At 52.0% G+C, this 57,671-nt stretch carries 51 protein-coding genes (1 of these 51 running past the window's edge); 22 read left to right on the top strand and 29 right to left on the bottom strand.

From position 1 onward, the window contains the following. Window positions 1-419 precede the first annotated feature (419 nt). The 12 genes from BUB30_RS21280 to BUB30_RS21225 all read left to right on the top strand — a co-directional run bounded on the left by BUB30_RS21280 (window position 420) and on the right by BUB30_RS21225 (window position 12,464). A complete protein-coding gene (locus BUB30_RS21280; RefSeq protein WP_073137979.1) occupies window positions 420-698 on the top strand; it encodes a DUF1905 domain-containing protein in 279 nt (92 codons plus the stop codon). Window positions 699-834: 136 nt separating this feature from the next. Beyond that, the gene (locus tag BUB30_RS21275) at window positions 835-1,311 is read left to right on the top strand and encodes a methyltransferase family protein (protein WP_073137977.1); all 477 of its coding nucleotides are present in this window, start codon (window positions 835-837) and stop codon (window positions 1,309-1,311) included. A 102-nt stretch (window positions 1,312-1,413) separates the two neighbouring features. Next, complete coding sequence (locus tag BUB30_RS21270; RefSeq protein WP_143165023.1) at window positions 1,414-2,025, top strand: hypothetical protein; 612 nt, start codon at window positions 1,414-1,416, stop codon at window positions 2,023-2,025. A 171-nt stretch (window positions 2,026-2,196) separates the two neighbouring features. Further along, on the top strand, window positions 2,197-3,279 hold the full coding sequence (locus BUB30_RS21265) for a hypothetical protein (protein ID WP_073137973.1): 1,083 nt from the start codon (window positions 2,197-2,199) through the stop codon (window positions 3,277-3,279). A 580-nt stretch (window positions 3,280-3,859) separates the two neighbouring features. Next, window positions 3,860-4,636: a hypothetical protein gene (locus tag BUB30_RS21260; RefSeq protein WP_221408770.1), complete on the top strand. Its 777-nt coding sequence runs from the start codon at window positions 3,860-3,862 to the stop codon at window positions 4,634-4,636. After that, window positions 4,636-6,456, top strand: coding sequence for a fumarate reductase/succinate dehydrogenase flavoprotein subunit (locus BUB30_RS21255; protein WP_073137970.1), 1,821 nt, complete (start codon window positions 4,636-4,638; stop codon window positions 6,454-6,456). Before BUB30_RS21260 ends, BUB30_RS21255 begins: the two co-directional genes overlap by 1 nt. Window positions 6,457-6,506: 50 nt before the next feature. Then, complete coding sequence (locus BUB30_RS21250) at window positions 6,507-7,262, top strand: succinate dehydrogenase/fumarate reductase iron-sulfur subunit (RefSeq protein ID WP_073137968.1); 756 nt, start codon at window positions 6,507-6,509, stop codon at window positions 7,260-7,262. An 11-nt stretch (window positions 7,263-7,273) separates the two neighbouring features. Continuing rightward, on the top strand, window positions 7,274-7,807 hold the full coding sequence (locus tag BUB30_RS21245; RefSeq protein WP_084138291.1) for a hypothetical protein: 534 nt from the start codon (window positions 7,274-7,276) through the stop codon (window positions 7,805-7,807). Window positions 7,808-7,827: 20 nt separating this feature from the next. Then, window positions 7,828-9,105, top strand: a complete 1,278-nt coding sequence (locus tag BUB30_RS21240) for an NfeD family protein (protein WP_073137966.1) — start codon at window positions 7,828-7,830, stop codon at window positions 9,103-9,105. A gap of 25 nt (window positions 9,106-9,130) precedes the next feature. Continuing rightward, on the top strand, window positions 9,131-9,895 hold the full coding sequence (locus BUB30_RS21235; RefSeq protein WP_073137964.1) for a slipin family protein: 765 nt from the start codon (window positions 9,131-9,133) through the stop codon (window positions 9,893-9,895). 83 nt (window positions 9,896-9,978) lie between these two features. Continuing rightward, on the top strand, window positions 9,979-11,019 hold the full coding sequence (locus BUB30_RS21230; RefSeq protein ID WP_084138290.1) for a hypothetical protein: 1,041 nt from the start codon (window positions 9,979-9,981) through the stop codon (window positions 11,017-11,019). A 143-nt stretch (window positions 11,020-11,162) separates the two neighbouring features. Then, on the top strand, window positions 11,163-12,464 hold the full coding sequence (locus BUB30_RS21225; RefSeq protein ID WP_073137962.1) for an agmatine deiminase family protein: 1,302 nt from the start codon (window positions 11,163-11,165) through the stop codon (window positions 12,462-12,464). A 20-nt stretch (window positions 12,465-12,484) separates the two neighbouring features. Here BUB30_RS21225 and BUB30_RS21220 read toward each other — a convergent pair whose 3' ends face one another. The 10 genes from BUB30_RS21220 to BUB30_RS21175 form a co-directional block, all read right to left on the bottom strand. Next, window positions 12,485-13,534, bottom strand: coding sequence for a type II toxin-antitoxin system HipA family toxin (locus tag BUB30_RS21220; protein WP_073137960.1), 1,050 nt, complete (start codon window positions 13,532-13,534; stop codon window positions 12,485-12,487). Further along, window positions 13,527-13,868, bottom strand: a complete 342-nt coding sequence (locus BUB30_RS21215) for a HipA N-terminal domain-containing protein (protein WP_073137958.1) — start codon at window positions 13,866-13,868, stop codon at window positions 13,527-13,529. The genes BUB30_RS21220 and BUB30_RS21215 overlap by 8 nt, the downstream gene beginning before the upstream one ends. A gap of 4 nt (window positions 13,869-13,872) precedes the next feature. Beyond that, the gene (locus BUB30_RS21210) at window positions 13,873-14,088 is read right to left on the bottom strand and encodes a helix-turn-helix domain-containing protein (protein ID WP_245804148.1); all 216 of its coding nucleotides are present in this window, start codon (window positions 14,086-14,088) and stop codon (window positions 13,873-13,875) included. Window positions 14,089-14,571: 483 nt separating this feature from the next. Next, window positions 14,572-15,912, bottom strand: a complete 1,341-nt coding sequence (locus BUB30_RS21205) for a DUF4302 domain-containing protein (protein ID WP_073137956.1) — start codon at window positions 15,910-15,912, stop codon at window positions 14,572-14,574. Between the two features lie 12 nt (window positions 15,913-15,924). Further along, entirely contained in the window at window positions 15,925-17,280 is a 1,356-nt protein-coding gene (locus tag BUB30_RS21200) for a zinc-binding metallopeptidase (protein WP_084138362.1), read from the bottom strand. A gap of 33 nt (window positions 17,281-17,313) precedes the next feature. Then, window positions 17,314-18,786: a RagB/SusD family nutrient uptake outer membrane protein gene (locus BUB30_RS21195; RefSeq protein ID WP_073139565.1), complete on the bottom strand. Its 1,473-nt coding sequence runs from the start codon at window positions 18,784-18,786 to the stop codon at window positions 17,314-17,316. Window positions 18,787-18,799: 13 nt separating this feature from the next. Next, complete coding sequence (locus BUB30_RS21190; protein ID WP_073137952.1) at window positions 18,800-22,183, bottom strand: SusC/RagA family TonB-linked outer membrane protein; 3,384 nt, start codon at window positions 22,181-22,183, stop codon at window positions 18,800-18,802. An 85-nt stretch (window positions 22,184-22,268) separates the two neighbouring features. Continuing rightward, a complete protein-coding gene (locus BUB30_RS21185; RefSeq protein ID WP_073137950.1) occupies window positions 22,269-22,739 on the bottom strand; it encodes a hypothetical protein in 471 nt (156 codons plus the stop codon). Between the two features lie 86 nt (window positions 22,740-22,825). After that, window positions 22,826-25,771: a T9SS type A sorting domain-containing protein gene (locus BUB30_RS21180; protein ID WP_073137948.1), complete on the bottom strand. Its 2,946-nt coding sequence runs from the start codon at window positions 25,769-25,771 to the stop codon at window positions 22,826-22,828. 184 nt (window positions 25,772-25,955) lie between these two features. Continuing rightward, window positions 25,956-27,665 (bottom strand): tetratricopeptide repeat protein, encoded by a 1,710-nt coding sequence (locus BUB30_RS21175; RefSeq protein ID WP_073137946.1) that lies wholly within the window; start codon window positions 27,663-27,665, stop codon window positions 25,956-25,958. A gap of 374 nt (window positions 27,666-28,039) precedes the next feature. Between BUB30_RS21175 and BUB30_RS21170 the strand changes: the two genes are divergently transcribed. Beyond that, window positions 28,040-28,504 carry a hypothetical protein gene (locus BUB30_RS21170; protein WP_073137944.1) on the top strand — a complete coding sequence of 155 codons (465 nt, stop codon included), beginning with the start codon at window positions 28,040-28,042 and terminating at the stop codon, window positions 28,502-28,504. 79 nt (window positions 28,505-28,583) lie between these two features. Here BUB30_RS21170 and BUB30_RS21165 read toward each other — a convergent pair whose 3' ends face one another. From BUB30_RS21165 to BUB30_RS21150, 4 genes are all read right to left on the bottom strand, one after another. Continuing rightward, complete coding sequence (locus BUB30_RS21165; protein WP_073137942.1) at window positions 28,584-29,072, bottom strand: SRPBCC family protein; 489 nt, start codon at window positions 29,070-29,072, stop codon at window positions 28,584-28,586. 4 nt (window positions 29,073-29,076) lie between these two features. Continuing rightward, the gene (locus BUB30_RS21160) at window positions 29,077-29,463 is read right to left on the bottom strand and encodes a hypothetical protein (protein ID WP_073137940.1); all 387 of its coding nucleotides are present in this window, start codon (window positions 29,461-29,463) and stop codon (window positions 29,077-29,079) included. Between the two features lie 17 nt (window positions 29,464-29,480). Further along, a complete protein-coding gene (locus tag BUB30_RS21155; protein WP_073137938.1) occupies window positions 29,481-29,825 on the bottom strand; it encodes an ArsR/SmtB family transcription factor in 345 nt (114 codons plus the stop codon). A gap of 177 nt (window positions 29,826-30,002) precedes the next feature. Further along, window positions 30,003-30,995, bottom strand: coding sequence for a sulfite exporter TauE/SafE family protein (locus tag BUB30_RS21150; RefSeq protein ID WP_245804147.1), 993 nt, complete (start codon window positions 30,993-30,995; stop codon window positions 30,003-30,005). Between the two features lie 94 nt (window positions 30,996-31,089). Here BUB30_RS21150 and BUB30_RS21145 point away from each other — a divergent pair, with 94 nt between their 5' ends. After that, window positions 31,090-31,353 carry a hypothetical protein gene (locus tag BUB30_RS21145; protein ID WP_073137936.1) on the top strand — a complete coding sequence of 88 codons (264 nt, stop codon included), beginning with the start codon at window positions 31,090-31,092 and terminating at the stop codon, window positions 31,351-31,353. 60 nt (window positions 31,354-31,413) lie between these two features. Here BUB30_RS21145 and BUB30_RS21140 read toward each other — a convergent pair whose 3' ends face one another. The 3 genes from BUB30_RS21140 to BUB30_RS21130 form a co-directional block, all read right to left on the bottom strand. Next, complete coding sequence (locus tag BUB30_RS21140; protein ID WP_143165021.1) at window positions 31,414-31,644, bottom strand: DUF2798 domain-containing protein; 231 nt, start codon at window positions 31,642-31,644, stop codon at window positions 31,414-31,416. A 65-nt stretch (window positions 31,645-31,709) separates the two neighbouring features. After that, window positions 31,710-32,267, bottom strand: coding sequence for a carboxymuconolactone decarboxylase family protein (locus BUB30_RS21135; RefSeq protein WP_073137934.1), 558 nt, complete (start codon window positions 32,265-32,267; stop codon window positions 31,710-31,712). Window positions 32,268-32,382: 115 nt separating this feature from the next. After that, entirely contained in the window at window positions 32,383-34,599 is a 2,217-nt protein-coding gene (locus BUB30_RS21130; protein WP_178377160.1) for a DUF5916 domain-containing protein, read from the bottom strand. A 309-nt stretch (window positions 34,600-34,908) separates the two neighbouring features. Between BUB30_RS21130 and BUB30_RS21125 the strand changes: the two genes are divergently transcribed. Together BUB30_RS21125 and BUB30_RS21120 are read left to right on the top strand one after the other, a co-directional pair. Beyond that, window positions 34,909-35,373, top strand: a complete 465-nt coding sequence (locus BUB30_RS21125) for a VOC family protein (protein WP_245804146.1) — start codon at window positions 34,909-34,911, stop codon at window positions 35,371-35,373. Window positions 35,374-35,548: 175 nt separating this feature from the next. Further along, window positions 35,549-36,385, top strand: a complete 837-nt coding sequence (locus BUB30_RS21120) for an alpha/beta fold hydrolase (RefSeq protein WP_084138289.1) — start codon at window positions 35,549-35,551, stop codon at window positions 36,383-36,385. 44 nt (window positions 36,386-36,429) lie between these two features. Here the strand turns inward: BUB30_RS21120 and BUB30_RS21115 are convergent, their stop codons facing one another. The 3 genes from BUB30_RS21115 to BUB30_RS21105 form a co-directional block, all read right to left on the bottom strand. After that, a complete protein-coding gene (locus BUB30_RS21115; protein WP_084138288.1) occupies window positions 36,430-38,658 on the bottom strand; it encodes a T9SS type A sorting domain-containing protein in 2,229 nt (742 codons plus the stop codon). Window positions 38,659-38,905: 247 nt separating this feature from the next. Beyond that, complete coding sequence (locus tag BUB30_RS21110) at window positions 38,906-39,169, bottom strand: hypothetical protein (protein WP_073137928.1); 264 nt, start codon at window positions 39,167-39,169, stop codon at window positions 38,906-38,908. Between the two features lie 239 nt (window positions 39,170-39,408). Beyond that, window positions 39,409-40,503 carry a GlxA family transcriptional regulator gene (locus BUB30_RS21105; RefSeq protein ID WP_221408769.1) on the bottom strand — a complete coding sequence of 365 codons (1,095 nt, stop codon included), beginning with the start codon at window positions 40,501-40,503 and terminating at the stop codon, window positions 39,409-39,411. Between BUB30_RS21105 and BUB30_RS21100 the strand changes: the two genes are divergently transcribed. The 4 genes from BUB30_RS21100 (at window position 40,502) to BUB30_RS21085 (ending at window position 44,279) form a co-directional block, all read left to right on the top strand. Then, the gene (locus tag BUB30_RS21100) at window positions 40,502-40,960 is read left to right on the top strand and encodes a YybH family protein (protein ID WP_073137927.1); all 459 of its coding nucleotides are present in this window, start codon (window positions 40,502-40,504) and stop codon (window positions 40,958-40,960) included. The genes BUB30_RS21105 and BUB30_RS21100 overlap by 2 nt on opposite strands. 159 nt (window positions 40,961-41,119) lie before the next feature. Next, window positions 41,120-41,593 (top strand): VOC family protein, encoded by a 474-nt coding sequence (locus BUB30_RS21095; RefSeq protein ID WP_073137926.1) that lies wholly within the window; start codon window positions 41,120-41,122, stop codon window positions 41,591-41,593. Window positions 41,594-41,614: 21 nt separating this feature from the next. Next, window positions 41,615-42,421, top strand: coding sequence for a DNA alkylation repair protein (locus BUB30_RS21090; protein ID WP_221408768.1), 807 nt, complete (start codon window positions 41,615-41,617; stop codon window positions 42,419-42,421). Between the two features lie 256 nt (window positions 42,422-42,677). Then, window positions 42,678-44,279, top strand: coding sequence for a hypothetical protein (locus BUB30_RS21085; protein WP_073137924.1), 1,602 nt, complete (start codon window positions 42,678-42,680; stop codon window positions 44,277-44,279). Between the two features lie 68 nt (window positions 44,280-44,347). Here BUB30_RS21085 and BUB30_RS21080 read toward each other — a convergent pair whose 3' ends face one another. Next, window positions 44,348-46,312, bottom strand: a complete 1,965-nt coding sequence (locus BUB30_RS21080) for a sialate O-acetylesterase (RefSeq protein WP_084138287.1) — start codon at window positions 46,310-46,312, stop codon at window positions 44,348-44,350. Window positions 46,313-46,411: 99 nt separating this feature from the next. On the opposite strand from BUB30_RS21080, the gene BUB30_RS21075 reads away from it, so the two are divergent. Continuing rightward, window positions 46,412-47,023, top strand: coding sequence for a PAS domain-containing protein (locus BUB30_RS21075; RefSeq protein ID WP_073137923.1), 612 nt, complete (start codon window positions 46,412-46,414; stop codon window positions 47,021-47,023). 190 nt (window positions 47,024-47,213) lie between these two features. Here BUB30_RS21075 and BUB30_RS21070 read toward each other — a convergent pair whose 3' ends face one another. The 6 genes from BUB30_RS21070 to gndA form a co-directional block, all read right to left on the bottom strand. After that, window positions 47,214-48,182 (bottom strand): DUF4097 family beta strand repeat-containing protein, encoded by a 969-nt coding sequence (locus tag BUB30_RS21070; RefSeq protein ID WP_073137921.1) that lies wholly within the window; start codon window positions 48,180-48,182, stop codon window positions 47,214-47,216. Window positions 48,183-48,379: 197 nt separating this feature from the next. After that, window positions 48,380-49,006 (bottom strand): class I SAM-dependent methyltransferase, encoded by a 627-nt coding sequence (locus BUB30_RS21065; protein WP_073137920.1) that lies wholly within the window; start codon window positions 49,004-49,006, stop codon window positions 48,380-48,382. 16 nt (window positions 49,007-49,022) lie between these two features. Next, window positions 49,023-49,919, bottom strand: coding sequence for a class A beta-lactamase, subclass A2 (gene bla, locus BUB30_RS21060; protein ID WP_221408767.1), 897 nt, complete (start codon window positions 49,917-49,919; stop codon window positions 49,023-49,025). A gap of 37 nt (window positions 49,920-49,956) precedes the next feature. Continuing rightward, window positions 49,957-50,691, bottom strand: coding sequence for a 6-phosphogluconolactonase (gene pgl, locus BUB30_RS21055; RefSeq protein WP_073139540.1), 735 nt, complete (start codon window positions 50,689-50,691; stop codon window positions 49,957-49,959). Next, a complete protein-coding gene (gene zwf / locus BUB30_RS21050; RefSeq protein WP_073137918.1) occupies window positions 50,684-52,216 on the bottom strand; it encodes a glucose-6-phosphate dehydrogenase in 1,533 nt (510 codons plus the stop codon). The genes pgl and zwf overlap by 8 nt, the downstream gene beginning before the upstream one ends. A gap of 39 nt (window positions 52,217-52,255) precedes the next feature. Further along, window positions 52,256-53,668 (bottom strand): NADP-dependent phosphogluconate dehydrogenase, encoded by a 1,413-nt coding sequence (gndA, locus tag BUB30_RS21045; protein ID WP_073137916.1) that lies wholly within the window; start codon window positions 53,666-53,668, stop codon window positions 52,256-52,258. 283 nt (window positions 53,669-53,951) lie between these two features. On the opposite strand from gndA, the gene BUB30_RS21040 reads away from it, so the two are divergent. Next, the gene (locus BUB30_RS21040) at window positions 53,952-56,381 is read left to right on the top strand and encodes an ABC transporter permease (RefSeq protein WP_073137914.1); all 2,430 of its coding nucleotides are present in this window, start codon (window positions 53,952-53,954) and stop codon (window positions 56,379-56,381) included. Between the two features lie 60 nt (window positions 56,382-56,441). Here BUB30_RS21040 and BUB30_RS21035 read toward each other — a convergent pair whose 3' ends face one another. Both BUB30_RS21035 and BUB30_RS21030 read right to left on the bottom strand, forming a co-directional pair. Further along, window positions 56,442-57,305 carry a carboxylesterase family protein gene (locus tag BUB30_RS21035; protein ID WP_073137912.1) on the bottom strand — a complete coding sequence of 288 codons (864 nt, stop codon included), beginning with the start codon at window positions 57,303-57,305 and terminating at the stop codon, window positions 56,442-56,444. Between the two features lie 291 nt (window positions 57,306-57,596). Next, window positions 57,597-57,671, bottom strand: the end of a protein-coding gene (locus tag BUB30_RS21030) for a carboxylesterase family protein (protein WP_073137909.1). 828 nt of this gene lie beyond the right edge of the window; 75 of the gene's 903 nt are visible here — the last part of the coding sequence; its start codon lies beyond the right edge, outside the window; the stop codon is at window positions 57,597-57,599.

The raw sequence follows: 57,671 nt of genomic DNA, 5'->3' as shown, positions 1-57,671 counted from the left end.
AGGGTTCGATTATAACGTTTTCGAGGCCTTTTTTCATTGTGAAAAATAGAATCATCATACCCATCAGCAAAAGCGGAATGTCAAAATGGGAACATAAAATTTCAATTTGGTAACGGTGGGCCTATGCCATCGGACGGCTGCCTTCGGGGCAGCTTCAGTGGACTGTATAAGGACCAAATCCTGGCAAATGTCGCCCTGGGCGAAAGAAAAATGTTCGGCCCTGCCAATTCCTATTTATGCGTTGATTTTCAGTTCGTTAGAGCCTACTCCTTGCTCGTTTTTTCAGGAAAGGACCAACCTAGGTCAACTTCCCGGGGTGTTCCTGGCGCGATCGACCCCGTAGTTTGTCGTCTGCCACACCGCCTCACGGCAGATTTTCTTGCCACCTTTACTTTCAGAAAATCACAAACAAAAAAGCCATGACAAAGAAAGCATTAGCAACTTTCAAGGCCGTTCTTCAAAAAAGTCCCTCGAAGGGAGGATGGACATTTGTGAAGTGGCCCAACTCCGCAGCATTTTTCGGAACAAAAGGACTGGTCAAAATAGAGGGCACCGCCGACGGACATCCGTTCCAAAGCGCATTCATGGCCCTCGGCGATGGCACTCATAAATTGCCCATCAAATCTGAACTGCAAAAGAAGATCAACAAAGCTCCGGGCGATCCCGTAACGATTTGCATCAACAGTAGAAGGAAGTAGAATTCGCCGGGCTCGAAGCAAGGCCTCTGGGCGTCCTTGGCTCGCTGAACCAGACGATCCGGGATGGCATGTGCGGAATTTTTTCGATACTTTAACAATCCCTACGGGCAGTTTTGGGTAGGAAAGCATCGCCGCTATGAGCATGTCGTTATTCTTGAGAAATCTGTTTTTTACCATCCTGCAACCCGGCGTGGTGGCGGGGCTGATCCCTTTTCTGATCGCCCGGAAAAATTTTGAGCATAGTGCCGACCAGGCATTCCAGATCCATCACTACGCTGGCATTGCGGTCTGCCTTACAGGGATCGGGATAACCCTGCACTGCATCGCCAATTTTGCCATCCATGGCCGTGGCACGCTCTCGCCCGCCGATCCAACCAAGCAGCTTGTCATTTCGGGGCTCTATAGGTTCTCGCGCAATCCGATGTATGTTGGTGTTATGCTGATGTTGATTGGTGAGGCCATTTTTACTCAATCGACTGGTCTGCTGGTATACAGCATCGGGATCTTCACAGCTTTCAATCTGTTTATTGTGTTCCGCGAAGAACCGCGTCTGAAAAAAGATTTCGGGACAAGCTATCACGAATATTGCAAAACGGTGAGACGCTGGATCTAGCATGACAGATTCACAAAACTCTCTTGCTACCGCGGAACCTAAGAACGCTTTGATGCGTACCCTGGGATAAACGATCAAACGCAATCAATGAACACACGCCCGATGTCTCACCATTCCCCAAAACAGAAGTTGGTATTTTTAGTGGCCAACGCCACGTTTCTAATCGCTTTTTATATTCTTCGAAGCCTTATTTTGAATTTGAACGCATGGCTGTTTTCATTCATGGTGCTCGTGGAAGGATGCATTATTCTCGGCCTGATCGTTCCCCTGTTTTTTAAACGATTCAGAACCCGGGAAGGCGTTAGGGTGTCATTCCTTCATGTTATCCTTATACTATCCGTCTTTTTTTACGTCGGTCACCTGGTGACCGTGCCGGCGTTGTACCTCTATCACTATCGCGCCATTTCGGTTTTTACAAAACATAAAAATGACATACCCGAGGCCGATCGCACGAACGGTGATTGGATATTGAACGAAAAAGACTTTATCGTCTCTCCGGAAGAAAGAGCGATACTGGAAAGCAACTACGCCGCATCGAGCCCATGCTATTTCCAGGATGGATTCTGCTATTTCCAACTTGGCGGAATGCTTCACAACACCGGCGGATATGCCCTGCGCATCGATAAGAATAAGACGGCTCCCGGCGCTTTTGGGTTTGGACGAGTTAACGGCACCACACCACTTGTTGGTGACTGGTTCTATTACTATAAATAATATCGGGCGCGACCAGAATCTGACTTGAATCCTCCTCTTTCAACCAAAATCAACCCCATGATCGCATGCATGTCCTGACAAGTGTGTTCGCCTATCACCCTATGACCCAAAAAGGTGATAGACAGCCATGATCCTGGCCAATACCTTTGCTTCGTCAAAAAAAGGTTGGTTATGAAAAAAAATAGGATTCACCAGATTCAGGAAATGCCGGGCGGCTTTGCCCGTAGCTTTTCCATGCTTTTTGTCGTGGCCATCGTATTGGTCACGTCTTGCAACAAAGACGACGCGCCATCCCCCAGCGGATCCAACGCGGCCTGTCAGCTCGTCACCCAAACCAGCACGGTTACGGGGAGGTATGATGTGGCGGTAACCTATACGTACAAATCGGTGTACGGCATTTCGTACGATGAGGCTGGAAATCAGACGGAACAGTCCTATCAGTATGATTATACGTATAGCGATGGAAAAACCTCCACCTCAACATCAAAAATCAGTTTTCAATATGACGACAAAGGATTTGTGTTGCGGCGGGTCTCGCAATACAATGGTACGGACAGGGATGGCAAATCGACGTTCGAAACCTCCAATGGAGATTTCACTTATACGAATGATCGCCTGACCAAAGAAGCCTATGCCTACACCCGCGACGGCAAAGTGACAAACTATGCGACGCAGTTTGAATATGACGATAGTGGAAAACTGATCAAATACTCCAATACCTACAACAACTCGTCGGTCAAAATTGAGTACAACGGCGATGTTGTTTCGAAGATCACGAAAACCGACGGCGTGGGAAATACCATCACTCCATTTCTGGAGTATAATCAGAAGGGCTTACTCACCAAGTCGATAGAAACCGATGGGGGGTATACGGAAGAATATCACTATGAATACACGTCAGAGGGTTTAGTGGCGCGCGAGGAACGGTATATCAATGGAAAACCATCGTCGGCAACCGTCTACGAATATGACACCAAAGAAAATCCAAATGCTTACGTCTATGCGCGCCAGAAGGGATATCCTGTGGTTCCCTCCACGAGAGCAAATTTCACCTCCAAGCGCAACATCACCCGGTTGAACTACCTTACCTCAAATGCTGCCATGACCGGCTTTGAACCCAGCAGTTCCACGACTTACGTTTATGACTACAATGCGAAGGATTTTCCCACCAGCTACACCAGCCAGACCCTGGATAAAACCGGCGTACAGACCGGTACAGCGAACACAACATTTGAGTACAAAGGCTGTCAGTAATATCTATTTTGTATTACCGTGCCGCCGTCAATAGGTCAGGTAGTAAAAGGGCTTCGAGTAATCGAGGCTCTTTTTGTTGTGCTCCATTGACAGCAGCAATCCATCTGCTGCCGTTTTACCCGGGTTGCAAGCAAGCTTAAAAGGGTTGAAGTCGGAAATACACTAAAAACTGGACAGCTTTCGATACATGTCCAATTATTGGGCAAAACTGGACGTATATTGAAGCCTGTCCAGTTTTCTGATGTTACCGTTCCGTGTCATTCTCTATTGGAAATTCTCAGCATGGTGAGCCTTCGTACGCAACGGATGTACTAGCGATTTTTGTTGACTTGAATCCGGTGTTTATGACCGTTTAAGGCGGTTTAAACGCCAAATTTCCGTTTGTTTTTAGCATTATTTTTAACTAACATCATACAAGAATTCGACGCCGGTCTAGGGGCGTCGAGGCGCCTGAAAACATCTCGCAGGTTTGGATCGTGAAGAGAAATAAAACACGATTCTGTAACACCTGAATCCATTTCTCATCTAATGCCGAAAATGTAATGACATAGGAAGGAAAAAGACTTAAAACCAACTGGCCGTGAATCATTTTGGCCAAACAGCGCGAAAAGATCTCTGGTGGGTACGCCCGCTGTTGGTCTTTATTGGTCTTTTCTCGTTCATCGTCTATGCCACCTGGGCGGCCTTCCAGGGCGAACACTACGCGGTCGGCCCCTATATTTCCCCCTTCTATTCACCCGAGATCTTTGGCAACTCCCCCCATAGCTGGTTTGGTCCAAAACCTTCCTGGTGGCCGACGGTATTGGGGTTTTCTCCGGCGCTGCTCATTCTCTGGGCACCAGGCGGTATGCGGTTCACCTGTTACTACTACCGGGGGGCCTATTACAAATCGTTTTGGGCCGATCCGCCGGCGTGTGCCGTATCGGAACCCCGCAAAACCTACCGCGGCGAAAACTCCCTGCCGCTCATTTTACAAAACGCTCACCGCTATTTTCTATACCTGGCCATACTCTTTGTCATCGTGCTTTTCTATGATGCCTGGAAGGCCCTGTGGTTCACCGACCCCACAACGGGTCAGGAACATTTTGGGATGGGGGTGGGCACGATCGTGCTCACGCTGAATGCGACCCTGCTGGGCGGCTATACGTTCGGTTGTCACTCTTTCCGTCACCTCGTGGGCGGATTTAAGGATCAGCTTTCAAAGTCGCCGGTGCAACGAAAGGTCTACACATGCGCCAGTTGTCTGAACAAGCGACACATGAACTGGGCATGGTGTAGTCTCTTTGGCGTTGCCTTTGCCGATATCTATGTACGCCTTTGTTCCATGGGCATCTGGACCGATTGGAGGATCTTCTAATGACAAACTACGAAACATATCACCACGACGTATTGGTCATCGGCTCCGGCGGCGCCGGGTTGCGGGCCGCCATTGAAGCTTCTGCTGCCGGTGTCTCCGTCGCTGTCGTCTGCCGCTCATTGCTGGGAAAAGCACATACGGTGATGGCCGAGGGCGGTGTAGCCGCCGCGTTGGGCAACGTTGACGACCGCGACAATTGGAAAGTTCATTTTACCGATACCCTTCGCGGTGGACAATACCTGAACAACGAACGCATGGCCGAACTCCACGCCAAGGAATCGCCCGACCGCGTGAGAGAACTGGAAGCCTGGGGCGCCGTGTTCGACCGGACCGATGACGGAAGGATCTTGCAACGCAATTTCGGAGGCCATAAATATCCACGCCTCGCACACGTGGGCGACCGGACCGGCCTCGAAATGATCCGCACCCTGCAAGACTACACCATCCACCTCGGCGTGGACATCTACCAGGAATTTACGATCGTGAATTTGCTGAAAGAAGGCGACAAAGTTGTCGGAGCTTTTGGCTACGATCGGGAGAAGGGCCTCTTCAAAGTGTTTCATGCCAAGGCGGTGATCATCGCCACGGGAGGCATGGGAAGAATTTACAAGATCTCCAGCAACAGCTGGGATTGTACGGGCAGCGGCATCTCGCTGGCGTATCATGCCGGCGCAGAACTCATCGATATGGAGTTTGTCCAATTTCATCCTACCGGTATGGTATGGCCTCCCAGTGTTCGCGGTCTGCTGATCACGGAGGGGGTACGCGGTGAAGGCGGCGTGCTGCGAAACAATGCCGGTCGTCGGTTTATGTTCGACGATGTGCCGGAATCTTACCGCGCCCAGACGTCGACCAATGAAGAAGAAGGCTGGCGCTATACGCAAGGCGACAAAAATGCAAAGCGTCCACCCGAGCTGCTCACGCGCGATCATGTGGCGCGTTGCATCATGCGCGAAATAAGAGAAGGACGTGGCTCCCCGCATGGAGGTGTCTACCTCGACATCGCCTGGATAAAAGAGAAAATCCCGAATGCCACGGAACACATCCGGCGAAAGCTGCCCAGCATGTATCACCAATTCAAAGAACTCGCCGGCGTCGACATCACGAAAGAAGCCATGGAAGTAGGTCCGACCACGCACTATATTATGGGCGGTGTGAAAGTTGATGCCGACAGCCAGATGACCAGCACACCCGGACTTTTCGCCGCAGGGGAATGCGCGGCCGGTCTGCACGGGGCCAACCGGCTCGGCGGAAACTCCCTTTCCGATTTGTTGGTGTTTGGAAAACGTGCCGGCGAATATGCAGCAGCCTATGCCAGGAACACGCCTGCCGGAAAGATCAACGAACGTGAAGTGCAGGAGATCGCCACGGCGGCGCTCGCGCCTTTTGAAAGAGAATCGAGCGCAGCGGGAGAAAACCCATTCCAGATCCAATACCAGTTGCAAGACCGGATGCAAGAGCTGGTGGGTATTGTTCGAACCGGAAAAGAATTGGAAGAGGCCCTCAAACATATCGGTGAGCTCAAAGAGAAGATCATTCGCGTGGCTTGCAGCGGAAACCGGGGATATAATCCGGGTTGGCACACCGCGCTGGAGCTGACGCATATGATCACCGTGGCCGAAGCCATCGCCCGAGCAGCACTCCAACGGAAAGAAAGCCGTGGCGGCCACTATCGCGAGGATTTTCCGGAGAAGAGCGATGCGTTTGGAAAGGTGAACATCAACATCAAAAAAGACGACAAAGGGGAAATGACGGTCACCCAGGTGACGAAGCCAAAAATGCGCGACGACCTGCAGCAGATTGTCAATGAAATGAAATGACCGGCAACGGGAACAATGATCGCACGACCTAAAATAAAAACATAGTGCTTATGGCCTCTGTAACGTTTCAAATCTGGCGTACGCATGCGAGCGGTGGGCAACTTCAGGAATATAAAACTGAAATTTCGGAAGGCATGGTCGTGTTGGATGCCGTTCATCAGATCCAGGCGGAGCAAGCCAACGATATGGCAGTGCGCTGGAATTGTAAGGCCGGGAAGTGCGGATCGTGTTCAGCCGAAATCAATGGCCATCCCAAACTGATGTGCATGACCCGCATGAGCGATATGCCCCAGGACAAGCCCATCACCATCCACCCGATGAAAGCGTTCCCCGTGATCCGCGACCTGGTCACCGATGTGTCGGTGAACTACCGGATGAAAAAGAAAATAAAAAAGTTCAAGCCAAGACCCCCGGATGCGCCCGACGGCACCTGGCGCATGGCGCAGTCGGACATCGACCGGATCCAGGAATTCCGGAAGTGTATCGAATGTTTTCTTTGCCAGGATGTCTGCCACGTGTTGCGCGAACATCAGCTTCATGAAGAATTTGTTGGCCCGCGCCACATGGTCTATACCGCAGCTTTAGAAATGCATCCCCTCGACGTGGAAGATCGAAGGGAAGAATTAAAAAATACGGGTGGCATCGGTTTTTGCAACATCACCAAATGTTGCACGACGGTGTGCCCGGAACATATCACGATCACCGACAACGCGATCATCCCCCTGAAGGAGCGTGTAGCCGACAGGTTCTATGACCCCTTGATGCGGCTGCTCCATTTGTTCAGTAAGAAAAAAAATAACCATTAAGTCCCAACGCCATGATCCCACAAACACAGACGACCGAAAAAAGAGAGTTTGCGTTAAAGCCACTTTCAAAAAGCGGAATCGACGCTGCCCTGGAGAAAGCCGAGCAATACCGGCTGCTCAACCAACCGCGACTGGCCGAAAGCATATGCCTTGATATTCTGGCTGTCGAGCCAGGGCATCAAAAAGCGTCTGTTGTTTTACTGCTGGCGCTGACCGACCAGTTTGGACAATCTTCTGCCAAAACAGCAACCCAGGCCAAAGACATTGCCAATAGTTTATCGGACGAATACGACCGACTGTATTATACCGGCATCATTCACGAACGCCAGGGCAGCGCCTCCCTGAACGCGCGCACCCACGGCTCCGATTTCGATGCCTATGAGTGGTACACGGAAGCGATGGAGTACTATGAAAAAGCCGATGCCGTCAACCCCAACTCCAAAAACGAAGACCCGATCCTGCGCTGGAATACGTGTGTCCGTATCATCTCCGAAAATCATCTCCGGCAAAGGCCGTTGGATGACCTGCTTCCGGCGCTGGAATAGTTCGACCAAAATTCCTTTTTATGAAGACCCGGCTTTCGGTTCTCATCGTGCTCATCCCATCCCTGCTCCTGGCACAGAAAAAAGTAGTGTCCATACAAATTGATGGGACCATCAACCCGGCATCGGCGGAATTTATTCACCGCAGCATCGAAAAAGCCGGCAAGGAAAATGCAGAATGCCTGGTGATCCAGTTGAATACACCGGGTGGGTTGTTAAAATCGACACGCGTCATTGTCAGTGATATTTTGGAGTCACCGGTGCCGATCGTCGTCTTTGTTTCTCCCGGGGGAGCGCACGCCGGTTCGGCTGGCGTCTTCATCACACTCTCGGCCCACATTGCTGCCATGGCCCCCGGCACAAACATCGGTGCGGCCCACCCGGTGGATTTGCAGGGAAAACTCGATACGGTGATGAGTGAGAAAGTCACCAATGATGCGGCCGCTTTTATTCGTTCCATCGCGGAGAAGCGAAAGCGCAATGTCAAGTGGGCGGAAGAGTCGGTGCGCAAAAGTATTTCGATCACAGAAAAAGAGGCCCTAAAAAAAGATGTGATCGACCTTATTGCAGAAAACACAGAAGCCTTGTTAGATCAGATCGACGGCAAGCCCGTCACTGTCGCTTCAAAAACAAAGACGCTGGAAACCCGCGACGCGAAGATCGAGTTGGTCGAAATGGGGATGTTTGAAAAAATTCTTGATTTGATTAGCGATCCCAACGTTGCCTATATCTTCCTGCTGCTGGGACTGTACGGTATGCTCTTCGAGCTTTATAATCCGGGCGCCATTCTTCCCGGCATTGTCGGCATCATATGTCTTACGCTTGCCTTTTATTCCATGCATACTTTGCCGGTGAATTATGCCGGCTTGTTGCTCATCGTTTTTGGAGTGATCCTGTTTCTGCTCGAAATCAAAATTGTGAGTCACGGGATGCTCACCCTGGGCGCGATCGTTTCGTTGTTGCTCGGATCGATGATGTTGATCCGCCCGGATGCCGAGCTTGCGTTTCAGCATTTGTCGTGGGGCGTTATCATTTCGGCGGTGGGATTTTCCGCGCTGTTCTTCCTGGTCGTGCTGGGCATGGGCATCCGGGCGCAACGCCTGAAACCGGTGACGGGCGTGGAGGGAATGATCGGCGAGATCGGAGAATCCCTCGAGGTGCTTAACCCCGTGGGTACGGTCCGTGTACACGGCGAAATGTGGCAAGCCGAATCGCTCACCGGTCCCATAAAGAAAGGCGCCAGGATCCGCATTGCCGGGATAAAAGACCTGCTTCTGTTTGTAGAGACTGCTATTGAATAACAATTGAAATAAACCGTATATGGTTATGAGAATATTCGCATTGGAAGTCGTACTGATCGTGGTCTTCAGCATTATCATTCTGGCCAACTCCATACGCATTTTGCGGGAATACGAACGGGGCGTCGTCTTTCGCCTCGGGCGCTTGGCGGGCGGCGGCGCCCGCGGGCCGGGTTTGATCCTTCTTGTCCCGATCATCGACCGCATGGTGAAGGTCAGCTTGCGCACGGTGGTCATGGATGTTCCGCCGCAGGATGTCATCACGCAAGACAACGTGTCCATCAAAGTGAACGCCGTAGTTTACTTCCGCGTGATCGCTCCACAAAGAGCCATTGTCGAAGTAGAGAATTTTCTCTTCGCCACCTCCCAGATCTCGCAGACAACATTGAGAAGCGTATTGGGGCAATCCGAACTTGACGACCTCCTCTCGCAGCGCGAAAAAATAAATCAAAAGCTTCAACAGATCATCGACGCCCATACCGGTCCCTGGGGGATCAAGGTCTCCAATGTCGAAGTGAAGCAAATCGATTTGCCACAGGAAATGCAACGGGCCATGGCCAAACAGGCAGAGGCCGAACGCGAAAGACGATCGAAGATCATCGCGGCAGAAGGCGAGTTCCAGGCCTCCAAGCGACTAGCCGACGCGGCCAAGATCCTGAGCGAAGAGCCCAGCGCACTCACCCTGCGCTACTTGCAAACCCTTCGTGAAATTGCAACCGAAAAGAACTCCACCACCATTTTCCCTGTCCCCATCGACCTCTTAAAGCCATTTCTCTCCGGTCACGAAAAATAAGACTGATCTTCTTTCATAAGATGCGCATGAGCAGAACCAGGGTCTTGGTTTATATCCTTATATTTATTCCCTGAGCCCTGCCCATGAAAAGTATCAACCTGAAATTATCCCTACTCCTCTTTTTGCTTTTCCTCGCGGCGTGGCAACAAAACGCGTTTGCACAAAAGCCTCTCGCTCCTGGCGAACAACCCCAGCTGACCGTCGACAGGCAGGGAACGGTGCGGGTGGTCTTCGGCGAAAAAGATAAGATCTTCTATTCCGTATCCAAAGACAAGGGGAACACGTTCTCCAAACCCGTTTTGGTCGGTGAGGTCAAGGAGATGCATCTGGGAATGACCCGAGGTCCGCAATTGGCGAGCTCAAAAGACTATTCCGTCGTTACCGCCATCGACAAAAAAGGAACCATTCACGCGTTCCGGCTAACGCATAAAACTAGTCAATGGGAAAAGATCAAGAACGTGAACGATGCCGAAGCCTCCGCGCCGGAAGGATTGATAAGCATCGCTGCCGACGATAAAAATAATTTTTATGCCGTTTGGCTCGACTTGAGAGATAACAACAGCAACAACATCTGCTTTGCCACCTTAAAAGAAAATTCGGGCTGGTCGAAAAACAAATTTGTATACCGGTCGCCGGAGGGCCACGTTTGTGAATGTTGCAAGCCCTCCGTGGTCGTGAAAGAAAACAGGGTTTCGATCATGTTCAGGAACTGGCTCAAGGGATCAAGAGATCTTTATCTCACGAGCTCTTCCAATGGCGGCGAAACTTTTTCAGATAGTCAAAAGCTTGGCAATGGAACCTGGCCGCTAAAAGGATGCCCCATGGACGGCGGCGGATTGACCATCGATGCCAGGAACAATGTCCACACCGCCTGGCAGCGCGACGGTCAAATTTATTACGCCCAGCCGGGCCAGCCAGAACAGATGATCGCCGAAGGGCGAAGCGTTGGCATGAGTGGGACCTTGTTGACCTGGGAAAAAGGCTCGGACATAATGATAAAACCCCTGAACGGAACACCTCAAAAGATCGGGGAAGGAACAGCACTCAAAGTGTATGAGTTTACGGACAAGTCCATCCTCGCCGTTTGGGAAAAGGACAATCACGTGGTGTTCAAAAGAATATAGATCGACAGATCAGCGGATAGCGATCACCCTAATCAACGGGGCCCAAACAATTTTAAAAGACCGGGGCCGAGGGATGAGCAGAAGGAAAACAGGGATACTATTTTTTAAAGACCAGAACGTATCTTTAAATAACTTCTTTCTCCATGAATCGACCCATACGCTTCCTTCTTTTATTGCTCATTCTCGCGTCGTGCTCAAAGCCCGTGAAAACAAACTTCTACATGCCCGCCGAGTGGGAACCACATGACGCCGTGTGGCTGGGGTGGGAAGAAGCACACCTGACCTATCACCCCGTGGTCTTCAAGATGATCGGAGCCTTAATGCCCCACGTGCAGGTAAAAATTTCTGCGAATTCCGACAGCCTGCTGCGTGTAGCGAAACGGATATTATCCGAGCAGTCCATCGACACCACGCGTATAAAATTCTACGTGCACCCCAGCGACCGGTACTGGATCCGCGATCACGGCGCCGCCTACCTGGTCAACAGCAAGGGCGAACTGGGTGTGGCCGATTTCTCCTGGAACAGCTATGGCTTTCCATATTGGCTGCAGGAAAAATTTGACAACAACATGGACAGCGTCAAAAAATATTTCAATCCCGAACGGACCAAGAAGCTCGGCCAGGTGGATAGCCTCATGGCCGTCGCCGAACATGCAACACGCCTGAGCACTTGGGTGGTCCATGAAGGTGGTGCGATCGAAGTCAATGGACAAGGCACGCTGATCCTTTGCGAGGCCACCGTCTTTGATCGCAACCCCGGCAAAAGCAAAGAGGCGCTTGAACCCGAATTCAAAAGAGTGTTGGGAGTCGAAAATATTATCTGGATGAAGAAAGGCCTGGCCGACGACCCCAAGCATTTCTTCCGTCGGATCGTCGACAATTATGTCGGTGGCGGAACGGGGGGCCACACGGATGAGTTTGTCCGCTTTGCCAATCCGCATACCATCATGCTGGCCTGGGTGGAAGAGCGCGAAAAGGATTTAAATCCCATCAACAAAATGAACTACGAGCGCATGTCCGAAAACCTGAAGATCCTCGAAGCCGCGCGCGACCTGGATGGAGAGCCGTTCAACATCGTCAAGGTGCCCCTGCCCGATCTCGCAGCGCGAAAAATTGTCGCCCGCGTCAACGTCGATGACTCGCCAACAACCCTCGACGTCCGCCTCCGCTCCTTCAAGCCATCGGAAGCGCCCCACGCCGGCGACACGTTACTCCGCGTGCCGGCCTCGAGTTATATGAATTACCTGGTCACCAACGGTGTGGTACTCTTGCCGACGTATACCGCTACGGGCTCGTCGCGTGAAAAAGAAGAGCGTGTCCGCAAAATATTTGAAGAGCAGTTTCCGGGACGGGAAATCATTTTCATCGACGCCCTGCCATTGAATTGGTCCGGCGGAGGCATGCATTGCTCGACACAACAGCAGCCGGCGGTGGGTAAACATTAGCCCGGACCGTACTTGGATCGTTATCCCAACAGCAAATTTCTTTTGGCGTTATAATGAAGCAAGTATGTTTTTTTGGTTTCGGTATTCAGGAAGGATCGGCCAATCAACGCTTCCACCAACGGCTGCCGCACCCGGAAAGGGGCCATAAGTTTTTCGGCTCTTTGATCCGCAATTCCCATCCGACGCGCCAGCTCCAAAAAGTCGCTTGCAGAAGCATGACTGTTTTTCTTCCAAGCCGGCGACTGGAACGCATCGACGAACAATCTTCTACTCAATGCAAAATCCGTGTCCTCCACATGAATGCGGGTGTTCACCAAGTCATAGGCAGGACTTAACAGATAATCGCCCGCCACGCTCTCCAGCAAGGAGAAATTTTTCATGTGCGCATCGCCGTTGGAAAAGGCATAGTTGTAAACCACTAGCCTAAAATATTTTTCAATTTCAATCCGCCAGGCCGGAACATAGCGCTGGATGAGCATGCCGATCTCTTCGTAACTATATTCATATTTAAAATCGGCCCCGGCAGTGTCTTTTGTTTTCCCGGCCAGTGTAGCAAAATCTTCTTTGCCCCACTTGCCGCCTTCAGGTCTCACATCAAATCGTTTTGTGATATAAGCCGGCGAGCCATCTTTGAAAAAGATCATGGCGCTCTCTGCCGTATTGATGCCGTACACCTGTTTTGCAATTTGCATCGTCAGGTGTTCATTGGCCGGCACCTGGTCCACTTTTTTCAAGTCGCGGGGAATGGGCTTCAGGATATAGGTTCCCTGTTCGCCTGCATTGGTGAGGCGTAAAACATTTTTGGTGAGCACCATGCTCAATTTCTCTTGTACACCCGAGATGGAGATGCGCTTGCGATTTTCCAGGAATAGCTCGGCAACAGATTCGCTTTTTGACGGCGTCTCGTAAGGCAATACATGGCTTACTTTTTTGGTATGAAACACATGCCGCAAGGCGGCTGGACTATACGTATCAAAACCTTCCGCCAACGTTCCAGGGCACACGGTGACCTTGACCTGCGTTGGGCGCACAGGTGTCTTTTTTGTTTGATGGGTTTGTTTCTTATTCATCTTCCTTCACCGTTTCATCCGGCGTCACCGTGATCGCACCGATCGTATCGGCTTGCGCTGTGGCCAGCAATAATCCAAAATGATCCGCCTCGTCGATCCGGAGCACCGTGCTTTGAAGTCTTTTGTTTACACCCTCGCTGAGCATGTTGAAAAAAAATGGAAAAAGGTATTCGCTGTGGTATTCCTTTTGCGTTTTCGGGAGCGTCAGGCTAACGGCAGGCTTATTCGGATCGGCATACCAGGCCGCATCGTAGGAAAAGGTGTAGTTTTTACGATCGCGCTCGATGATATAGCCCACCAATTCACCATTTCGATAGACCTTTCCTTTTCGCATAGCGCTATACGGCAGGTTTTCTGATCTCCAACTTCAGGTCCATCCCCATAACATCGGCCAATTTGCTCAAGGTCTCCGCCGTGGGATTGCCTTTGCCGCTTTCAATTTCTTTTAGCGTTCGAAGGGCTACACCGGAGAGTTCAGCCAGGTGAAGCTGCGTTACGCCGAGAGTTTCCCTGCGTTCTCTGAGGGTCTCGTATAGATTATTGAGGTGCATCATAACACACTTTTAGTGTCTATTATCGATCAAATAACTCCAAATTTTGAATCTAAGTGCACCATTACGCACTTTTTAAGTAAATATCGAAGAAAAATCACCAAAATAGTAGTAAAAAAGGCATTATAACGCACTATAAGCAAATATGTGCGTGTAAAGGGTCATTAATATGTTAAAAAGTGCGCCATGATGCACATTGTGGCACCAAAAAAGCGTAGGGTGGCTGAAAAGTGTTGTTGGTGAGATGTTACGAATAAGCAGTTGGGTGTACTCAAAAATAATGGAGGTGGTGGCTGAAAAAATTCCGGGACAAATAACACCAACAACGGCGGGTTGGCTTTGAACAAAGAGATGGGTATGTGAAAATGCTAAACTAAAATTTCCCCCAAAAAAGTAGCCCGCATAACATGATCGCTCACGCCATGACGGGCTCTTTCATTAACCTAAAATCCTTGACCTACAACGTGCTCTAATGTGGTCGGGACATTATTCATTGGTCAGGAAGCCGGCAAATGAAAATGCCGGGGTGTCCTGACTAAAGAAACCTCCCATGCGCTCGGTGCCACCGCCTACGTATTCGCCGGAAAATGTTTCGTCATTTACGTGTTGCAAGATGGCAGCCATGTCCGCAGAAATAGCGTCGCCGTTGGCGTCGGATCCTCCATAGGTGAATTTGAAATTTCCGGATGCGTTGGCGGAGTAGGTGTAATTGTATTGGCAAAGAAATAAATCCTGCCCTTGCAGTACAGTGACGGTGATGTACATCTTTTTACCTGTGGCGTCGAAGATGAAATAGATGTCGGAAAGCGTGAGGCCGTACTGTCCGCTCAGCAGGCTGGTGGCGGCGTTGTTCCACAGCGTGGTGAAATCGGCTGACTGTCCCGGTACGGGGTTGGTGCCGGCGTCGTAGGGAATGCGCAGGGCGATGTAGTCCACGCCGATGTAGGATGAGAACGGAATGGTGGGTTTGAACACGTACACGTCGTTCAACACATCGACAGGTTGCCTGCCGATGCTCGTCTCGGCGTAATAGCGTTTGTTGTCTGCGTCCCATTGAAAGGATTGGATCTCGGTGCCGTTGGTCTTGATGGGCTGGCTCAGCACGAGTCCGTCCATGGAGATCACATAGGAGAGTTTGTTGTTCTCCACGTGCTTGCCATCGTCGGAAACGTACTGGGCCGTGAGCGACTTGGCATTTGCGTTGAAGGCGAAGGTGATGGCTTTATCTTTCGCGATCGAGAGCTTCAGGGCCTTGTTGGCCACGCCATAGTGCAGGATGTCTTTGATGCGTCCACCCAGCACCATCGTTTGCTCCTCTTCGGAAGCTTTGAGAAAGGTGATGCGCGAGCCGCGTTGAACACCTTCAAGCACCAGGCTGTCGCCGGAGGTGCCGGCAAAAGCAAACTCGGAATCCGAGATGCGGCCTGCACCATCATCGCCGCCATTCACCGATCCGTTGGGATCGGCTGGGAGGTGAATGTAGGAATAGGTAGTGAAACTGAGCGTGGTGGTTTGCAGGGCCTTCACTGTCCACAAACTCGCCTTGGGTGTGCCGGCGGTGGTCTCATTGAAATCCGACAGCATATTCACCGTGCCGTCGGCGTTGAAATCGAAGTAATAGAAATAGCGGATGCCTGTGCCGGTGAGCAACGATGCTTTCCAGCCATAGGATGCTGACGTGAGCACGGAGGTTTGCGCATCGATGTCGGCCTGCACGCGGGCGTCGGCCGATTCGCTGAAGACGCGGTCGTAGTCGTGATCGCATCCGGCAAGTATCAACGCCGCGAGAGCGAATAATGGGAGTATATAGTTTCGTGTGATTTTCATGATGCTGTGATTTTAGTTGCTCAGGACGCCAAGGCAATAGTCATTGGGTGAATCCACGGGAAACAGTCCGGGGTAGTAAACGCCGCTGCACATCTCCAACCAATTGGGATAGAAGATGCCCTGGAAATAGGTGAACAACTGCCTCGCGCCCACATCGTTTACCAGGTAGTCGGCGTTGGCGTCGGAGCTGAGATAAAAGAATTGCACCGTGCCGTCACCAGATGGGTCGACCACTCTGAAAACAAAATTCGCTTCCTTGTATTCGCGCGTCTCGGAATTGATGTTGTAGTAATACAGCGTGAGCATCGCCATGTTCGTGTCAGTGAAGGTGATCTTGAAGTTGTAGTCGAGGGCCAGACCTTTGGCGTGCAGTGTATTGTTGTCGATCACGTAGCTGGAGACCAACACTTGCGATTCGGGTGTGGTCATGAGGTCGACGTTGAAGGTGGTATAGGTTTTGGCCCATCCCCAAATATCCAGCAACGGGTCGGGTACCGATCCACCGCCACCGTTGCCGGGAGGCGCCACCGCAGCGATGGCCTCTTGCACTTTGGTTTGCAGGGCATAGAAATCGATGCTGAAAGCTTTTTGCAGATAGTCAACGATGAGCTTCTCTTTCTTGCGGATGGTCTCGTACGAATCTGCTGTTGTCTCGCAACTCAACATGCGTTCGTAGCCCTCCCGGCCCAACACCAGCATCATCGACACCATCTCGGCAATGTCTTCGTCGGGCGACGACATGGCATAGTTGGTAATGAATCCTGCCAGCCGTGCATCGCTCACAGAAACCGTGTTCCAGTTGGCGGTGTACTTCCCTGCGGAGATCGCTTTCAATTCCGCGGGATAGCTGATCTTTTGGTTTAGGATGTGAGTGAACTCGTGCTCGATCACGTGCGCCATTTCGGTGACGGCATAGCGATCGGTTTTCTGAAAATCATTCACCACATACAGCACCACCTTGCGCCCGCCCTCGGCCGTGCCCAGGGTGATGGTGCCGTCGAAGTTATAGTTGGCGCTCCCCACCAACACGAATTGCTTGGGACAATATTGTTTGATGAAGGCGTCGCCGGCAACGCTGGTGTAGGTGTCGATCCATACACTGCGCACCACTTCCATCATGCTTTGCACTTTGTCTGCGTCGGGGGGCACCAGCGTTTTGTAGAGATCGAGCTCGGAGGCATCCTGGCGATATTTCACTTCGATGTTATAGGGAAGGGTGAACTTTTCGTACAGCCAGTTGTCGAGTGCCGTTTTGGTTTGGGGACCGCCGGTGTATTCGTTGCCCGGAGATGCGTTGTCGTTGTAGGGATCATGGCAGGCCGTGACGGTGACCAGGATCACCAGCAGGGCCGTCAAAATATTTTTCATGTTCAGCTTCATTTCGTTACACTTTAAAATTTACTAGCGGGGATTGGGCGACAGGCCGCCGGTGGAGACAGCTTCCCGTGGGATTTGCAACACCCTGCGTTTGTCGGCGGCCTTCAACACGATGGGCTCCTCTCCTTTTACATTGTGGGTTATTTCGATGTTGTGTCGCAGGATGTCGAACCAACGCTGACCTTCGTGCACGAATTCAATCCGCTTGAAGTCCAGGATGGCGGCGAGCACCACGTCGCGCGAGGTTTTCTTGTCGGGGTAGTAGTCAAACAACTTTTCCATCCACAGGCCATCGGTGCCCACGGGGTTCACCACGCGGGTGGCGATCCAGGTGTTCAGATCGTCAAGGGACGCCGTGAAATTATTCAGCATGACATAGGCTTCAGCCCGGTTGAAGAGCACTTCTTCCGCGGTGAACAAGGGCACGATCGTGTAGGGGAAACCCGTGGTGGAATTGGTTCCCGTCTGTACAAAGTGTTCCTTGAATTTATACACGAAGTAAACACCCACTGAACTGTAAAAGCCATTGAAGGCATACCGCTTGCCGGAAGGGTTCGTGTTCATCATCTCAATAAATTTGGTCGCGCCCGTCGAATACCGGTAGGCATTGAACGACCGGGCCCAGAGTGACGATGTTTCACAGAGTAATAGGTTTGCTGTCTCTGTTGACTTGGTGTAGTTCAGTGAAAGCTCCGCGCCGGTGTAGGATGAGTAAGTCGTATTCCAGGGACGAAGGCGTGTATAAAAATCACCATCGGGAAAAACGGCATTGGCATGTTCGATCACTTTTTCGTAGTCGTGCTTGAATAAATAAAAGCGTGTAGCGAAAGCGTGGGCCGCCGCCTGGGTGAAGTGATATTTGGGAACACCGGTGCCTTCTGTTCCCGAAGCATAGGCCTGGTCGTTGATCAACGGCAACCCTTCCGTCAGATCTTTTTCAATCTGATCGTACACCGACTTCACGGTGCCCCGATCGTATTCCTTGAACGATTGTTTTTCAGGATCGGTCACATACGGAATGCCAGGGTTCACGGCATCGATGCCGGTGGCCGTATAGGTCTGGGCAAATAAGGTCACCAACATAAAATGATTGTAGGCGCGGGTGACGAGGGCTTCTCCCTTTTGTGACGCCAGATCGGCCGGGTCGCCGGTGTTGGCAATAAGCTCCAGCGCATGGTTGCTCGCGGCGATGGAGGCGTAACATCCGTTCCAATAGTTTTCGGGTGTGTCCTGGTCGGTGGTCGTACCGTCGCGCCAGAAATAGGGATCGGTGTTCGCAGGGTCCTTCACACCGCTGGGGTTGTCTTCCACGTTGTCGGACATGGCTTCGCAAAACGCGATGTAGTTCACTTCCGGGTAGGCGGTGACCAACAACTCCGACAATTTTTCCTTCGAATCCAGCGACGCGCGATTGTCCGGTGTTTTCGACAGAAAGTCTTCACAGCCCATGGCGACCAGCAAGGTGAGGGCTATACTGTATAATGTATATTTCTTCATGTGCATCTTCATTTTAGAAACTTAGCTTCACGGACGCGGTGATCTGTTTGGCCACCGGCATAGCCACACCACCGGAGTTAAAAAACTCGGGGTCCTGGCCGTGCAGTCTTTTGTCCGCATAGATCAGCCAGAGGTTGGTACCGGTGAGGGTGAGTGATGCCGTTTTGAACCCGGTGGCACCGAGCCATTTCACGGGAAGATTGTAGCCCAACGAAACGGTGCGCAAGCGCACAAAGGAACCGTCGACAACACGCGCCGTGGAATAGTTGTAGGTGTTGTAAGGATACGAAGCGAGTTGGCTCACCGTCAGCACATCGGCGATGGAGGGAATGTTGGTGTGTTGTTCATCGCCACGCACCGCCCAGCGATCCAGAAATTCCCTGGGCATGGCATCGAGGTCATTGTAAGCGCTCTTGAATGCGGGGTTAAGCCTGATCTTGTTGCCGGTCTGGTAGGTGAGAAACACGTTCAAGGTGAAAGCTTTGTACTTGAAAATGTTCGACCAGCCACCAGTGATCGTGGGATCTACGGGGCCTTCGTATTTCAGGTATTGGGTGGTCAGACTCTGCAGGTAGACGTTGGAGCTTTCCTTGCCATCCTGGTCGATGAAGAGAGGCACACCGGTTTTGGGATCCAGCTTTGTGAAATCCACAGAGAACAAACCCCGCACCGGGTAGCCTTCCATGGCACCGCCGTCGGGGAAGACAAGATCGGTCATGCGCGGTTGGTTCTTCAGGTTGGTGATCTCGCTTTTGTTGGTGCTGAAAATAAAATTGGTGGTCCAGTTAAAGTGGTTGCGACTGTAGACGGGTGCGCCGATCGACAGGTCGATACCGTGCGACTTCATGTCGGCATAGTTCACCGCCTTATACGCCTCTCCCCCGATGCCCGCCGTTTTCACCACGCCGATGAGGTCGAACTGGTTGCGCCGGTAATAGTCGAACGTGATGGAGAGTTTCCGGAAGAGACCGGCGTTGATGCCGATGTTGGCTTCGTACTGCTTCTCCCAGGTGAGGTCGGAGTTCTCCAGGCTTTCGATGACGATCTGCGATTCGTTTTCATTGAGATACGGGCGCGGTGTGGTGCCGCTGCGGTAGACCACGGATGAGTTCGTTGCATTCCCCGCATTGGCCGTGAGCCCGTAGCCTCCGCGCAAGGTCAGGTAATCCACCAAGCGATACGATTCCATAAACGACTCCGTGTCAATGTTCCAGGCGGCGCTCACGTTCCAGGTGGGCAGCCAGCGCGCCGTTTTCGATTCTCCCAAACGGTTGGAGCCATCGAGGCGCCCCACCAGGTTGAGAATGTATTTGCCACGGTAGGCATAGTTGCCGGACCCGTAGAAGCTGGCATAGCGGTCGTAGGTGTTGGCCATGCCGAAGTAGTTGAAGTTCCCTTCCAGCAGTTGCTTGATGATCCGATAGTCGGTGAACGGCACCCCCCCTTTGCTGAATTGATAGCCATAGCCGTTGTTGAATGCATTGCGCCTGTCCACGGATCGGATCTCCTGGCCGGCAACAGCATTGATGGTGTGTATGGTGTTGATGGCGTGTGTCCAGCTGAGTTGGTTTTTAAAATAGTAACTATTCATCTGATCGTCCACGCGATTGTAGAAACCGCCTTCCGGCAACACAATGACTGGATCAGCGTTGGGGTAATCAGGGTTATAGTAGAGAAACTTATTGCCTTGCTTGACCACCTGTGAATTGGCAGCGCGATACGCTTCGGCCATATTCGATCCTTCCTCCACACTGTGCTCGGTGTTGGTCGTGACACGACGGACGGCGCCGGTAAAATCATAGCGCAATTCTTTCGTGAGTTTGTAACCCAATTCTCCCTGGATCTTCAAATCGAGTTGGTTCACGCCGATGTAGTTCTTCTCGATCTCGTTCAGGATGTTGAAGGGCGCATAGTTGCGGGTGAAATATTCACGCTGGCCGTTTTCGTCGTAGGGCGTGAGCACGCGGCTGGTGTTGAGGGCATAGCTGAACGGGTTGATGTCGAAGTCGCGGCTATACGCTCCCTGCACGGGATTCATTTCACGGGCCACGGTGCCGGGGGCGCGCTGGGTTCGCGTGGAACCGGTTGCCAGGATGCCGAGGCTCAACTTGTCGCTGAGCTTGAATGTGCCACGCGCGTTGATCGTGTAGCGCTTCACGTTGTCGGCAATGGTCCAGCCGTTGTCATCGTAGTAGCTGGTGGAAAAATAGAGTTGTGAGGTTTCCGTTCCCGAGGAGACGCTGAGCGAATGTTCCTGTACAAATGAATTCTTGAACAGTAGCCCAAACCAATCGGTGTTGGCTTTCGCATAGCGCGAAAGGAAGGCTGCGCGTTCTTCGGGTGTGTTCAGCAATCCGAACGTGCCATCGTTGGGATTGTAGGAGGTGTTGATGAGGTCATACATCTTCCGGTACACTCCCCCGTTGGGGCTTCGCGACACGTCGGAGTGGTTCAACCATCCTTTGCGTTCCATCTCCTGGTACACCGCCATCTGGTCGCCGGAGTTCAGCACATTATAGTTGTCGTAGGACGGCTTGAGGTAAGAGGAAAAATTTCCGGTGTACGTAACGATGGGTTGGCCGACACGGCCCTTCTTTGTTTTGATCACGATCACACCATCCTTGGCCCGCGCGCCGTAGAGGGCGGTGGCTGAGGCATCCTTGAGGATGGTGAAACTCTCGATATCATCGGAGTTGAGGCCGGCCACCGAGGAGCCGATCAACGTGGTCGGGTCGCCCGTGGTCAACTGATCGGCCGACACGTTCACGACGTCCTCCAGCACCACACCGTCGATCACCCACAGCGGTTTGTTGTCGCCGTTGATGGACGTGGCACCGCGGATGCGGATCTTCGGTGCCGCACCAAACGTGCCCGAAACATTTTGCACGGAAACACCAGCGGCCTTGCCTTGCAGCATGCGGCTCACATCGGTGGTGCCGGCAGTCTTCACATCGTTGGCGGCGAGGTTCACCACGGCCCCGGTGAACAGGCGTTTGTCCACTTCCTGGTAGCCGGTGGAGACGACGGTCACTTCGTCCAATTTTTTCACGTCTTCTTCCAGCGTCACGTCAACGGTGGTGCGACCCGCCACGGCTACTTCCGTGGTGATGTAGCCGATAAACGAAAACACCAGCGTGGCATTTTCATCTGCGTTCAATTGAAAGCTTCCCGTCACATCGGTGATGGCGCCCTGCGCGGTGCCCTTGATGGAGACGCTCACGCCGGGGAGGCCCTGTTTGTCGGTGGCGGAAATCACTTTCCCCTGGATGCCAATCGTTTGGTTTTGTTGAACGGCACCCCGAAGTGTCAGGGGCAGCAGTACGGCCAGGAGCAACATCGTCACGGCACGCGTTCCGGCACACCACAGACTTCGATGGCGGTGTTGTATCATATTCATATCGAATGGAGTTAAGAAAATAAAAAAGAAACCCTGTCACCCGTCTACCGGGCGATCAAAATGCAAGCGTTCAATCCGTTGCTGATTATTGCGCCGTAAACTCAAACACCCAATCCCCCTCGGCCGAGTCTATTCGACCGCTATCCACATTGCAGGTGGCGCACGTGAAGGTGAGGGTCAGGGTCTTGTCGTCGACGGCGTAGTGCATGCGTACGCCATCGTCGCGGAGAATGACGTTGGTGGCGTCGTCCGCAAAGGTCCACAAGCCGGGTTGTTTCGACCAGGGGCTCGGCGACGGAAGCTTGCCGGCAATGGAATAGGAATACGGCCCTTTGGGTGTCTTGGCATCGAACGCGCCGGAGAGCGTGAGCGTCAGATCCGGTGATTCAAATTCTGCCGTGCGATCCACATTCTGAACCGCCCGCTTTATAACCCAGGTTTGGGAGAGCAGACTAAGCTGTTGCTCTTCTACAGAGCGTTCATTTTTATCGTCGCTGCCGCAGGCCGCTGCGAAGGCCACGAGAAGAAGGATATATAGACGTGAAGAAAAATTCATAATGATTAAAATTTGAGGTGGATGATCTTTTATGATTTATGCTCGCGGACGAATGGATGAGCACTCGTCCGCGGGCATAAACATCATTAGTGTCGGACGATCTTCGTTTGCCGTTTGCTACCGTCAAAGAGGACTACTTCCAGCAGGTAGACTCCCGGCGCTTGCGACGACACATCGAACTGCATCGCTTTGACATCGGCAAAACCCGCTACAAGCGTTCCCTGTGTCGTGTACAAACTCACCGCTTTCACCGCTGAAGGTTCCAGTCCCTTGATGTTAAAAGTGCCACTCGTTGGATTGGGATAGACTACGAAACCGTTGCGCACATTTTCCTCTGTGCCCGTCACGACGAACATATAGGGATCAGACACCGACGAGCAATCCTTGGGGTTCGTCACCTCCACGGTGTAGGCGCCGGTTTGCATTTTGTTTTTATGCAGGACCCAGGGCAGCTCTTCATTCTCAATGGGATTACCGTTGAAATACCATTGGAATTCATAGAATCCTTGTTCGGGCAGCGCATACACGACGGTATCATTTTCTGCAATGGTAGCTTTCGGGTACAGCGTCACGTCCACGGGGATGCCCGACGAATAGCCAATGTTCGGACACTCCTCGGGGAAGGCCATCAGGATGTAGCCGCCGGGCTCGGTGGCATACAGGCTATCGGTATCTGAATCCGGAATTGCCACGCCATCTTTGTACCACTCGAACTTCACCCAGTTGCCGGCGAAGGCATTGTTCAGCAACGTAGAATCTCCAACACTGCACAACTCCGCGTTGTCGCGGCTCTCGACCGCGGGTGTGTTGTGCACGTAGGTGTCGATCAGGATTGGATCGGAAACTCCCACGCATCCGTTCTCCTCCACCATAGCGGTGTACCAGATCGCCCCGGTCGCCGTAATGTCCAACCGGCTTCCAGCGGCATTCTCGATTTGCGTTCCCTGCTCATAGTGGTCATCGCCATTGTAAGACGCCTTATACCACTTGTAGGAGCTGTATTGATCCGGCAACTTCAAGGCCAGCGTGGCCTGATCGCAGTAGAGGAAATTGGCTATGGAGTCGTAGGGTGCTTTGTGCCAGCGATGAATCTCATGGTCCGGGTCGGTGGTGATGTTGGGGTTCACCGTCGGCAGCAGTTGGAAAGGATCGCTGGTTGCTTTCAACGCCGCGGGACACGATGTGTGACGGGCCTTTACTTGATAGCTTGTAAATTTCGACACCTTCAGCGTATTGCCGGTGCCGGCGTTGCTGATGGGCACATACGTTTCGGTATACGGCGAATTCTCGCCAAACACAATCTTCTTTTCCAACCACTGAATGTTGGTCCACTCCGAAGAAACGGAAAGCGTCACTTCCTCTCCTACGCAGATCGTCTGCTTGTCGGCGTCGATGTAAAATTTGCGATCGGCGTTGTCCCGCACCGTCACCACTTCCGATGTGATCGTCACCGACGGGCAGGTTTTGGGTGATGCTTTGACGAGGTACTTGCCCGTGGCGTTCGCCGTGTAGGCGGACGCTGTTTTTCCGTTGATGGCTTTATAGTCCGCGCCCGAAAGTTTGTACCACTGGAAGCTTTGATATTCGTTTACCAGGTCGTCGGGGAATGAAATATCGACCGTGCTTCCCGGACATAAATATTCTTTCGAGTAGTCGGTCAGGTAGGGATAGAGATCCACGTCGTTGTAGCTTTTCAAATATACGGTGCTGCTGGCCTCACATCCGAGGTAGCTGGCCACCACGGTGAGGTTGGTATTTTCCGAAAGGGTGAACACATACTCCGCGCCATCGACCACGACCTTGTCGTCGTTGGTGTAGTTGTAGCCCGTGTGTTTATACCAGGTGTAGGCATACCCTTCGTCCACCAGGGTTACCGTCGCATTTTCTTCGGGACAATAGTTTCCGTTCTTCACACCGCTGAGCACCGGCGCTTCGGGCGCAAAATAGTCGACCTCTGCTTCATCAGAAGTGAGTACGATCTCGGGCCACGCTGCGGTGGTCACGCTCACACTATAATAGCCGGACGCCGTAGTGGTTTGAAGGGTGTTGACACCACTGGCCCATCCCTCTCCGTCTTTGGACCAATCGTAGCTCGTGTATTGATCGGGGACCGAAAGCGTGATCGGCGTGCCCGAACAAATTTTCCCAAAATCGTTGACGGGCGGAGCGTCGATCGTAACCACCGGCTTTTTAAGGATGATCGTGCTGGCGGCGCGCGCCGGCGAGGTGATGGTACATCCCGACTGAACGGCCTTCACGGCATAATACACCGTGGTGCCCGTCAGCGTCACCGATTTTGTCGAGGCGTTTGCCGAGGCGATGGGTGTGAGGGCACCTGCCGTGGCGCCACTTAGCCACTGATAGGATGCGAGACCATCGTCGGCCTTCAGCGTGAGCGTGGTTCCGGAGAGGCTTCCCGTGAAGTTCACCCCGGCCCGCTTCACACGCAACGTGTTTGAGAACACAGACTTGCCCGACAAGGGCACTTGCACTTTGTATTGGCCGGGTTCGGTTGCGTTGTATGTGCTGGTCGTGGCGTTGGCGATGGGGGCATTGTTGAAATACCACTGGTAGCTGGTGTAGCTGCCGGTGATGGACAGCTTTTCGGTGTCGGGATCGCTGCAAAGGAATCCGTCGGCGGCGGTGATTTTTACACCGGAAGCAATGTCCACTTTCACGGTACTGGAATACTGCCACATGCCGGTGAAGTCCATTTTGCTGCCGCACCAGATATAGAGCGGCTCATTCACGTTTACGCTGAAACTGTAGGTTCCGTCGCCGTTGTCGGTGATGGCGGTGGACTGTTTCCAGCGGCTGTCGATCACATAAGGATCCGATTCCAGGTCGGGTTGGTCGGTGTAGGTGAAAAATGTCGTCGGAGCCGAATTGCTCTCAAACTTCAGGGTCACCTGCGTTCCCGCCGACACCTCATACGGTTCCTCTAGTCCGGGGGGCGAGACAAGGGTCAGCGTTTGGGCACTCAGGCCCGCAGCGCTAACGCCAAAGAGAAAAATGAGTAAAAATCTCTTCATGAGTTATGGGATTAGGTTAATGAAATTTTTTCCAGGCTCTGGTCAGAAATGTACGCCGGCGGGTGGGCGGTTGGTTAAAAAGGGGCGTGACAAGGTGTGACATCGTCCTGAAAAAGACAGGAAAAGAAGGCTTTTGAGAGATTTTTCAGAAAAAACGGCGTGACCAACCGATTTCCGACCAAGATTATATGGTCTTGTAGCGCTTTAGTAGAATTTTCACATCCTCGTCTTTTTCCAGGTGGAGCTTTTCCCGCAAACGTTGCTTTTTCTTGCGGATGGATTCGGGTGAGATGTTATAGATCTGGGCGATCTCCTTCGAGTTGAGGTCGATGAGCAGGTAGGCGCACAGCCGCAGGTCGTTGGGCGACAAATCCGGATAGGCTTCCAGCAACTGGCTAAAAAAGCGAGGGTGCACCTCCTCGAAGTGCCGTTTGAAGTCCATCCACACCTGGTCGATGTTGTTGTTGCCACGAATGATCTTTTTGGCTTTGTCGAGGGGTGACTTTATGTTTTGCCCGTCGGCCGGGTCGATGGTGTTCAGCACTTTGTAGATGGAGTCGAAGATCTCGTTCTTGTTTACCAGGTGCAGGGTTTTGGTGGCCAGCTCACGGTCTTTGAAGGTGAGCTCCTGTTTCATGCGCTCCTGTTCCAGGGCGTTAAGCTTTTCGGTGGCGACGATGTCTTTCTCCAACTGCTCGCGCTCCACGCGGTTTTTTTCCAGTGTGAGGCGCGTCACTTCCTGGTCCTGCTGCAGGATCACGTTCTTTTGATGCAGGTTTATGTTTTGCGTGCGCAACGCAAAGAACAGCAACGCGGCGATGACCATGCCGATCACTACGACGCCGATCCAAAACAGGCGCTGCCGCGTGGCTTCGGCCTGGAGTTGTTCGATCTCGTTTTCTTTTTTCCCAAACTCATAGCGCATCTGCAGCTCCGATATCCACTTGCTGGTCTTTTCGCGCAACAGGCTGTCTTTCCAGGCCAGGGTGAGGTTGGAATATTTCAGCGCATCGTTTGTGTTGCCCGATGCCTCGGCGGTGCGCGCCAGCCAATAGTAGGCATCTTCGATGTCTTCCGTGCTCGATGTTTCAAAAAAACCTTGCACGGCCTTTTGCAAATACAACGTGGCCGAGTCGTATTGACGGAGGTTAGAAAACGTTTTGCCAATACCGAGACAATACTGGGGGTGATAGAACATGTCGTTCACCTTCAGGTTCAGGTCGTACGCTTCGCGGTATTTGATCAAGGCGCTGTCGTAGCGGCCGCGCATGTAGTGCAGGTTGGCGATGCTGTTGATGGCAATGCTGGCGTTGAGGGTGTCGATGTCCTTTTTGAAAATGGAAAGCGCTTCCTTGAAGTAGGCCAACGCAAGGCTGTCGTCGCCTTTGTGGTTGAGCTCCGTGCCCAGGTTGATATAGTTCAGGGCCAGTCTTCGTTTGTTCACCTGCGTGCGGCTGATCTCTACGGCTTTCTCATAGTATTCCACCGCTTTATCGGTGGCGTTGTTCGCGGCGTAGACAATGCCGATGTTGTTGTAGATGGTATTGAGCAGATCGTCTTTTTTATACTTCGTGGCGAGTTCAAGCGATTGCAGAAAGTATTTTAGTGCCTCTTCATGCACGTTGTATTTCAGATAGAGCGCCCCCATATTGATGTTGCCGAGGATCTCGTTCTTGGCGTCACCTTGTTCCTGCGCCCGGGTGACCACCTCGGTGAGCTCGGCATGCGCCTGTTCGAAGTTTAAATCGTTTGTACTGCGGATGGCTTTTCGCAACAGCGAATCGAGATGGGTTTGGACGGTGGGATCGGCCGTTTCCGAGGGGGGCGACGAACACCCCACCAGGAACCAGCCCAACATCCCTGCGGCGAAAAAAACAAACCCGTTGCGCATCATACGTGACGTCTCCTTTGAGAAATTCAAAAAGCCGGGCTCTGACTTGTTGATTTTCGTTGATCCTTGAAATAAATAGAATCGCAATCTAACATATTTATAGAAACGAAAATGGATTGCGAAAAAGTTACTGGGAAAGGAGGGAAATTGGGTGTAAGGCCTGTCCGTGGAAACTCGTTGCGCTATCCATTCGCGCTTTAACTTACAACCACTGGACTATACCGAGGCTTCCTTTTCCCATGACCGGGGACGCTTTTCGTCGGTTAAGGAAGGACAGGGGCAGGTTAGGGATGGGATACTTCCGGTTCGGTAAGATTCCCGTTATTTCCATAGGCAAAGTTTGTATTTTCAGTATCTGATCAAACCCGTCAAAACCTATGAGCGCTTTAAACCGTCTTGCCCTACTCAGCCTCTTCGTGTTGCCTTCCTGCGCATCAAAAGAAACCAGGAACACCTTAGCCGATGACCTCGTCGGGGAATGGAGAAATGTCTACCTCAACGTCACCATGCCCACCGTGGGCAACAGCGACTCCACCGCGACCACCGTGTGCGACAGCGTCAACTGGGAAGCGATGCTTCACATCAAGCCGATCCATACTTTTTTTAATAAAGATGGAACCTACCGTTCGGAATACTATACCCTGAGCGATAGCTTGTTCCGCAAGACCTCCGGCACGTGGCACGTTTCCAACGACACGCTGGTCATGAACGAATCAGACGGTGTCACCTACAAGCTTCACACCACCGTTAAAAACAACCTGGCCGAGTTCGACGGTGTGCTTGATTTTGACTCCGATGGAAAAGCGGACGATCATTATGTGGGACGTCAACGGAAACAGTGACACCCATAAAATAAAAACGGCCTCTTTCAAGAGGCCGTTCGTTCTATTTCAACCTGGCTTATGACATGCGAAGACAGGGCTATGCTTCTACAAAGATCGCTCCCATCTTGTCCATGCACTGTTCCAATCCCATCTTTGCGAATACCGACATTTGTCCACCCACTTCCCAATCATATTCGGTCACCGTCATCTCTGTTTTATTTGCGCCGAGGCGTTTAAACGTCACCACCGTACGCACGTCCTCTTGAAAATCGGGAGGCATGCCCAGATCGGCGGGATTCATCTTCACGCCTTGCGCATTGGAAAGATTCTGAATGAACTCGATGCGTTCGAACGGGGTGATCTTTGTGTAGACCCATACACTATAGGTATCCTGACCACCAAATTCCTTCGGCGCCCGCATGCAAACAACGGACGCCCCGCCCTCGCGAAAATCCATCTTTGCACTGGGACACGTGAATCGGTCCGGACCCCACCAGCGTTTCACCAGTTCGGGTTCCACCCAAGCCCTCCACACGGTTTCCACCGGGGCATTGTAGATGCGGGTAACAACAATGTCTTGTTTCATGCTATCAGGGGTTTGCGTTTTTCATTACTTTCAATTTACCCCCCAGCCATGCCGTAGGCAACGCAAGCACAACAAGCGAAATCGCATACCAAGCCGGTCCGTACTCGCGCATTACAATCGCACCCGCAAGGCTGATGGCCAACCCAATAAAGCCGCTGATCATTGCGTGGCGCATCGGGTTGCTCGGTGCGAGACTGGCTGTGATATAGGTTCCAACAACGCCATAGATCGACCGGTAAAGAATCACAAAAAGAATAAACCAAACCGGGTTGAGATCGAACGGCTGTTTCATGATCCCTGTTTTTTCCAGCGCCTGATCGGTGGCGGTGGAAATGATCACGACGAAGATAAATCCGGCAAGAATAGCGCCGGCGCTTTTCAAGAGATTCATAGGCGGATGATTTAAGGTTATCGTTTTTTTGGTTTACGTCTGGGCTTGCTTTCCAATTCGTCCAGAAGAAATCCCAGCTTGTCCATTCGCGCGTTCCAGAATTTCTTGTAGGGTTCTACCCATTCGGCGATCTCGCTCAGTCTTTCCAGCCGGGCTTCACAAAAACGTTCCCTTCCCTGCTGGCTGATCACCACCAGGCCGCACTCCACCAGCACTTTGATGTGCTGCGAAATGGCCGGGCGACTCACGTCGAAGTTTCCGGCAATAGCATTCAGGTTTAGCGACCGGGCCGCTATGAGGTTGATGATCTCGCGCCGCGTCGGATCGGCAATGGCGTGAAAAACATCCCGTCGGGTTTCCATATAATATGTAAGTATCTGCTTACAAATATATATGTAAGCAAGTACTTACACAATAGCAATATGATTATTTTTTAAAAGTAGAAGCAGTGCCTTCTCAAAAGGAGGACTGCCTTATGCAGGATGATTTTGAAAGCTAATCCCGGTTGACATCTGATTTGGATTAGGATGAGGCGGACGCTAGACTTTCACCGTTCTCCGCAGCTTCGCCAGGTAGGTAAAAATGGCAAGGCCCGACGCCAGCACGATGCCACACATGAGGAGTTGGAGCAGCGAAGGTTTGATCACCAGCATCGCGCCAAAAAACTGGACGACGAGAATACAGTACAAGAACTGTGCTATGCGCTTCCGGGGAAGTTTGCTGATCACAAAAGCTCCCAGCGGGGCAAAAAAGGCAACGATGGGGACACAGGCAATCCACATCTCGAAAGCGGCGGGTTGAAAATCGCCGATGACCTGCGCGTGGATAAAAAATCCCAAAAGCGTTTCAATGGTCATGATGATCACCGACGACGGTGTGGCTACCTTCTCGGACACGCGGTAGTAGATCGTCATGAGGCAATACGTGAAAATATTTATCCCCGTTCCAAAGAGCGAGGAAATGATGCCCCCCACAAAGCCGAAGAGGATCAGGTTGATTTTATCTTTCCTGCTAAAGTTTTGGATGTCGTCGAACACTTGACGGGCGGGGTGTCGGTTCTCGATCCACAGCGCTACGCCAAAACTGAGCCATAGCGACACGAAGAAAAGCTTCGCCATCACCGGCGACACCAAAGGCACGATCTGGTAGGTTCCAAAGACCAATCCAAAAACACCTCCGAGCGTTACGAAGCGAATATAATTCCACTCCACTTTGATCCGCAGACCCAGGATGAGCAATGAAGCGGAGGTCATGCCGATGCTCTGAATGGCAAATGCAAAATTACGCGCAATGGGTGGGGCAATGTCCAGCAGCAGCGTGAAGACCGGGTAGGCAATAGCCGCGCTGCCTTCGGGACTCGAGCCCGCGATGAATGATCCGAAGATCATCGTGAGGGCTGCAGGCCATCGCCGTCCGTACAACGACATCAAGTCAATCTGTTGAACATAGATCAACCAGCTCACGAGCACGATCACCAAAAATAAAAAATAGAGAACCGGTATGTTTCTCCCGGTTTTTATAGTAGATTTCAATACGCTCGATTTTGTAAATGCAATATAACGAAGAAAAGCGGTGACGGGTAGTTTGCAAATCGATTTAAATAGTCATCCCTAAACTTTCATACCTATGGCAGAAGTATCCTCTCTCGTCTCGGCAAACAACAAGATCCTGAACAGAAACCACAAGCTGTTGACGTCGAACAACGGTCTCCTCAAAAAGAACGCAGGCTCCATCAACGCGAACAAAGCATTGATCGCGGAAAATAACAAGGTGCTAAAGGCCAACGCCAGATACCTGGCCGAGAACAACAAACTGTTGAAGGCTAACAACGCCTTCCTCAAGGCCAACCATGACCTGCTGATCCGGATTGCAAAAAAGGTCAAGGCTTAAATCAACACTTGCTCACAAAAGAACGGGCGTTCCCTTCTGTATCTTTCCAAAAATCGATTTTCAATCGTTGAAGTTGATCTTGGATGTTACCCTATTGGCGATGGGAATAATGAAAAAGGCGCACACGTAAGCGATCGGGAACATGGTCAACCACGTGACAAAACTTTTCAGGATCCAGCCCGAGACCAACCCGTAATTTCTAAGTACACCCACAAACGCCATGATCAGGGTCATCGGCCCAATGATCAATGCCGTGTTGATGTATCGACGAAGTCTGTTGTTCAGTTTCATAAACCGTAAGGGCCCAGGTTACGCCAGGCGCGAATAGAGGTTGCATGAGAAGACACCGGTGACGATTAATTGGGTTGGACTTTGAAAGGGGGAGTAAGGTATCCTTCCTCGGCCCGTTGCTTACCCATTCGGTCGTACACCTCCGGATCGTCGGGCGCCCACGTGGCCAGGCCATCCACATAGCGGTTGAACATGCAGAAGGCGGCGGCGATCAAAACCGTGTCGTGGATCTCGATGTCTGTCGCACCTTCTTTCCGAGCCGCTTCAACATCGGAGGGCTTGACCTCCTTGCCGCCCAGTTGAACTTTGGCGGCGATCTTTAACAAGGCTTTCAATTTATCACTGATGTTGGCTTGATCGGGGTCGACCTTCACCGCCGAAACAATGTCGGCGTTCTTCAGGTGATGCTTGGCAATGGCGCCGTGTACGGTTGCGCAATATTTGCAGGTGTTCAAACTGGAGACATAGGTAGCGATCAGCTCCCGCTCACCGGGACTCAGACTGGGATGGGGATTGTGAAGCAGGGTTTGCACGAGTGCATTGAGCGGGGCGGCGGTTTCCGGGCGATAAACAAACAAACTCCGGATCCCGGGATATTCTTTTGGCAGGTCGATGTGCGGCATAGGTTCACATTTTAAAGAGGTCTAAAATAGCAAAATCCTCGGTATTGCCGGTCGCGCGAAGGGGCTTAATTCAACAACTTTATTTACCCATTCCAAATACCTTCAACCCATAGCATCAGAGCCAATACACCAGCTTGGCCGTGAGCGCCTGGTCGCGCCTCAGCCAGGGATTGACGTCATGATTATTGGTATAGATAATATAAAAATCCGACAGCGGCCGGAACCTCCACTGCACACGGGCATAAACATTGAGATTTTCATTTTGATTGTTGTATTGCACGATCGTGTTAAAGAACAAAGATTTTGAAAAGGAAATATCTGCTTTCGGTCCAATGGCATACAGCGTGTTGTTGGCATAAGGCTTTGGCAACTGAATGCGATTGAAGTCGACGTTCAGCCCTACGGTGCCCCACGGCTGAACCTTCTGGTTTAGGTTGACCGTGACCTGCACAAAATTTCCGTTGAAGTATTGACCGGTCTTTATCCACAAGGTCCCAAACCGGTTCTTGCGGAAATCGGTTTCATAATACAAGCTGACGGCAGCATAGCGATGCACCGATCCAGGCGGTAACATGGGGCCCTCAGTTTGCGCCGGGTTAAACGGCGCAGTCAGGCGTGTGTATTCGTTCCAGCCTAACAGATAGAAATAAGCCGTGTTCTTGAACGTGACATACAATCCGTAGCGCCACTGGTGATCGGTCTTTTTACCCAGCGAGTCGAGATAAATATCATAGTGGATGATCGGCGCGACAAAGTTCAATTTGGCCGCCGGTTTTTTTGTGTAAAATTTATAGTCGGCTTCCGTATAAAAATTTGAAAAGTTGTTGCGGGGAACAAAACCCATGTCGGGCTGAAATTCCTTTCCCGCTTTGGTATAGCCCACATAACTTGCACTCCGCAACGTGTTACGCGAAAGCCAGACGCCCTGTGCGTTGGCGATTTTATCGCGATGGTCCCACGTGTAGTTCGTAAACACTTTCCCGGTCCAGGTGTTGTTGGCCGAGGCCAGGTTATATTCCGCGCCGATCAGGCGATTGTAGTTACGCTGGTCAAAACTGAAACGGGCGACAGAATCAGGTTTCATCGCCTGGCGGTTCTCGACGATGATGCCAATGTTTGATCGCGAGAACACTTTCTGTTGAACGGCCAGCACGGAATAATTTTGACTCGGAAATTTCAGCGTCGCGCCCGATTGCTCTGCAGGCGTATCCAATGCGTCGGTCTGCACGCTCATCGCGCCCACGCGAAGGTTCTTGTTGATCTTGCCGCTCAGCCGCAATCCGCCCAGCAATGGGGTCCGCTCCCACTGGCTGCGCGCAGCATTGTATTGCAGCCCGATGCGCCTGGAATAGAACGGCCGGATGGTAGACGTACCCGTTTGCTGAATGCCGAATTGTGAAAAGAGGTCGCTGTTCTCGATAAAGAAAAATCGTTTCTCCGGAAACACCAACTCAAAACGGGTGATGTTCAATTGAACCTGGTCCACTTCCGCTTGGGAAAAATCGGGGTTGATCGTGACGTCCAGGTTTAGCGCAGACGTAATCGAAATTTTTCCATCCAGCGAGAGCCGGGCGTGCGTGCCAATGGCGTCATCGGCGGTCTGGCTGGCGGCATAGGTGAGCGAGGGGATGATGGAATAATTTTTCTTTACCCTTTTAAGATGTTCGGGCCATTCCAGTGTGCCGTGATACGCCAGGTTGATCATGGAAAAATTTCTCGGCACTCGTGCCCACGATGAACGCTCGTTGGCGGCAATATCGTTGCGGACGAAATTGATATTCCACTCGTTCATGGCCTCTTTGAACCGAACATACTTCAGGGGGATGGCCATCTCCACAGACCAACTCGCGGAATCCTGGCTCACGGCGCTGTACCATTTCGTGTCCCACGTGCCGTCGGTGGTGATGCCGGCGAAGATCTGTTCCTCGCGCTGCACGCCATAGGCGCTCACGTAAAAACCATAACCATTCGTTTGATCGCGGTAGGTATCCAGGATCACACCAAAAGCATCGTTCTCCGCAAACGGATAATCCCTGCGCAACGACGACGCCACATACCGGCCGACAGACGTGTGATTGTACAACACCGCACCGATGTACACAAAATCATGGTCATACAGAACACGAACCACCGTCTGTCCCTTGGCCAAAGTTGTGTCGGCCGGAAAATTGGTCCAGAAACCAGTGGCTTCTTTCGCGTTCATCCAGGCGTCCTCGGTAAAATATCCGTCGATCTTTAGCGCTTGATCGATCGGCGTTGCTTCCAGGGCTGGGATGGTCATTTGCTGCGCGCCCACGGCAGCGCCGAGCAACACCAAAAGGGGGGTGAGCATTTTTTTCATAGTGGCCTTACACGGAATCTCATTCTCAAAGAAGAAAAGAATAGACCGGCTCCGTGCCGTTATTCGACCAAACCGATGCCGGGCATGTCACTCGCTGGTGGGATCGCACGGACGGGATTTATCCGACGCGGGTGTTGTCTGTCAGGTTGATGCGTTGTTGGTAGGCCCGGGACAACCCCTGGAAGGCTTTTTTCGAAAAAAGATCAAAAAGATTTCCGTTCCTGAAATACTGCTGACATACCGTTGTCAGGCAGGCCTTGTTTCTTTATGGAGTAAATCGAACAAAAAAGATCCATTGCCATGAAAAAGCTGATTCTGATTGTGGGCGTGCTGGTGGGAATCCTGGGAATGCTCGCCGCCCTCTCCACGCAAGGCCAACCCCAAACCGCCATGAAAGTAAACGTCGGCATCATTACGCCAAAGCTGAAGGAATCAAAAGATTTCTACACCAACGTGCTGAAATACAGCGTCGCCTTTGAAAACGATTTTTATATACTGATGCACGCTCCCGACAACACCCCGGCGGTCGCGTTCCTGCTCCCGAATCACCCTACGCAACAACCGGTTTTTCAACCGGCATTCCAGGGAGCGGGCATGTTCTTCACCATTGAAGTCAGGGACGTAGACGCAGAGTTCAGGCGAATCAAATCGCTCGGCATTCCCATCGCGATCGAACTCCGCGACGAACCCTGGGGCGATCGCCATTTTGCCGTGGTAGACCCCAACGGGGTGGGTATTGACTTTGTTACCTACAAGGCCCCTTAGATGGAATAGGATGGACAATATCCGGGTACCGATGGTGCGGAACAATTTGCCGGCACCGCTGTTAAAAAAATGAAGCCCCATGCATTCCTTCACGGGAAGAACTCATGCCATCAATAAAAATCGGCATGGAACACTCTTGTCTTGACTCCATCAAAAACGACAAAATAGAAATTTTATGCAGACGCTCGGAAAAAATAAGTCTACTCCAAAACATCGGGAGCGGAATGTCCGGAAAACAGAAACCACACAACCGGTTCATCAGCTTCTGGGACCTGTGGGAACATTGCACATCGACGACGGCGGAAAAGGAAAAACACCCATCGTATTTGTTCATTCGTTTGGTGGCAGCATCGAACACTGGAGAAATCAACTCGACCATGTTCGCAAAAATTACCGTGCCATTGCCTTGGATTTTAGAGGCCACGGCCAATCGGAACGTCCCCGTGAACTGAAGTATGCGCCCCAAGACCTCGCCCAGGACATCGCGGCGGTGGTCGATGTTCTTCAACTGGATCGCTTCATCCTCGTGGCACACAGCATGGGTGGTCATGCCGCGGTGGCCTACGCGAGTCAACATCCCGCACGTGTTGCCGCATTGCTTTTATCGGGAACCCCGGGCAAAACACCGGCGGAAATTTCCGAACAGGTGACCACCGCATTGGAGTCGCCGGCCTATCAGAAAGTGATGGATGACTATATGCACCAATTGCTCACCGAGTCGCGCCCCGAAGTTGCCGAAGCGGTGACCAAAGACTTTAAGGCCATCCCGAAAGATGAAACGATCAGCATCATAAAAGGTCTGTTCGCGTTTGACCCGCTGCCCCGGCTTGAAAAATATAAAGGTCCTTTGCTGCTCGTGGTCTCCGGCGCCGAAAGCAAACAACCCGGCACACTGCAATCCCAACTTCCGACCGCGGATTTCAAGGTGATCGACCACGCCGGCCACTGGACACAACTGGATCAACCTGAAGCCTTCAACCGGATCCTGGATGGTTTTCTTGCCGATCATTAACTGGGTGATTGCAAAAAACAGTAGACTATCCGTTGGCCTAGACACTAGTTTTTTACAAACCGGGCCGAATAGGTTTGGGATGACGTGGACACTCTGAGAATGTATAGCCCCGAGCACCAGCCTTCGGTGGAGATGACCAGATTGTTGTCGAACGACTGCGCGTAGGTGGCGACCAACGTTCCCTGGGGGTTATATACGGCCGCGTCAAACGGTACATTGTCGCTCAGGGGGAGCCGGGCAATGATCGCCGCCGATGTTGGATTGGGATAGAGATCAATCTCCGTCGCGGCGGCCGTCGGCGGCCCCGACGGCAATACGGAACACACCATTGCTTCGATGCCGAGGGACGCACCCATGCCACCCGGACTAATTTGCGTGATGGGCGCCCATCCCGAACCAAGTTTCACGAATGCCGTGTTGCTTGCCGGTGCGCGCCATGGCGACTGGGCAAGCGCAAACGTGTCTTTTTCGGAGTAGGCCATCGTGTACGTAATAAAATAGTCGCCCTCCACTTCCAGGTAAGGATGAAGCCCCACATAATTCACTTCGGGTGACATCTGAATGTAGGGGATGTAGGTTTGAAAAAGATCCGTGCCTTCCGGCAAACCGTTTTTACCCGAGTTAACCGACACGACCACGCCGCCCGGTGCATGCACATTGAGACTGCTGGTGAGGAGCGTGATGCCGGTCAAAAGTTTTTTACCGTCGTTCGGGATCCGCTCGGCATACGACTCAATGCCATCGGAGTTGTAGCCCGAAAAATAGCCCTTGCCCGAAGGGTATGGAATGAGTCCCATCGTCTCGGTGTTCGAAAAATTTGAAGCGGTGTCGCAACTGACGTTGAGTGCTTCATAGGGATCAAACCCTTCCAATGTTTGGATGCCCGATGAACGCGGGTCGAGCCAATATTTCAGCTGCTGGTCCGGTTCGGATGAAGGCGTCCAGCTTTGCGACAGTCGTTGAAAGAAATCGTTATAGGGATAGTTACACGTCGAGCCCCCGCCGGCCAGGCTGCCGATGATGTGATGATCGAGATTAAAAAGCGGCGCGCCCGACGACCCCCCCGCTGTCACACCCAAGTCCCATTTGCCAACACGCCAAAATCCATCGGATGCCCGGGGTTGCCCGGAGGGTGTCTCGAAATCGCCGGGTGTAACGGCGGCATTGCTAAGGGAAATTCTCCGCGGTGTTCCCAGCGGATGATGAATGCAACTCACATGATCCAATCCCCTGTCGGCGATGTCCCAGCCCGCGTAATAGGGTTTAAAACCCAACGGCGGCACGGTCTGTAATTCCAGCAATGAAAAATCATGTTCATATAAGGAAGCTCTATAAGAAGCCCCCACCAACGCATCGTCCTCGCTGACCGAACGGCCGTCGCAAAGCAGGTCTTCATAGTTGAACGTGAAGATGGATCTGCTGGCATCGAACTGACTGCCGATGCAATGCTGTGCCGTCAGCACAAAAGGCCGTTGGTTGCGCTCGGCGTTGTTGACGAGGGCGCCCGTACAAACCACGGCCGTATTGCTCCGAAAGACCAGTATGCGGACCACGGACCGGCGATCGTCCTGCCAGAACGTTCCTTCCAGGCAAGGATAACAAGTATCCTCCTGCTGTGTGCGCGAAACGGGTTGGCCTGGGGTGGACGGGGTTGTAAAAACGTCACGGTAAGCATGCGAAATACCGGCGATCGTAAAGGAGCCGCGTTTGGCGTTGCTCACCGGCACATCAAATTCGATGACAACCTCATCGCCCTTCAAAAAATTGGTGATCCATACGCCGGTGTTCGGCACGTTGTCGCTGGCCAGCGTGCGCATACTGTTCAGGTTGTAGACATATATTTTTTCACCCGGAAGTAAATGCACATCGGCCAATAGTGCCGCCAGGCCATACGCTCCGGGCGAGTTGATTTTTAGTAACCAGGTATTATAGCCCGGTCTGTAGTGTTTCCAAACACCATCATGGTCTGGCGTGAAGGTCGTGGCAAAGGTGTAGCCCACTTCCGGAGAGCGTGGATCTTCCGCGGCAAGCGTCGTACGCATCGTTCTCCTGCGGACAGAATCCGTCAACGACAAAGCCGGAATGTCCTGATATATTTTAAGATCCGAAATGAGCGGCAGCGATACGTCATTCGCTTGTGCCTGAGCAGCGATGCCCGCGTGGAAAAAAAAGATGCAAAGAATGATTGCCTGGAAAATTATAGATGCGTAGCCGTGCCGTCCTATTGATTTGTTTTGAGGAAAGGTACCGAAAGTCGAATATCGTTCGTGCATGACAAGGTTCACTCATCCGCAGCGTGGAGTGACCTTCGAATATAGCTTAAAATATTTTTTCTTATACTTTAAAATCCCACAGCGGCAAAAAACAATGGGCTGTCGTCCGAACGTATAGCCCGAAATGCGTTAGGTTTCATTTGAACAGGACGCACAAAGAAAATGCACACCGACAACACGGCCGCTTGAATTCAAGCCGGGGTGAAAATTCTCTTTTGGAGTGTTGCCCTGGGGATCAGAGCGAAGCTCATTTCCGATAACCGGGAACCCAGACTTTCCCTTGTGAAGTCTTATACCATTTGCCGGGCACCCAAACCGTTCGGTTCGCGGGGGGCACAGGGTTGTAGCCTTTCGACCAGTTGACGTGTCCACTGCGATACACATATTGGGAAGAACGTGCCACAGCTTGTGTTTGAATTCGCTCCGCCTTGCTGAGATTGTCGTGGCTGGAACAGCAAAAAAAAGACGCGCTGGCCAGGGCGATGAAGAGGGCTACAAAGTTTCGCTGCATGTCATTTTGTCGTTTAGAGAGTCAAATTCGCGGTTCGTCGACAGGATCCTCCGTGGTTCGTGCGACGCAACCTTGCACTTAGATGTACTCAAACCCCCGAGGTTTAAGATACTAACGACCTAATGAGTCATTTTTTATGCCGGAATAGTGGGACGCTACAGTATTGTCGATGAGCCGTGTTGTATGGCGACAAATCGTTAGAGAGGGAAAAATGCTTTTGGGCTGGAGATGGGAATAGGTTATTTAATACCCAGTTTATTGCGGTATTCTGAGGCCGTCATCCCCACCAGTTTCACAAAGATCTTGCGGAACGATTTGGGATCGGTATAGCCCGTTTCGTTGATGATCTCCGAGATGTTGAGGTTGGAAAGCTCCAGTTGTCGCTTGGCTTTCTCGATGCGGATGTGTTGCAGATACTCGATGGGTGGCACGCCCGTGGCCTGCTTGAAACGACGCACGATATTCCTGCGGCTCGCCGGGAGGTCTTTGGTGATCTCCTCCACGGTGGTGATGTGCAAATAATTTTCTTCCATGTTGCGCTGGATCTTTTTCACCAGCTCGTCGCTGTGCGAATAGTCGGGCCGGAACGTACTGAAGTAACTTTGTTGCGAGCGGTTGAGATCGATGCAAAAGATCTTGGAGATGCGCACAGCCAATTCGTTCCCACCATACTTTTGGATGAGAAAGATCAACAAATGAAAAGATGAAGTGGCGCCCCCGCTCGTATAACAACGTTCGTCGATGGTGATGGTCCTTCCCGGCTTCACATACACAGATGGATAATCGATGATCAAGTCAGGGCATGCATCCATGTGTGTCGTGGCCAGCTTGCCGTTGAGGAGACCGGTCGCGGCAAACAAATTAGCACCCGTGCAAAAGCTCGCGATCTCCGCCCCGGTCTTAAATTGTTTTTGAAGCCAGGGAACATACGCCCGATTCTTTTGCATCGTGGTGGCTTTGTCGTGCAGGCTGAATGCAGGGATGAGTACGATGTCGTACGAAGTCCGGGCATGTATCGACTTCACGGGATGCCCGTGAAAATCGGAACCCTGCTGCAGGATCTGCTCGGGCAGTTGCACCACCGTGACGACAAAAGGGACTTGTTTCTTTTGGCGCTCACAAATACGGTTCGCCGTGCCCAGTACGTCGAGAATGGTGGCGACGCTGAAGAGCTGGTAGTCGTATGGCAACAAAAGTCCGATCCGTTTCATGGGGGCGAGCGTATCCAGCGAATTTAAGTCTTTGTCCGGAATGCCCCTAAAGTTGGCTCCTTTTTTACGCTCGCGGCCGCGCGGTCGTGCTATCTTTGTTGACGACAAAAAAGCAACCGGCATGGAACAAAAAATAACGGCCCCAAAAAAGACGGTCAACAACAAGGCAGCGGTCCGGAAGACGATCGACGATTTTATGGCAGCCCTTTGCAACAAAGACGTAAAGAGCATGGTAGCGTACTACGCATCCGATGCGGTCCTGTTTGATGTGAAGCCGCCGCTCCAGGTTCGTGGCGCCATCGCGTGGCGGCACATTTGGGAAGCTTGCCTGCCGTTTTTCCCTCCTTCCTTTCAGGTGGAGATCAAAGACCTGGTCATTCATGCCGGCAACGACGTGGCCATAGCCCATTACATCTTCCGGTTGATCGCCACTGACAAAGATCACCCGGCAGCACAAACCTGGATGCGCGCTACCACCGGCTTCAAAAAAATTCAACGAAAATGGAAGATCGTACACGAGCACGGATCCGTTCCTTTCAACCCACACACCCTTCAAGCACAATTCACGCTGGAGCCTTGAGACACTAACCCACTTTGCGGCAAAGGCCGACCGCATCCATCAAAAAATTCGTCATCTTAATAAAAAAAAACCATCGCTCTGCAGAGGAGGGAACGGCTTTGTATTTCCAGTACGATCAATTGAACCACCATCCAATATTTCAACCCTAAAATCAACAACATGCAAAAAATCACTCCCTTTCTTTGGTTCGACGGCAACGCAGAAGAGGCTGTTAACTTTTACACATCCACATTAAAAAACTCCCGCATCGTGAACATGAGCCGCTATGGCGAAGGAGCGCCTGCACCGAAGGGCACCGTGATCTCGGCCACCTTTATTTTGGAGGGACAAGAATTCATGGCCTTAAATGGTGGTCCGATGTTTACTTTTTCGCCGGCGATCTCGTTCTTTGTAAAGTGCGACACACAGGAAGAGATCGACACGTTGTGGGAAAAGCTTTCGGCGGGAGGAAAAAAAGAACGGTGTGGATGGCTGAAAGACAAATTCGGTGTGAGCTGGCAGATCATCCCCCCTGTCTTGGGTGAAATGTTGCAAGACAAAGATCCACAACGGGCGCAACGCGTCATGCAAGCCATGATGCAGATGGATAAGATCGACATCCAGAAATTGAAGCAGGCCTACGATCAAAAATAAATCCGTGCCTCAACCTAAACTATGGCAAAAAGAACCCCCGTAAAGAAAACCAGCAAAACCGTCATGAAGACCGTTGCTCAAAAGAAAGCGAAGCCCGGTGCTTCGCCTTCTTCCCTGCTGGCCAGAGATTTTTTAAAACAACTCATGACACTCCAGTCGGATGATGAATTGAGAAAAATACAACGCTATTTCAAATCGGGTGAAGGCCAATATGGGGAGGGCGATAAATTTATAGGCGTTCGCATGGGGCAATTGTTCGCGCTCGCCAAAACGTTTATGGACATGGAGCCCACGGAGATTGAAAAGTTGTTGGAGAATCCCATCCATGAAGCACGGGCCGGCGCCGTGAGCATTATGGATTTTCAAGCCCGTTCGAAAAAAATATCGGCAAGCCGGCGCAAGGCATTGTATGATCTTTATATCGATCGCCACGACTGTATCAACAATTGGGATTTGGTTGATCGCTCCGCTCCTTATGTCGTGGGTGGATATTTGCACGACAAGCCTCGCGAGGTGCTCTACAAACTTGCCCGTTCAAAGAATATGTGGGAACGACGCACCGCCATTGTGAGCACGTTCTTTTTTATTCGCCAGGGCGACGTCGACGACACGTTCAAGATCGCCGAGATGCTGCTTCGGGACAAAGAAGACCTCGTCCAGAAGGCCACCGGTGGATGGCTACGCGCCGCCGGCGGAAAAGCACCGGCACGGCTCTTTCAATTCCTGGACAAATACGCCTCCACCATGCCCCGCACCACCCTCCGGTATGCGACCGAGCGCCTCGATAAAAAGAGACGCGAACACTATTTAAGCCTGGCAAAGCTTTAGCCTACCCGTTCTGTTAAGTATAGAAATCCTGAAAATTCAAATTTAGGATAGGGCTGACGTGATTTCCGCATAGACCATGGGATATTAGGCCTCCATATATCCCTGTTTTACAGGTGATTACATTACGTCATAGGATCAGCCAAGGACAAATCCACCTTGTTCTTTACCCCGTTGCTTATGTAATAAAAGTATGATGATTAAAGATAAACAAGTTGTTCCAAGCCGTATCTAGCGCTTTGTTAAACCTATATACCAAATGATCAAGCACTTAAGTCTTATTGCCGTTTTCATCATTCTTCATTCGTTGGGAGGTCTCGCACAATCGAAAGTGACCGTTGGAAAACCATACGAAGTTATTGATGCCGATACCAAATTGTATTTCACCCGGGGCGGTGAAATCCTAACCGTAAAAATTGACAAAAAGAAGAATGTCATTCTTCAAAAATTGAACTCGGTCGATCTCACGTTCAAGACGATCAAAATGTATGACGATTTTCCAAAGGGCGCCATGCTCGAAAAAATTACGCAATTCAAAAACCGCTATTTCCTTTTCTTTTCGCTCTATGAAGATAAGCTGGAACAGCTTTTCTACCGCGAGATCGATTTTGCCAAGGGCGCTTTCATCGGCGGCAGCACAAAATTAATTACGAGCGACGAGAAAGTTACCGGCATGCCCGTGATGACTGGTTTCTACCATTTTGCCACGACGGACAAGTTCAATTTCTACTTCTCATACGACTCTTCTTCCATGGTGATACAATATCGCGTAGCCCCGCAGGTGAGAAACGACGCCAAAAGCTTCGACCGGATTGGACTGCACGTGTTTGACCAAAACATGAATCAGAAATGGGGCAAGCGTGTAGAGATGCCTTACACAGAAAAGAAAATGGACAACCTCGACTATACGGTCGACTCCAAAGCCAACGTCTACATTGCTACGCGTATCTTCGATGACAACACCACCGACCTGAAAAAGCGCGACGAAGAAGAACCGAACTATCACCTGGAAATACTCAAAGTGGTCTCCTCCGGAGCGGTTACCAAGACGACCGTAGACGTTGCCGACAAATTCATAAAAACGATCTGGCTATACGAAAATGCCAAAGGCAACATGGTAGGTGCCGGGTATTACAACAAAGGCAAACGGACCGCCAATGCTGATGGTGTGATTATGTTTTCGATTGGAACCGACGGTAAACTGGCCAACCTGAACGCTTATGAAATTCCCACGGATGTGCTCAATCAATATGCAACCGGAAAAGAAAAGCGTCAGCACAATCGCAGCGAGAAAGACGACAAAGCCGAATTCGAAAACCTGAAGCTGCGCGACATCATCAACGGAAAAGACGGCAGCATCCTTTTGGTGGGTGAACAACAGTACCTCATCGTTCACACCAGTGGTGTTGGAACATCGCGCTCTACCTACACGACTTACCATAGCAACGACATTTTGGTCACGAAGATCGACCCCTCCGGAAAATTGGCCTGGATGAAGAAATTACCCAAACGCCAGGTCGGCGGCCAGGGTTTCTATGGCTTATCCTACCGCTATGTACGAGGCAATGTGAACCATTACTTCTTTTGTCTCGACAACGAGAAAAATCTTAACCTTCCCCTCACGGAGGTTCCCGCAGCACACGTGGCGGGTCAGGGCGGTTTCCTTTCCACCTATATCGTGAATGACAAAACGGGCGAAGTGGTGAAAAAATCGCTGGTGGATACACGCGATATTCAGGGTATGGAAGTCTATCAGTTCGACCCGGACCGCATCATGTTCACAGCTCCATTCACGCTGGTGTTCGAAGCGTATAAGAAAAAGAAAGAAGACATCCTGGTGAAGGTTGTTTTGGATCATTGATCTGCACCTCGCTACCCAAACTCCGCATAAAGCCCCGCTCCAGATTTGTTGGAGCGGGGCTTTTGCTTTTAGGGCTCGTCGTCGGTTCGAAAAGGAGATGCGGGAAGGCCTTCGTTGTTGTACAAATTTCCTCCTTGTGGGTTGTCTTCCCATCCATAGCGCACAGCAACCGGATGGGATACTCCATCGCTCCATACCACCACCTCGCGGCCGCGGATGACGGCTTGCGCCTCTACAAAATTCTTGTCCACTCCGGCTATCGTGAAATGCTTTAGCGCCTCACCTTTTGACGAAAGTCCGCTTCCAATATTGGCAAAGGTGAGTATGAGCTTATTGCCCTCATCCCGCATCGACAAAAATGTTGGCCCGGTGTGCACTACTTTTTTGTCGTGATAGGCGAAGTGTTGCGCCGCCAGCGCCAGTCGTTTTCCAACGTCTTCCTTGTTTAACGGGTGCAGATCATTCCATTCGCCGATGTCGATGGTAACGGCCATGCCGGTGTTGGGAAGGCTCAGCGTTTTTCGTTGGGCTTCGCGAAGTTCGGGCCATCCTTTTTCAGATGTCTTCACGGGGAGATAATTTGCCAACTGCACAAACAAAAATGGAAAGTCACCTTGCCCCCATTGCTTGCGCCAATCGGTGATCACCGCGCTGAACACGGCGTGATATTTTGCCGCTTGCATCGTATTGGATTCACCCTGGTACCAGATGGCGCCTTTGATGGCAAAGTTGGTCACGGGTGCGATCATGCCATTGAACAATCCCCCGGGCGTGTATTGAAAAAATGTTACCGGGGGAAGGGTGTCCGACATCGCGCCGACTTTGTACTGCCACGTTCCTTTCAAATCCAGCACTTCTCCTCCAGCCGAAAGCGTGTAGGGCTTGTCCGCGATAAATCCCCCACGCTCGGATGTGTTGATGACACGGACAACGATCGTATTCTTCCCCGCCTTCAGGATCGAATCAGGAACCGTGTATCTTCTAGGGGGATATTGATAGCCCGTCGCGCCGATGAACATTCCGTTCACATACACCGAGTCGCTGTCCACGATTCTTCCCAGCAGAAGTTTTGCCGGCTTCCCCATGAAGGAAGCCGGCACGTCAATGTCCTTCCGAAACCAGACAACACCGTGTATACTTTTTAATCCTTGGTCGGTCCAGTAGCCGGGAATTTGCATGGTCGGCCAAGCCGCGGCATCGACGCTCGTTTCAAACCACGGCACCTGTTTCATGCCTTCATCTTTTTTCCGAAGGGCGTTGTACCATGCCTTTACCATGGCGCCTTCCGTGTGCCGGATGCTGTCGGTGTAGATGGTGTTTTGAAATTTTTGTGCGCGTTGCACGTATTCGGGAAAAGCTTTCAATGCGTCGCCGCTCAACCAAGCCTCAGCGGGAGACCCGCCTACACTGGCATTGATCAACCCGATGGGCACATGGTATTTTTCATAGAGGCTGCGGGCAAAAAAATACGCGGTTGCCGAGAAAGTCAACACGTTCGCCGGCGTGGCGGCCTGCCAGGAGCCGGTGGTGAGATCATCTTTCGGATGGGCGAAGTCGAAGGTGATGGGGACGAGGAATTGCCGGATAAACGGGTTACCCGCCTCGGCGATTTGTTTTGCATACCGCTCTTTCACCCGTTCCATGGGCAGGACCATGTTGGATTGGCCCGAACAGAGCCAGACATCACCGACCAGTATGTTTTTCAGTGTGATCTGGTTGGAAGCCAGAATGTCCATCATGAAAGGGCCGCCTGCTTTTTGGGGAGGCAGCTTTACCACCCATTTCCCATCAGTGCTGGCTTTGGTTGGATATTTTTTGCCGGAAAACACTACCGTCACGGCCTCATTCGCGGCAGCCCATCCCCACAAGGTGAGTTCGGTGTCACGTTGCAGCACCATGTTTTCGCCGATCAGCCGCGGCAGTCTGACCTGGCCGATCGCCGGGTTGTTCAACAGCAGGGCCCATGATCCGAAGAGGACCCAGCATCGCCAGGTCTTTTTCAGGGCACGAAGGGGAGAAAACAGGTCTCTCATAACTTTTCAAAACACATTAAATAATCGCCTGCGCGCTGGTTCAAAGTCTTAAAATATAGGTTAAATTTAAGTTATCCCACCCCCATAATCTATTTCCGTATGAAAGACGAACTGTTGCTTCAGACTATCTGCAAAGTATCGCCAGTCAGTATCAGGGTCGTCGATATTAAAAATCGCGAGCTCATCTGCAACTGCGAATGGGCCACGGAGCAACTGGGCTATACCGAGGAAGAATTCTTTACCCTGAGTCATAACCTGTTTGAAAAGATCGTGCACCCCGACGATCGTCCGATTCAACTGAAAGCTTATCAATCGGTGTTCGAACAACCCGAAGCGCCGTTCCAGGAATTTACGATCCGTGTGCTAAAGAAAAACGGAGTCTACGAGCACGTCCAGATCCGGTTGGCCGTTCTGGCCCTGGACGAATTCAAAAAACCCAAGACCATACTCTCCATTGCCACGAATGTGGAAGAAGTGGTTGCGCTAAAGGAGCGAATCGACAGACAGGTGAACAAACTGGATCTCATCTCCTTCAAAAACAGCCACGAGCTGCGCGGCCCGGTGGCAACCATCCTCGGGCTGGTTCAACTCATCGAGCACGACGGCTTTGACGGCGCGCACGCAAAAGAGATCATCGATTGTTTAAAGCGCGCGGTGATAAAATTGGACACTGTCATTCATGAGATCAATGACAATGCGTATGATGCGTAGTGAACGGAAAGCTTGTTGGTGAAGAACACCAACAAGGGCGGTGGGCGGCTCTCCAGAAGAATCAATGAACCAACGATTAACGAATAAAAAAACCTGTTGATGAAACACCAACAGGCTGTAGGTATGATGAGTAGCAAGTAAAACTTAGCGTAGCCTATCAACGACAGCATGTACGCCTCGTCAATATTTTTTATCGATAGGTCAACGACACTCCACCGTTTGACGACAGATTGACGGCAATACCACCTCCGTTAGATTTTCCCCGAATCACTTTTTCATCGGATGTTCCGGAGAAATTTGTCAACGGTACATGCAATGACTCGCCTTTCACATCGAGGTCAAGACCGAGATGATCCGGGATGCTGATGTCGATGTTGCCGTCGCTGGTGCGCACGGTGAGGCTCTTTTGGAGTTCGATCATATCCCCTTTCACATTTCCGTCGGACGTTGAGCCGCTAAAGGAGCCGGCGATCTCGCGGAAAGAAATGTCGCCATCCGATGTGCTGGTGGAGATTTCGCCCTTGGCTTTGGTGATCGCGATGTTGCCGTCGCTGGTACCCACCGTGGCGTTGCCGGAGATGTTTTCCAGGCGGATGTTGCCATCGCTGGTCTTCATATCGATCGTGCCGTTTACCTGGCTCACGTGGATGTTGCCGTCGGAAGTTCTTCCGAACACATCGCCTTTAATGGAGCTCACACGAATGTCGCCGTCACTGGTTTTGCATTTTTGGTTTGCGGTAACGCCCGACAACGCAATGTTCCCGTCTGACGAACGGAGGTCACAAGCGGTTTGTGTGGGCACCAATACTCTGAAGTTCACCCGCATGCGGTCGTTGAACCCAAAGGTCCAGGTGCTGGGGGGATACTCCACGTCGATGGCGACACTGTTGGCCGTGGTCTCGATCGTCAGTTTCAATTCCTTGCCCAACTCCGCTTTGGAGATGTTGAGCACCTTGTTGCCCTTCTTCACCTGGAAATACACTTCAATGGAATTCCCTTGTGACGGCAACACTTCGATGTTGCCATCGGAAGAAGAGATAGAGAGTTGGGCCGGGGTGGACACCTTGTACGTTTCTTTGAACGAATATTCAGGGTCTTGCGCCGTGCAAACGGAGACGGCAAACAGACCGGCTGTGATCAGGGATAGGGGGAGTTTCATAAGCGTAAACGGATCGTTAGGGTGATGAACAGCAGACGTATGACAATCCGCATGCCACGCGGAAAAAACGGCCGCCCAACCCAATTCAAGGGCTGGGATCTTCACAGCGTGTCCACAATTGCGATCAGGGGTGTGCGCCTGCGGTCAGTTTAGCAGGGTCGGGTTCAAGGAAATGCCGGGGCTGGTTCCGGCCAGGCTCAGTTCTTTCTTAACAAAAGCGTCAGGATCCTCGGCACCTCATTCCGGTTGTTGTCATCAAAATACTCGTTCATCTCCACCGTAGCGAGGCCGGCGCGCCTGGCGCCTTGCGTGAAGTCGGAAATGTGGTGGTTGAAGCATTCCACCACTTGCAAACCCTGTTCGGTTTCAAAGCGTGCTTTGCTTCCGGAATATTGTTTGAAGGGATGCAACTCGCCGATATACACATATCCACCGGGCTTCAAAACGGCCGCTGTTTCTTTAAAGACAAGTTCAAGATCGTGAATATGCTCCAACACGAGACTGAAGGTCACCAGGTCATACGCTCCCGTTCCAAAGCTCCAGGGCTTGGTGATGTCGGCTTGCAAAAAGCGAACGTTGTCGGAAGTTATCTTTTCCTTTGCTTTTGCCAGCATGTTTTCAGAAAGGTCGACCGCAGTGATGAACTTTGCTTTTTTGATCAGCCACTCCGTATTCTTTCCGGTGCCACACCCTATCTCCAGGCACTGGTCTATCGAAATCGGCGACAATATCTCGCGCAGGGCCTTCCCTTCCAGGTCGCGTGTCCGGTTTAGGTTGGTGTCGTATTGAGCGGCCCACTGGTTGTAGGCTTGTTGTGTGTTCATGATTTTGTGATCTGGCTTATCGATTGGTGTACTGATCGTATACGGCGCGCGAAATTTGGGCGATAACCAAATCCAGTTTGGCCGCATCTTTTTCTTTCGTCCCCGAAATATAAACGACAATGGCTACGTGCGATCCATCCGGAAGTACCACGATGCCCACATCGTTGAAGGCACCCAACACGCCCTCCGCGTTGAAATCGCCCGTGCCTGTCTTATGGGCCACCACCGTTCCTTCGGGTAACAAACCCTTTATACGTTTAGGCCCTGTGGAGGTTTCCACCATCAGCTTCCAAAGAAATTCACGACTCGAGGGTGATAAGATCTTTCCCCGGTCAAATTGTTTCAACAGCGCCGTCATCGCCGCCGGCTCACACCAGTTGGTGAATTGCACCGGCCATGACGCGTGCATTTCTGTTTCCGTGGCCGCTATCGCAATCTGGGTGATCCCGAGGCCGTGAAGAAAGTCATTCACCTTCCGGGGTCCTCCCATCAGGCGAAACAATACATCACATCCACTATTATCGCTTTGCGAAACGGTGTAGCGAAGGATCTCCGAAAGGGCGAGGTCCACATTGCCCTCGGGGTATTTCGTGGCCATGGGGCTCCAGGTGTTGAGCATCATGTCTTCCTTTCGCAGATGGATCTTCTGGTCGAGTGTCAACGCCCCTCGATCAATCTCGTGCAAAACCATGATGGCCAGCGGAAATTTAAAAACGCTCTGCATCGGAAAGCGATTGTGACCACGCCAGGTCAGGGTGTCGCCGGTATCCAGGTTGAGTACCGCCACGCCCACGTTGGCCGAAAGGGAGCCGGTTATGCGCGCCATCTCGCCCCGAAGTCGCGGCGGCTGTGCCGTGGCAGGCGCCGTCAAAGTCAAAAGAAAAAGGATAGTTGTTAACGTTATGACGTTCATTTTCATCTGGAACATATTTACAAAAGACCCGCCGATGTCAGGCGTTTATTCTGGCCGCGGCGGCCTCATCCAAAAACCAAAACAGCCGGCCTTGCTCGGGATGGATGCTTTGCGCAGGATATTCATCCACATTCCGTTCTCCTTTCATGACATGATACAACGCGTTGGCCTTGCTGTCGCCAAACACCAGGAAGGCCACGCTGGTGGCGCAATTGATGGCGCGCGCCGTCAGGGTGAGTCGAAACATTTTTACTTTCTCGACATACACCTCCTTCACCAGAGCTTCTTTTTCGTGCAACACCTTGGTGTGCGGAAACAAGGAAGCGGTGTGTGCATCATCCCCGAGCCCCAGCAGCACCAGGTCGAAACGCATGGGGCGATCGCCGAAGTAGGCGCGCAAGTCGCGTTCATAGGCCAGCGCGGCCTCCTCGGGCGAAAGGTCAGTGTTCATCCGGAATACCTGGCCTGGGGTGGTCTTCATCGGATCGAAAAGGGTTTCACGCGCCATGCGATAGTTACTGTCGGCATGGTCGGCGGGAACGTAGCGTTCGTCGCCAAAAAAGAAAAACAATCTATCCCATTCCAACCGGTCACGGTATGTCGCAGATGCCAGCAAAGCGAAAAGTTTTTTTGGCGAGCTTCCTCCCGACAACACCAGTGAGAATCTGCCGTGTTCACGAATGGCGCGACGCGCTTCTTCCACGACAAACTCGGCCAGGGCCTGGATGACCAGGTCCGGGGTCTTCTGGATGCGCAACGTATGCTTATCCATGATGACCATTATTTTTCAACGGCAGGGTGAACCAATGGAATCCATCCCGCGCGATGAGGGCTTCGGCTGTTTCGGGTCCCCAGGAGTCGGCGGAATAGTTCGGGAAGCTAAGACTCTTTTTACCCGACCAGGCATTCAATATCGGCATCAGCAAATCCCACGCTGCTTCCACCTGGTCGCCGCGCATGAACAAGGTCTGGTCGCCCAACATCGTGTCGAGCAACAGTGTTTCGTAGGCTTCCGGGGTGTCGCCGGTATACGTACCGTTGTAATCAAAGATCATATCGACCGGGTTCAACGCCATCTCCAGTCCCGGGCGCTTGGCCTGCACTTGCATCCGCACACTCATTTCGGGTTGGATGCTAATGATGAGACGGTTCTGCTGCCATCCCTCCACCGCTTCCGACGGAAAGATCATGTGGGGCACGTCCTTGAACTGAATGGTGATCACCGACGATGACTGATGCATTCGTTTTCCCGTCCGCAAATAGAAGGGCACGCCATGCCAGCGCCAGTTGTCTACAAAAAATTTGATCGCCGCAAAGGTCTCGGTGTTGGATTGCGGGTTCACCCCCTGCTCTTCGCGATAGCCGGGCACTTCCTTGCCTTCGATCCATCCTTTGCTATACTGTCCGCGCACCGTGTTGCGTTGAATGTCTTCGGGTGAAAACTTCCGGACGGAGTTCAAGACATCCACTTTACGGTTTCGCACCTCGTCAGCTTGAAAGCTGACGGGGGGTTCCATGGCCACCAGGCACAGCAGTTGGAGGATATGGTTCTGGATCATGTCGCGCATGGCGCCGGCTTCGTCATAATATCCACCGCGGCTTCCCACCCCGAGTTGTTCGGTGACGGAGATCTGCACGTGGTCGATGTTGTTCCGGTTCCACAGCGGTTCGAAGATGGAGTTAGCAAAACGGAAGGCCAGAATATTTTGTACGGTTTCCTTTCCAAGGTAATGATCGATGCGATAGATCTGCCGCTCGGAAAAAATGCTGCACAATTGCCGGTTCAATTCTTTTGCCGATGCCAAGTCGTGACCGAACGGCTTCTCGATCACGATGCGCGTTCGCTCCGCGTCGGCGGCCAGTTTGTGACGGTTAAGATTTTCCGTGATCGTGCCAAAGAAACGCGGGGCCACGGCCAGGTAGTAGATCACATTGGGGGCTTCGCCAGCGTCCTGTGTAAATTTGGCTATGCGCGCTGCCTGTTCTTCGTAGGTGGCGGTGTTGTTGATGTCGGAAACCTGGAAGTATACGCTCTTCGAAAAAACATCCCACTTCGCCTGGTCGGCTTTGCCGCGGCGCGAGAATTGGTTGATATCCTTCAGGAGTTCTTCCCGGAATTGCTCGTCGGTGAATGCGGTGCGCCCCATGGCCACGATGGCGAGGTGCTTGGGCATCCAGCCGTCGAGGAAGAGATTGAACAGGGCCGGCACCAGCTTGCGCGACGTGAGGTCGCCCGTGCCGCCGAAAATAAAAAAGATGGTGGGATGCGTTTTGGATGAATCGGAAGTTGCACTCATGCGAATAGTATGGGTTGGGTCTTTAATACGGGGATTGTGTTACTTCTTGAACCATTGGGTGTGAAACACACCGTCCTTGCCGTTGCGCTCGTAGGTGTGGGCCCCAAAGTAGTCGCGTTGCGCCTGGATCAGGTTGGACGGCATGCGGGCGCTGCGGAAAGTATCGAAATAGCTGAGCGACGCTGCATAGGCCGGGGCGGCTATGCCCGCGGCGGCGGCGGAAGAAACAACGCTGCGCATACCGGCCGTGGCCTCGTTCACTTTTTTGGCGATGCCGGCGTCCAGCAGCAGATGTTCCAGGGCGGTGTTCTTTTTATAGGCCTGGTAGATGTCTTCCAGGAAAGTAGAGCGGATGATACAACCTCCACGCCAGATCAATGCGATCTTCTCCATCTGTAGCGTGTAGCCGAATTCCTTCGACGCTTGTGACAGCAAATGCATGCCTTGCGCATAGGCGATCACCGTGCTGAAATACAAGGCTTCCTCCAGCGCCGTCAGGCTCTTTTGAATGTGTGCCTCGTTGCGTTTCGGGTCTTTGTAGATGCGCGAAGCCGCTACGCGCATGGTCTTGTATTTGGAAAGGTCGCGCATCGCCACGGCGGTGTCGATGGTGGGGATAGGGAGTTGCAGGTCCATCGCTACCTGCGAGGTCCACTTGCCCGTGCCTTTGGAACGCGCTTCGTCTTTGATGTCTTCGAGCAGCAGATGGTCCACCCCAGGCTCGCGGAAAGCAAAAATATCGCGGGTGATCTCGATGAGAAAGGACTGGAGGCGGCCGGCGTTCCATTTCTTGAACGTCGCGTGAATCTCTTCACCGGATAAGCCTATTCCCTTTTGCATCACTTCATAGGTTTCGGCAATCAATTGCATCAGCGCATATTCAATGCCGTTGTGTACCATCTTCACAAAATGTCCGGCCGATCCGGGACCGATATAGGTCACACAGGGTTCGCCCTTCACCTTGGCGGCAATGGCCTCAAAAATCGGTTGCACTACTTTATAGGCTTGCGGGTCGCCGCCCGGCATCATGCTGGGTCCTTTGCGTGCACCTTCTTCGCCGCCAGAAACACCCATACCGAAAAAATGAAGTCCTTTCGCCTTGAGTTCGTCTGCCCGGCGGTTGGTATCCGAAAAATGGGAATTGCCACCGTCGATGATGAGATCGCCCTTGTCCAGCAATGGCGCGATGTCGGCAATGGCGCTGTCCACGATTTTGCCCGCCGGCACCAGCAGCATGACCGCGCGGGGACGCTGCAGGTTTTGGATGAAGTCGGTCAGGGAAGTGAATCCTTTCACATCGCCTTTGACGGCTTCTTTGCCCAGAAGCTCTACTTTGGTGGCATCTTTATCATAGCCTGCTACTTTGAAACCGTGGTCGGCCATGTTCAGCAGCAGGTTGCGGCCCATGGTGCCGAGGCCTACCATGCCTAAAATGTATGCGTCGCCTTGCATTGTTTTGATCGGGTTTTTGGTTGATGTTGGAACGCGTTTTTTTAACGCGGTACAATATCGCTGTTAAATTAAATTAAGCAAAGGGCAAGCTCGTGGAGCGGACCGGGTATTTATTGGCGTTTTGCTGAATTCTTTTTGGCTGAATCCTGTTGCCGAATGCTTTTTTCCGAACAACGGTCGTCCGCTATTGATCACATCGAAAACATAACACTTTGATTCTGGCCTTTCCGGGGCGAAATTTCCTGGCCTCATAATTGGAAAGGCAGAGTTCAATCTCGTGCATATGCTAAAAAATCATCTTCTCCTCGCGTTCCGGAATTTGGTCCGTCACAAGTCCTATTCGTTCATCACCATCTTTGGTCTTTCGGTCGGCGTGGCCTGCTGTCTGCTGCTGGTGCTTTTCATCCAGGATGAAATGCGGTATGACCAACAACATAAAGACGTTCAATCGCTCTACCGCATCGTCAGCCACCTCACCCGCGATGCACAAAGCGAAGATCTTGGCGTTTGTTCACCGCCCACCGCCATGGCCATGGCCGACGAGATCCCCGAAGTGCAGACCGCCCTGCGTTTCGTGAGCAGCCCAGGCGTGACGGAGAACCTGATCCGCTTCGAGAACCAAACGTTCTATGAAACTGATGGTTATATGGCCGACTCCACGCTGTTTGATTTCTTTTCTTTCACCTTTGTAGAAGGCACGCCAGGCAACGCATTGACCCGCCCCAACACGGTGGTCATCACCGAGAAAATCGCCGCTAAACTTTTTGGCCAAAGCAGCGCACTCGATAAAGTGATCAACATCACGCAAGGCGGCCCCAGCGGCGACTACAGGATCACCGGCGTTGTCAAGGAGATGGAACATAGCCACATCAAAGCCAATTTCATTATTTCGCTGGCCAGTCGTGGCGGCTGGACAGAATTTATCCGCACCTCTCCCGAATGGGCCGGGCAAAACTTTGTGCCTTCGTATGTGAAGCTTCAGACGGGAAGCCAAATTGCCGCCGTAGAGAAAAAAATGAATGATGTCCTGGCACGTCACGGTGCCGAAGCCATGAAAGCCTTTGGCTTTAGTAAAACCCTTAGCCTGGAACCGGTGAAGGATATCTACCTGCGATCGTCCGTCGATAAAAATCCGCGCATCGTGTACGTGTATATCGTCGCCGCCATCGCCGCGTTCGTTCTGCTGATTGCCTGCATTAATTTCATTAACCTGACAACGGCCAGGGCTACACGCCGTGCCACCGAGATCGGTGTACGCAAAGTGATGGGTGCCTTCCGCGGCGTATTGATCCGCCAGATCCTCGGCGAGGCGATGCTTGTGGTGATCGCGGCAGTGCTCATCAGCCTGGTCATGATCGAAGTAGCCCTACCCTGGTTCAATACCCTGGTGGATAAATCCATCACCTTGCACACCATGCCTTCGCTGTCGTTCTTGTTCACCTTGCTGGGCATCACGCTGCTCACGGGTTTGTTGGCAGGAAGTTATCCCGCCTTTTATCTCACCGCCTTTCAACCCGCAACCGTGTTAAAAAACAAGTTCACCACCGGCGGCTCCGGTGGACTACGCAAAGCCCTGGTTGTATTTCAATTTGTGATCGCCATTGTGTTGGTATGCGGCATGATCATGGTGTCGCAGCAATTGGCGTTCATTCGCAACAAGAATCTGGGCTTCGACACGAAAGCAAAACTTGTCGTGCCGCTGCGCACCGAGTCCGCCCGCAAGGCATACGCCGCCCTAAAACAAAATTATCTGCAGCAGCCCGCCGTACGGAAGGTTTCGGGTGCCGATTACCTCCCGGGCATGTATTGGAACGACATCGTGCTCTTCAGGCCCGGCAAAACCCGTGAAGAAGGCGTCGGTCATTTCATGAACGACGTAGCCTACGACTTCAACGACGTGCTGAACATCAAGCTGGTCGCCGGCCGGCCCTTCACCACGAACCTGGCCAGTGATCAAAACAAGATCATCATCAATGAAGCCTCGGCAAAGGCCCTCGGGTTCACACCCGCGCAGGCCATCGGCCAACAAGTAGAGCAAAGTTTCTTTCAGCAGGCCGATGGCTCGCTGGTGAGGTTCGAGATCGTTGGGGTGATGCAGGACTTTCATCGCATGTCCTTGCACGAACCCATCGAGCCCGCCTTCCTGAAACTCCCCAGAGTCGAGCGTGGTGAGGCCTTCGAAAACCTGGTGGTGGACATTGGCCCCGGCGCGCTTCCTAACGTGATGGCAAACCTGGAAAAGGGCTGGAAGAAAATTGTTAGCGACACGCCCTTTGATTATTCCTTCCTCGATGAAAACATTGGAAAACTGTATCGCGAAGATCAAAAAGCATCCAGCATCATCGTTACCTTCACCTGTATTGCCCTGGTGCTTTGCTGTCTCGGGTTATATGGATTGTCTTCCTACACCGCCGAACGCCGCGTGAAGGAGATTGGTGTGCGCAAAGTGATGGGTGCTTCCGTACAACAAATCGTACGGCTCATGTCGTCGGAATTTGCTAAGCTGGTTTGCATCGCCATCATCATTGCCATCCCGTTGGCGTGGTATGGGATGGTGCTTTGGCTGGAGGGATTTGCTTATAAGACTGCGATAAACTTCATGGTCTTTGTTTCCGGCGGATCCATCGCGCTTGCCATCGCCCTGATCACGGTGAGCTTTGAATCTATTCGCGCGGCGCTCCGCAATCCGGTGGAGGCGCTGCGCAATGAATAAGCGAAGGACTTTTTAGCACCATCGATTCAAAAGCGTTAAACCTTTCAGATAAAATCGACGCTAAGGCTTCGTGTATTGATACATCCAATTGTAAATGTCCATCGCGAAAGGATCATAGGCTGGATCTTCCTTGCCCATGCCCGAACCTGTGTAGGTCATTTTCCAACTGTTGTGTTCTACGCCCGGATAGAGGGTCAGTTTTGCACGGACCTTAGGATTCAGGGCATTGATCGCGGGCACAATGGCCTTTGAAAAATCCGGGGGCACGATCTTGTCGGCCTCTCCGTGAAAGACCCAGATCGGCACTTTAGAGATTCGCTGTGTGAACAAAGCATTCATGAGGCCACTGCCGGCGATGGGTACAGCGGCGGCGATCTGGTTGTCATCATAAGAGTTCAACTGATCAAATGTGCCATAGCCTCCCATGCTCAGCCCCGTGAGGTAGATCCGTTTTTGATCTACGCGATACGTGGTGCTGATGAATTTAATAAACTGCCGCACATGGTCGCGGTCCCACCATCCTTCATGACACTGCGGCGACACAACGATCATCGGATGTGTCGGTGCCCAGGTCTTGTTTTTGATCATGTTCGGCGGACCGTTCACTAACACCTTATCCAATTCAACCGGAGAAGTTTTACTGTTTCCTGTTTCGCCCGCGCCGTGCAGAAAGATGAGCAGGGGAAATGTCGGGCCGTCTTTTTTATACGTGGATGGCGTGTAGACATAGTATCCATAGGGCGCCGCATCTGAACCCAACAGCATGGCTTTGTGGATACCGCCCGTATCCGGCGTCGGTTTGCTGGTGGTTGTGGTATCCACCGGGTTGGACGTTTCCGGCTCAGGTGAAAGTTGTATAGGATCTTTCGAGCATCCCAGCAAAATCAAAGCCACCGCCAGCACGTTTACCATTGTGTTTTTCATGATTTACCGAGGTTGAGAGGTCAAACGTTTACGACTTCAAAGGTATCAAATTGCATACCGCTAACACCGGCCCTGGCCGTTGGGTTGGGATGGAGTTCGGAATTTCGCGTTAAACGCAGGGCTGGGCCGTTGAGTGCCGCCGATCGCAAAAGAAAAAGGTGCCGGAACGACCGGCACCAGTGTGTTATTCGAACCCAACCAGACCACAAATTCAACAGGTCTTCCGCAGGGTGTTTCTTGAATTTATCTTATCATCGCCTCGATGACACGTAAAGTGACCACGACGATTTCTTAATGAACTGGTTTTGTGTATTGATACATCCACGTATAGATGTCCATGTTGAAGGCGCTGAAAGAAGGATCCTC

The organism is Chryseolinea serpens (assembly GCF_900129725.1).
GTDB classification, from domain to species: domain Bacteria; phylum Bacteroidota; class Bacteroidia; order Cytophagales; family Cyclobacteriaceae; genus Chryseolinea; species Chryseolinea serpens.
Note: the sequence above shows the minus strand (reverse complement) of the source record. Positions and strands in the feature narration are given on the sequence as shown.

Excerpts from the sequence above, each read along its gene's own strand:
- BUB30_RS21240 (WP_073137966.1), top strand. The coding sequence starts at position 7,828 with ATGAAGACCCGGCTTTCGGTTCTCATCGTGCTCATCCCATCCCTGCTC.
- BUB30_RS21185 (WP_073137950.1), bottom strand. The coding sequence starts at position 22,739 with ATGAATTTTTCTTCACGTCTATATATCCTTCTTCTCGTGGCCTTCGCA.
- BUB30_RS21115 (WP_084138288.1), bottom strand. The coding sequence starts at position 38,658 with ATGCACGAACGATATTCGACTTTCGGTACCTTTCCTCAAAACAAATCA.
- BUB30_RS21145 (WP_073137936.1), top strand. The coding sequence starts at position 31,090 with ATGGCAGAAGTATCCTCTCTCGTCTCGGCAAACAACAAGATCCTGAAC.
- BUB30_RS21085 (WP_073137924.1), top strand. The coding sequence starts at position 42,678 with ATGATCAAGCACTTAAGTCTTATTGCCGTTTTCATCATTCTTCATTCG.
- BUB30_RS21255 (WP_073137970.1), top strand. The coding sequence starts at position 4,636 with ATGACAAACTACGAAACATATCACCACGACGTATTGGTCATCGGCTCC.
- BUB30_RS21280 (WP_073137979.1), top strand. The coding sequence starts at position 420 with ATGACAAAGAAAGCATTAGCAACTTTCAAGGCCGTTCTTCAAAAAAGT.
- BUB30_RS21105 (WP_221408769.1), bottom strand. The coding sequence starts at position 40,503 with ATGCCGGTTGCTTTTTTGTCGTCAACAAAGATAGCACGACCGCGCGGC.
- bla (WP_221408767.1), bottom strand. The coding sequence starts at position 49,919 with ATGAACGTCATAACGTTAACAACTATCCTTTTTCTTTTGACTTTGACG.
- BUB30_RS21245 (WP_084138291.1), top strand. The coding sequence starts at position 7,274 with ATGATCCCACAAACACAGACGACCGAAAAAAGAGAGTTTGCGTTAAAG.
- BUB30_RS21040 (WP_073137914.1), top strand. The coding sequence starts at position 53,952 with ATGCTAAAAAATCATCTTCTCCTCGCGTTCCGGAATTTGGTCCGTCAC.
- BUB30_RS21155 (WP_073137938.1), bottom strand. The coding sequence starts at position 29,825 with ATGGAAACCCGACGGGATGTTTTTCACGCCATTGCCGATCCGACGCGG.
- BUB30_RS21070 (WP_073137921.1), bottom strand. The coding sequence starts at position 48,182 with ATGAAACTCCCCCTATCCCTGATCACAGCCGGTCTGTTTGCCGTCTCC.
- BUB30_RS21180 (WP_073137948.1), bottom strand. The coding sequence starts at position 25,771 with ATGAAGAGATTTTTACTCATTTTTCTCTTTGGCGTTAGCGCTGCGGGC.
- BUB30_RS21190 (WP_073137952.1), bottom strand. The coding sequence starts at position 22,183 with ATGAATATGATACAACACCGCCATCGAAGTCTGTGGTGTGCCGGAACG.
- BUB30_RS21270 (WP_143165023.1), top strand. The coding sequence starts at position 1,414 with ATGTCTCACCATTCCCCAAAACAGAAGTTGGTATTTTTAGTGGCCAAC.
- BUB30_RS21135 (WP_073137934.1), bottom strand. The coding sequence starts at position 32,267 with ATGCCGCACATCGACCTGCCAAAAGAATATCCCGGGATCCGGAGTTTG.
- BUB30_RS21200 (WP_084138362.1), bottom strand. The coding sequence starts at position 17,280 with ATGAAAAATATTTTGACGGCCCTGCTGGTGATCCTGGTCACCGTCACG.
- BUB30_RS21065 (WP_073137920.1), bottom strand. The coding sequence starts at position 49,006 with ATGAACACACAACAAGCCTACAACCAGTGGGCCGCTCAATACGACACC.
- BUB30_RS21210 (WP_245804148.1), bottom strand. The coding sequence starts at position 14,088 with ATGATGCACCTCAATAATCTATACGAGACCCTCAGAGAACGCAGGGAA.
- pgl (WP_073139540.1), bottom strand. The coding sequence starts at position 50,691 with ATGGATAAGCATACGTTGCGCATCCAGAAGACCCCGGACCTGGTCATC.
- BUB30_RS21275 (WP_073137977.1), top strand. The coding sequence starts at position 835 with ATGAGCATGTCGTTATTCTTGAGAAATCTGTTTTTTACCATCCTGCAA.
- BUB30_RS21230 (WP_084138290.1), top strand. The coding sequence starts at position 9,979 with ATGAAAAGTATCAACCTGAAATTATCCCTACTCCTCTTTTTGCTTTTC.
- BUB30_RS21130 (WP_178377160.1), bottom strand. The coding sequence starts at position 34,599 with ATGCTCACCCCCCTTTTGGTGTTGCTCGGCGCTGCCGTGGGCGCGCAG.
- BUB30_RS21215 (WP_073137958.1), bottom strand. The coding sequence starts at position 13,868 with ATGCGAAAAGGAAAGGTCTATCGAAATGGTGAATTGGTGGGCTATATC.
- BUB30_RS21080 (WP_084138287.1), bottom strand. The coding sequence starts at position 46,312 with ATGAGAGACCTGTTTTCTCCCCTTCGTGCCCTGAAAAAGACCTGGCGA.
- BUB30_RS21140 (WP_143165021.1), bottom strand. The coding sequence starts at position 31,644 with ATGAAACTGAACAACAGACTTCGTCGATACATCAACACGGCATTGATC.
- BUB30_RS21220 (WP_073137960.1), bottom strand. The coding sequence starts at position 13,534 with ATGAATAAGAAACAAACCCATCAAACAAAAAAGACACCTGTGCGCCCA.
- BUB30_RS21095 (WP_073137926.1), top strand. The coding sequence starts at position 41,120 with ATGCAAAAAATCACTCCCTTTCTTTGGTTCGACGGCAACGCAGAAGAG.
- BUB30_RS21225 (WP_073137962.1), top strand. The coding sequence starts at position 11,163 with ATGAATCGACCCATACGCTTCCTTCTTTTATTGCTCATTCTCGCGTCG.
- BUB30_RS21265 (WP_073137973.1), top strand. The coding sequence starts at position 2,197 with ATGAAAAAAAATAGGATTCACCAGATTCAGGAAATGCCGGGCGGCTTT.
- gndA (WP_073137916.1), bottom strand. The coding sequence starts at position 53,668 with ATGCAAGGCGACGCATACATTTTAGGCATGGTAGGCCTCGGCACCATG.
- BUB30_RS21120 (WP_084138289.1), top strand. The coding sequence starts at position 35,549 with ATGCAGACGCTCGGAAAAAATAAGTCTACTCCAAAACATCGGGAGCGG.
- BUB30_RS21195 (WP_073139565.1), bottom strand. The coding sequence starts at position 18,786 with ATGAAGAAATATACATTATACAGTATAGCCCTCACCTTGCTGGTCGCC.
- BUB30_RS21035 (WP_073137912.1), bottom strand. The coding sequence starts at position 57,305 with ATGAAAAACACAATGGTAAACGTGCTGGCGGTGGCTTTGATTTTGCTG.
- zwf (WP_073137918.1), bottom strand. The coding sequence starts at position 52,216 with ATGAGTGCAACTTCCGATTCATCCAAAACGCATCCCACCATCTTTTTT.
- BUB30_RS21170 (WP_073137944.1), top strand. The coding sequence starts at position 28,040 with ATGAGCGCTTTAAACCGTCTTGCCCTACTCAGCCTCTTCGTGTTGCCT.
- BUB30_RS21100 (WP_073137927.1), top strand. The coding sequence starts at position 40,502 with ATGGAACAAAAAATAACGGCCCCAAAAAAGACGGTCAACAACAAGGCA.
- BUB30_RS21250 (WP_073137968.1), top strand. The coding sequence starts at position 6,507 with ATGGCCTCTGTAACGTTTCAAATCTGGCGTACGCATGCGAGCGGTGGG.
- BUB30_RS21090 (WP_221408768.1), top strand. The coding sequence starts at position 41,615 with ATGGCAAAAAGAACCCCCGTAAAGAAAACCAGCAAAACCGTCATGAAG.
- BUB30_RS21235 (WP_073137964.1), top strand. The coding sequence starts at position 9,131 with ATGAGAATATTCGCATTGGAAGTCGTACTGATCGTGGTCTTCAGCATT.
- BUB30_RS21075 (WP_073137923.1), top strand. The coding sequence starts at position 46,412 with ATGAAAGACGAACTGTTGCTTCAGACTATCTGCAAAGTATCGCCAGTC.
- BUB30_RS21175 (WP_073137946.1), bottom strand. The coding sequence starts at position 27,665 with ATGATGCGCAACGGGTTTGTTTTTTTCGCCGCAGGGATGTTGGGCTGG.
- BUB30_RS21205 (WP_073137956.1), bottom strand. The coding sequence starts at position 15,912 with ATGAAAATCACACGAAACTATATACTCCCATTATTCGCTCTCGCGGCG.
- BUB30_RS21110 (WP_073137928.1), bottom strand. The coding sequence starts at position 39,169 with ATGCAGCGAAACTTTGTAGCCCTCTTCATCGCCCTGGCCAGCGCGTCT.
- BUB30_RS21165 (WP_073137942.1), bottom strand. The coding sequence starts at position 29,072 with ATGAAACAAGACATTGTTGTTACCCGCATCTACAATGCCCCGGTGGAA.
- BUB30_RS21160 (WP_073137940.1), bottom strand. The coding sequence starts at position 29,463 with ATGAATCTCTTGAAAAGCGCCGGCGCTATTCTTGCCGGATTTATCTTC.
- BUB30_RS21125 (WP_245804146.1), top strand. The coding sequence starts at position 34,909 with ATGAAAAAGCTGATTCTGATTGTGGGCGTGCTGGTGGGAATCCTGGGA.